The sequence below is a fragment of the Paenibacillus sp. UNC451MF genome (assembly GCF_000686845.1).
Classification (GTDB): domain Bacteria; phylum Bacillota; class Bacilli; order Paenibacillales; family NBRC-103111; genus Paenibacillus_S.
The window spans coordinates 518595-559828 of the sequence record NZ_JMLS01000002.1; the positions used below are offsets into that span (position 1 = coordinate 518595).

Annotated in this window: 34 protein-coding genes (1 of these 34 only partly in view); 10 read left to right on the top strand and 24 right to left on the bottom strand. The window is 47.3% G+C overall.

Features of this window, described 5'->3' with window-relative positions; genetic code table 11:
- The 9 genes from BP97_RS0105445 to BP97_RS0105485 all read right to left on the bottom strand — a co-directional run.
- Positions 1 to 434, bottom strand: the 5' end (the start) of a protein-coding gene (locus BP97_RS0105445) for a glycoside hydrolase family 95 protein (RefSeq protein ID WP_051620383.1). It extends 1885 nt beyond the left edge of the window; 434 of the gene's 2319 nt are visible here — the first part of the coding sequence; the start codon lies at positions 432 to 434; its stop codon lies beyond the left edge, outside the window.
- Positions 435 to 635: 201 nt separating this feature from the next.
- Entirely contained in the window at positions 636 to 929 is a 294-nt protein-coding gene (locus BP97_RS0105450; RefSeq protein WP_028548181.1) for a DUF3817 domain-containing protein, read from the bottom strand.
- A gap of 248 nt (positions 930 to 1177) precedes the next feature.
- Positions 1178 to 2194, bottom strand: coding sequence for an NAD-dependent epimerase/dehydratase family protein (locus BP97_RS0105455; protein WP_028548182.1), 1017 nt, complete (start codon positions 2192 to 2194; stop codon positions 1178 to 1180).
- A 22-nt stretch (positions 2195 to 2216) separates the two neighbouring features.
- Positions 2217 to 3815 (bottom strand): glycoside hydrolase family 28 protein, encoded by a 1599-nt coding sequence (locus BP97_RS35415; protein WP_064745662.1) that lies wholly within the window; start codon positions 3813 to 3815, stop codon positions 2217 to 2219.
- Positions 3816 to 4109: 294 nt separating this feature from the next.
- On the bottom strand, positions 4110 to 5918 hold the full coding sequence (locus tag BP97_RS0105465; RefSeq protein WP_028548183.1) for a cache domain-containing sensor histidine kinase: 1809 nt from the start codon (positions 5916 to 5918) through the stop codon (positions 4110 to 4112).
- Positions 5915 to 6934: a response regulator transcription factor gene (locus BP97_RS0105470; protein WP_028548184.1), complete on the bottom strand. Its 1020-nt coding sequence runs from the start codon at positions 6932 to 6934 to the stop codon at positions 5915 to 5917. Before BP97_RS0105470 ends, BP97_RS0105465 begins: the two co-directional genes overlap by 4 nt.
- 89 nt (positions 6935 to 7023) lie before the next feature.
- On the bottom strand, positions 7024 to 8580 hold the full coding sequence (locus BP97_RS0105475; protein WP_028548185.1) for an extracellular solute-binding protein: 1557 nt from the start codon (positions 8578 to 8580) through the stop codon (positions 7024 to 7026).
- Positions 8581 to 8689: 109 nt separating this feature from the next.
- Complete coding sequence (locus BP97_RS0105480; RefSeq protein WP_028548186.1) at positions 8690 to 9649, bottom strand: Gfo/Idh/MocA family protein; 960 nt, start codon at positions 9647 to 9649, stop codon at positions 8690 to 8692.
- Between the two features lie 38 nt (positions 9650 to 9687).
- On the bottom strand, positions 9688 to 10875 hold the full coding sequence (locus tag BP97_RS0105485; protein WP_028548187.1) for a hypothetical protein: 1188 nt from the start codon (positions 10873 to 10875) through the stop codon (positions 9688 to 9690).
- A gap of 297 nt (positions 10876 to 11172) precedes the next feature.
- Here BP97_RS0105485 and BP97_RS0105490 point away from each other — a divergent pair, with 297 nt between their 5' ends.
- The 8 genes from BP97_RS0105490 (at position 11173) to BP97_RS0105530 (ending at position 19667) form a co-directional block, all read left to right on the top strand.
- Positions 11173 to 11448, top strand: a complete 276-nt coding sequence (locus BP97_RS0105490; protein ID WP_028548188.1) for a hypothetical protein — start codon at positions 11173 to 11175, stop codon at positions 11446 to 11448.
- Positions 11449 to 11703: 255 nt separating this feature from the next.
- Entirely contained in the window at positions 11704 to 12696 is a 993-nt protein-coding gene (gene cyoA / locus BP97_RS35420) for a ubiquinol oxidase subunit II (RefSeq protein WP_051620384.1), read from the top strand.
- 24 nt (positions 12697 to 12720) lie between these two features.
- Complete coding sequence (locus BP97_RS0105500; protein ID WP_028548189.1) at positions 12721 to 14694, top strand: cbb3-type cytochrome c oxidase subunit I; 1974 nt, start codon at positions 12721 to 12723, stop codon at positions 14692 to 14694.
- The gene (gene cyoC, locus BP97_RS0105505) at positions 14694 to 15308 is read left to right on the top strand and encodes a cytochrome o ubiquinol oxidase subunit III (protein WP_028548190.1); all 615 of its coding nucleotides are present in this window, start codon (positions 14694 to 14696) and stop codon (positions 15306 to 15308) included. The genes BP97_RS0105500 and cyoC overlap by 1 nt, the downstream gene beginning before the upstream one ends.
- Position 15309: 1 nt before the next feature.
- On the top strand, positions 15310 to 15636 hold the full coding sequence (gene cyoD / locus BP97_RS0105510) for a cytochrome o ubiquinol oxidase subunit IV (protein WP_028548191.1): 327 nt from the start codon (positions 15310 to 15312) through the stop codon (positions 15634 to 15636).
- Positions 15637 to 15797: 161 nt separating this feature from the next.
- A complete protein-coding gene (locus BP97_RS0105520) occupies positions 15798 to 16838 on the top strand; it encodes a copper amine oxidase N-terminal domain-containing protein (RefSeq protein WP_028548192.1) in 1041 nt (346 codons plus the stop codon).
- Between the two features lie 244 nt (positions 16839 to 17082).
- Positions 17083 to 18240: a sporulation protein YhbH gene (yhbH, locus tag BP97_RS0105525; RefSeq protein ID WP_028548193.1), complete on the top strand. Its 1158-nt coding sequence runs from the start codon at positions 17083 to 17085 to the stop codon at positions 18238 to 18240.
- Positions 18237 to 19667 (top strand): SpoVR family protein, encoded by a 1431-nt coding sequence (locus tag BP97_RS0105530; RefSeq protein ID WP_028548194.1) that lies wholly within the window; start codon positions 18237 to 18239, stop codon positions 19665 to 19667. Before yhbH ends, BP97_RS0105530 begins: the two co-directional genes overlap by 4 nt.
- Positions 19668 to 19887: 220 nt before the next feature.
- Here BP97_RS0105530 and BP97_RS0105535 read toward each other — a convergent pair whose 3' ends face one another.
- The gene (locus BP97_RS0105535; protein ID WP_028548195.1) at positions 19888 to 20820 is read right to left on the bottom strand and encodes a manganese-dependent inorganic pyrophosphatase; all 933 of its coding nucleotides are present in this window, start codon (positions 20818 to 20820) and stop codon (positions 19888 to 19890) included.
- 402 nt (positions 20821 to 21222) lie between these two features.
- Here BP97_RS0105535 and glsA point away from each other — a divergent pair, with 402 nt between their 5' ends.
- Both glsA and BP97_RS0105545 read left to right on the top strand, forming a co-directional pair.
- Complete coding sequence (glsA, locus tag BP97_RS0105540; protein WP_028548196.1) at positions 21223 to 22161, top strand: glutaminase A; 939 nt, start codon at positions 21223 to 21225, stop codon at positions 22159 to 22161.
- Positions 22162 to 22389: 228 nt separating this feature from the next.
- Positions 22390 to 23553 carry an acyltransferase gene (locus BP97_RS0105545; RefSeq protein WP_028548197.1) on the top strand — a complete coding sequence of 388 codons (1164 nt, stop codon included), beginning with the start codon at positions 22390 to 22392 and terminating at the stop codon, positions 23551 to 23553.
- A 119-nt stretch (positions 23554 to 23672) separates the two neighbouring features.
- Here the strand turns inward: BP97_RS0105545 and BP97_RS0105550 are convergent, their stop codons facing one another.
- The 14 genes from BP97_RS0105550 to BP97_RS39550 all read right to left on the bottom strand — a co-directional run bounded on the left by BP97_RS0105550 (position 23673) and on the right by BP97_RS39550 (position 41136).
- Entirely contained in the window at positions 23673 to 24251 is a 579-nt protein-coding gene (locus BP97_RS0105550; RefSeq protein WP_028548198.1) for an LOG family protein, read from the bottom strand.
- A 211-nt stretch (positions 24252 to 24462) separates the two neighbouring features.
- Positions 24463 to 25803, bottom strand: coding sequence for a jacalin-like lectin (locus tag BP97_RS0105555; protein WP_231506217.1), 1341 nt, complete (start codon positions 25801 to 25803; stop codon positions 24463 to 24465).
- Between the two features lie 299 nt (positions 25804 to 26102).
- The gene (locus BP97_RS0105560) at positions 26103 to 27776 is read right to left on the bottom strand and encodes a type 2 periplasmic-binding domain-containing protein (RefSeq protein ID WP_028548200.1); all 1674 of its coding nucleotides are present in this window, start codon (positions 27774 to 27776) and stop codon (positions 26103 to 26105) included.
- A gap of 81 nt (positions 27777 to 27857) precedes the next feature.
- Positions 27858 to 28730, bottom strand: a complete 873-nt coding sequence (locus tag BP97_RS0105565) for a carbohydrate ABC transporter permease (protein ID WP_028548201.1) — start codon at positions 28728 to 28730, stop codon at positions 27858 to 27860.
- 23 nt (positions 28731 to 28753) lie between these two features.
- Positions 28754 to 29719, bottom strand: a complete 966-nt coding sequence (locus BP97_RS0105570; protein WP_036745498.1) for an ABC transporter permease — start codon at positions 29717 to 29719, stop codon at positions 28754 to 28756.
- Positions 29720 to 29813: 94 nt separating this feature from the next.
- A complete protein-coding gene (locus BP97_RS0105575) occupies positions 29814 to 30983 on the bottom strand; it encodes a glycoside hydrolase family 88/105 protein (RefSeq protein ID WP_028548203.1) in 1170 nt (389 codons plus the stop codon).
- Positions 30984 to 30989: 6 nt separating this feature from the next.
- Positions 30990 to 31247: a hypothetical protein gene (locus BP97_RS40925; RefSeq protein ID WP_028548204.1), complete on the bottom strand. Its 258-nt coding sequence runs from the start codon at positions 31245 to 31247 to the stop codon at positions 30990 to 30992.
- 19 nt (positions 31248 to 31266) lie between these two features.
- Positions 31267 to 33045, bottom strand: a complete 1779-nt coding sequence (locus BP97_RS0105585) for a hypothetical protein (RefSeq protein ID WP_331281299.1) — start codon at positions 33043 to 33045, stop codon at positions 31267 to 31269.
- A 17-nt stretch (positions 33046 to 33062) separates the two neighbouring features.
- Entirely contained in the window at positions 33063 to 34022 is a 960-nt protein-coding gene (locus BP97_RS0105590; RefSeq protein ID WP_156043145.1) for a sugar phosphate isomerase/epimerase family protein, read from the bottom strand.
- Entirely contained in the window at positions 34019 to 35062 is a 1044-nt protein-coding gene (locus tag BP97_RS0105595; protein ID WP_028548207.1) for a Gfo/Idh/MocA family protein, read from the bottom strand. Before BP97_RS0105595 ends, BP97_RS0105590 begins: the two co-directional genes overlap by 4 nt.
- Positions 35063 to 35076: 14 nt before the next feature.
- Positions 35077 to 36159, bottom strand: a complete 1083-nt coding sequence (locus BP97_RS0105600) for a Gfo/Idh/MocA family protein (RefSeq protein WP_028548208.1) — start codon at positions 36157 to 36159, stop codon at positions 35077 to 35079.
- A gap of 169 nt (positions 36160 to 36328) precedes the next feature.
- Positions 36329 to 37876: a response regulator transcription factor gene (locus BP97_RS0105605; protein WP_028548209.1), complete on the bottom strand. Its 1548-nt coding sequence runs from the start codon at positions 37874 to 37876 to the stop codon at positions 36329 to 36331.
- Positions 37863 to 39668, bottom strand: coding sequence for a cache domain-containing sensor histidine kinase (locus BP97_RS35425; RefSeq protein WP_051620386.1), 1806 nt, complete (start codon positions 39666 to 39668; stop codon positions 37863 to 37865). The genes BP97_RS0105605 and BP97_RS35425 overlap by 14 nt, the downstream gene beginning before the upstream one ends.
- A gap of 172 nt (positions 39669 to 39840) precedes the next feature.
- On the bottom strand, positions 39841 to 41136 hold the full coding sequence (locus tag BP97_RS39550; RefSeq protein ID WP_197035413.1) for a Gfo/Idh/MocA family oxidoreductase: 1296 nt from the start codon (positions 41134 to 41136) through the stop codon (positions 39841 to 39843).
- Between the last annotated feature and the right edge of the window lie 98 nt (positions 41137 to 41234).

Genomic DNA, 41234 nt, shown 5'->3' on the forward strand with positions numbered 1-41234 from the left:
CCTTCTATTTGATAACGAACGCTTGCTGTCGCCGTCTCCAAATCCAGCTCTCTGTGGTAAGCTTCCACTTTTTTATCGTGATTCAAGAAGTAAAAGAACAGATCTCCCAAAGGATGATACGGATGCAAATATTTAGGCGCTGACATAAGAGCCATCCGGCTTAAATGCTCTGCTTCCTGCTGTTTACCTTCAAATAATAAACGGCGAATTTCATCCACATGATGAATCGCATCTTGGCTGTTCGCTTTTTTAGGCCCACCGTACCATACGGTATCTTCATTTAATTGGATTTTTTCCTGGGCAACCGTTCCGAAAATCATGCCTCCCAAACGGCCGTTCCCAATCGGGAGAGCCTCCTGCCACTTGCTTGCCGGCTGCTGATACCATAACGATGAACGGATTGAATCCGTCGTGTCTTTGAGTAAACGGGTCATATAAAGAGACTCCTTCCTTTGATGAAAAACTGTAACTCTAGCTTCATATTCTATGTGCATCCTTCCTATTATAAAAAAAATAATCCGTCATTAACATGTAGAATGCTCATATGTATTTGCATAAAGCTAAGATATTTGTCTACAAATGAAAAAAACCGGTGCCTGACAGCACCAGTTCTTCAATCATAACAAAATTATCTATTAATTATATATCTTGCGCAGCCGTGCTTCCAAAACGAAGGTTCCAAAAGGAAGCAGTGATGCGAGGATAGCTCCAAGCACTTTAATGATATTCCAACGATGAACAAACGTCACATGCGCAAGAGCTAGAATATAAAGGACGAACAACACTCCATGCAGCATCCCTATATATTTGACGGGTGCCGGGAAGTCTGCATAATATTTCAGAGGCATAGCAATGATCAGAAGCACGAGAAATGAAATTCCCTCATAAAGGCCAATAGCACGCAAACGCCCGATGGGTGTTTTAAACATGAGACACCTTCCTGTTCTTAGCTTTTTCATTATCAATGACATTATATATAAAAAAACGGTTTTACAATACGAAAAAACGCATTTGTCGAAATATAGTCACTTTTGATTATTTAATAACTGATTAATTACAATAGGGCAGACAAAACAAGCCGATTATACGGTATGTGCAATGACTGTGCATCTACCGCATAATCGACTTATTAGTAAACGTGGTTTAAGCAGTTCTATTCTGATCCAGACACCACGTTCTACAAATTCAAGGCCTTCAATTGCTTGCAAAATTCCGCATAAGCTCCTGTTAATCGGTCTTCCAGGAGGTCTTTCTCCTGATCTACCTGATGACCTTCCCGTTCATACCAATCCAATAGCATGGATAGTCCGGAGGACAGTGAAATATCTGCCTTAAAGCCAGGCAAATCCCTTTTTAGTTTGCTGTTATCGAACAAGCCTGAATAACTTTTTTCATAATATAAGTGACCGAACAAGGCCGGGCTCGCTTCCTTCAAAAGCTCCGAGCTTAGATGAACGATATTCGGCTCCACGCCCAACAGCTTGCCTATTTCCAAATAAAGATCCTGCCAAATATGCACTTCTTCGCTTGTCGCATGATAGGTTTGACCGATCATTTTCTCATTACCTACAGCGCCTACGAACGCTTTAGCCACATCCGGAGCAAAGCTGAAGCTCCAAGGAACTGTTCCGTCACCGAACATAAGGAGAGGCTTGCCAGCACGCATCCGATGTACGATATTGACATTTTGTCGGAGCACACCCAGATTAGCGCATCCGATTCCGTAGGTTAACGAAGGACGAATCATCGTCACGGCCGCTTCACCGCGATCGATCACCTGACGCAAATACCGCTCCATGTCTGCTTTATGGTAAGCATAAGGAAAGGCCGGATCATCGAATAGCTCCTCTGCATCCTCCATAGTGGGGATCGTTCGGAACGGTCTTTTGTAAGCAGCAGTACTCGAGCAAATAATGAACTGTCCTGCACGGTCCTTGAACGCATCCAATGTAAATTCCGCATCCGTTGCGTCAAAAGAAATCATATCGATGACCGCATCGAATTGTTGATTCTTCATCAGCTCGCGGAATTGCTCCCGATTGGATTTATCGCCTACGATGCTCTTCACATCGCCTGCGAACAAATGATTTTTGCTGCCTCTATTGAATACTGTCACTTCATGCCCTTGCGCAAGGGCTTGTTCAACAACCGAACGGCTGATGACTCCTGTTCCTCCAAGAACCATTACTTTCATGATGTCACCTGCTTTTTTATCCCTATTTTACCACAACTGACCCTTGTGCCGTAGCATCTACGATAATATCCTGCACAGCCTTATCCAGCCTGTTGCCCGCAAACACGATATCCTGTGTACCTGCACCGCTGATCTGCGCATAAACATCCGTCCCTTGTGCTGCCGATGCACCTTGAACGAATACTTCCTGCGTATCCTTCAATTCCATAACAGCCGTGTTAGGGTGTGGATTTTTCATTCCGAAGCCTATTAATTCTATATCATCGCCGTTCTCGATTCTAAGAGCAGCGCCTTCTCTCGTTTCGATACGCACGTGATGCATTTGAAGCGAGCGAACATATTTGCAGTACATTCCTTTCCCCGCCATCACAAGCTCCTCACGCACCATATCCGGCTCGCCGCCTTGTTCGTTCGGATCCGTCGTCATTTCGATATGAATGTGATCCATGACAACATCTTCAATCGGCATTTCGGGAAGGCCGTATAGGAATCCTGCCGCTCCCAGTACTTCCGTTGCCGTAATATGGCTCAAATGAATATGGCGGAAAACTGGAGTGGATTCCGAGATCGGCTGCGGTTCGGGACTTGAAATCTCAGGGTTGTCCGGATCGACTCCATAACGGTAAAAGGAGTTGATTGCAATTGGGCAAAGCACACCCTTCATAAAAATGTTATTCACTTGTACATGCTCAATCGTTCCTCCGCGAGCACGGTTCGACTTGAACCGAATGCCCCGGTCCGTTCCAATGAATACACAGTTGGAAATCGTCACATGACGAATACCGCCGGCGGTTTCGCTTCCCAAGACGACTCCGCCATGCCCCGCACGCATGGTGCAGTTCGTTACGGTGACATTTTCGGTTGGAATTCCGATTCGTCTTCCGTCCTCGTCGATACCGGATTTCAAGCACAAGCAATCGTCCCCAACGTCAAATTGGCAATCGGAGATACGAACATAACGGCAGGAATCGATATCGAGCCCGTCCCCGTTCGGTGTGTCCGAAGGATTTTGAATCAGAACGCTGTGAATGGTCACATTATCGCAATAGACGAGATGTGTGTTCCAAAACGGTGAGTTTTGCAGCGTAATGCCCTCCAAACGCACATTCGTGCAGCGGAAAAGCTGGAACAGTGCAGGACGTAAAAATTGCGTACCCCACTCCACAATATTGCTCTTGATATCCATAAGATGACGATTCAGCTCAAACAGCTGAAGCTCTCTTGCGCTGGATGGACGGCGTCCTGCCTTACATTCACGGTACTGCTGCCACCAAGCGACGCCTTGACCGTCAATGATGCCGCCTCCGACAATCGATATATTCGTTAAATCCGCTCCATATACCAGCGGAGAATATCCGTAGCATTCATACCCGGACCAACGCGTTTTAACAAACGGGTAATCGTCCGGATTCGTGGAAAACAGCAGCTTCGCACCTGAATCAATGTGAACGGTCATATTGCTTTTTAAATGAACGGCGCCCGTCAAATACGTTCCAGCCGGAAAAAAGACCGTACCGCCACCAGCAGCCTCGCAAGCTTCCAACGTGCGGCGAATGGCGTCCGTATTCATCGTCACGCCGTCTCCAACCGCTCCATATTCCAAAACATTATACACAGTCATGATGTTCCTCCTGTTCATTCGAAAGCGACAAAAGCGCCGATTTTCTCATGAGTCTCTTTGTTATATTAATCCTATCCTAGTATCGCTGAAAGGAAAGTACCAGGCAATCTCCTGATTTTAACCTATTGGATGAATCGTTCTAGGTATTGGATAAGCAGATAGTCTTTTTTTAACTTCTGGATGTTCTTAATTTAACCTGTTGCCCTATAAGCCCTTATTCCCGTTGACAATAAAACAAAAAGGAACGAGTGAGCTGTGCGTGCAGCCAACTGTTCCCTTCATTTTTATCCTTGCTTACTTATTATCGACAACCGCTGGCATCATCATGATCAGCTTCGTCCCTTTCTCTGGAGTGCTCTCGATCCTTAACCCGTAGGCTTCACCGAAAACCATCTGAATGCGTCGATGCACATTAAGAATGCCGATACCGCCTTTCTTGCCGGATTCTTCGTCCGCCAGCCGATTGGCATATAATTTGGCACGAAGCAGAGACAGCTCATCTTCCGCTATGCCACTGCCGTTATCCTCCACGCTGACCCAGAACATGCCGTCACTCTCTCCTGCATCAATTCTAATGAAGTGATAGTCTTCTACACCGTCAGGGAAAGCATGCTGGAACACATTTTCAACCAACGGCTGGAGCGTGAGCCGAACCATCTTATGCAGCAGGTAATCCGGTTGTACGGCAACATCGACTTCGAACTCTCGTCCAATCCGGTGCCGAAGTATAACCAAGTAATACATGACATGCTTAAGCTCATTGGCTACCGTAATCTCCTCCAAATTCGTCTGAGCCGAATAGCGAAGCATATAAGCAAGCGAATTGACGATTTCGGAAATTTCCTCCGAATCGCGAATGAAGGCATAGCATACGATCATTTCCAATGTGTTATACATGAAATGCGGATTTATTTGCAGCTGCAGCGACTGGAGCACTGCTTTTTGCCGTTCCAACTGCATTTCCTGATTTTTCAGCTCGACCTGGTATACTTTTTCCACCATTTCCTGTAGCCGGTTAACCATGATATTGTAGCGCATCATCAGCTCGACCATTTCATCGTAGCGTTCAGGCAGCGGGATCGTCACCCAGTTGCCTTTTTCCGTCTCGCGCATTCCGTTCTTCAGCACCTGGATCGGCTCTGTTATGGACTTTCCGAATCGATAGGCCAGAAGCAGGGCTATGCACAGCGTGAACAACCCTACAACAATCGTGGTCATACGAATTTTGGAGACGGGCTTTCGCAGCTCATCAAGCGGCATAGAAACGACAAGATTCCAGCCTGAGTAGTCGGATTTCTGGGTCATGTACATCCGCCGTACGTTGTTCTCGGTTGCCTCAACCAAAGAGAGCTCGCCCTCTCTCAGCTTTTGCTTCAGGTCAGCATTGACGAGAGTTCCCACCTTCTCGCGCTGTGGATGGTATACGATCTGTCCTTTATCATCCATGATGAAGAAGTACCCGTTTGGGCCAAGCTCAATTCCTTTCCACATGGCAGCCAAGTCCGACGCTCGCATTTCTATGGCAAGAATCCCTTTAGGTGCGATAGAGGTTAATCCTTTGATCTGCCTGATGAGTGTCAGCATAGGAAAACGAGTATCGTTCAATATACTGTGGTTTAATATACTAAGGCTTCCATCTTCATTCGTATTGGCCCGGTAATAGCTCAACTGCTCTCGAACCTCACTCGTACTGAACGATTGTTCCGGCACATCATAGAAATAATAAGCTGCGTTCTCATTGAAGCTGATGAGGTAGATGGATGCAATCTCCGGATTGCGAATAAAAACCGGATCGACTCCCGCTTCCTTAATAAGTCTGCGATACTCAAAAAATTCGTAAAACTCCGGTTTTGGAGGTAAATCCATGAACCGCTTTACTTCTCTATTGGTTAATAAGGAAACCATGGAACGCTCATACGATTGTAAGTATAGATCTGTATGGTGTACGGCGTTCGCCACGATTTGCGTCATTTGATTCTTGGCCAATACATCCAGCTCTTGAGAAGAAGTGGTGTAAGAGAACACTCCTACACTAGATAAGGAAAGGACAATTACAACTAAAAAATATACAAACAGCTTGCGGTAAACACTTCCACGCTTCATTTGATCCCCATTTGATTTCGAAATTCTGACGGCGAGATCCCGACGATTTTTTTGAACGTTTTCGTAAAATGCGGATAATCCTCATACCCAACCAATTCAGCCACATCAACAATGCGAATATGGGGAACCGACAGAAGCTCCTTGGCCTTCTCGATCCGCCGATTGATCCGATAACGGACGAATGTCTCGTTAGTCATTCTTTTGAATAAAGCGCTGAAGTAAGATGGAGTTAGACCTATCATCGCCGCAACCTGGTCTAGCGATATGTCTTCGGATAGCCTGCTATCGATATATGCCTTGGCCTCCTCCATAGGATCTTTGAAGTTTCCTTTTCGAGCTGCAAGCAGACTGAACGCCATCAGACGAAGACGATTCTCGAATGAATCCAATGCCGACTTGGCGCTTGAGTCCTGTAGTTCTTCATAGACATAATCCTTTAACACGCCTCTTGCATGAAAACGTTTGACCAGCATCGCCGAACAATCCTCCAGAAGCTCTTTCAGCTTGGCCAACGTCAAATTCGCCGATAGACAGTACCGTCTCCACAAGTCACCAAGCCGGGTCAATTCTTCCATCTGCAGCGACCAAATGCTTTGCTCCATCGCATCAATCCACTCGATATAACGGGAGACGGAGAAGTAGCCTGTGGTCGATTCCTGAATAAGCTGGCTCAACATTTTATGCAGGTCATTTTTCATCAGAGGCTTTAGCAAATAATGCTTCACCCCATAGGCCATTGCTTTTTGAGCGTATTCAAAATCGTTATGACCGGAAATAACTGCGGTTTGAATATGTGGATAATCACTATGAATCATTTGGCAAAGGGCCAGCCCGTCCATTTTGGGCATGCGAATATCCGTCAAGATTATATCGGGCTCCAATATATTAATTTTCTCCAATGCGTCCAAGCCGTTCTCTGCGGTTCTGATCCCTTCAAAGGAAGGAGCGTACGCCTCAGCCATTTTGACCAATCCTAACCGAATAATAGGTTCATCATCAACGATGAGCAGATGCATGGAAGTCAGCTCCTTTTGCACCGGTTCTTTGCACGAATCCGTCTAATGTGTGGAACACACGAATCGCGGCGGCACCAGTGATCTCTTCCTTATGGTTTGTACAGATTGACGATTCCTTCTCGCCGGTTAAATCGTTCCGTTGCTTCCTTAATGATTTCATCGCCGCCTTGCTGCCTGTACTCCTCGATCACCTTAGGCCAATCGCTGATGGGCTCTTTGCCGTATATCATCTTGATGATATGATCCATAATGAATCGCGGCGCACCATCCTGCGTCATTGGGGCAAGGTCCGGATATTTGGCAAAAGAAATCAAGTCCGGATTAAATCCGATCCCCGGAAGCCCCTCTTTCATGACAATATGGTCCAAAGCATACAGCGTATCTCTGCCGTTCTGATCAAGTGCAAGCCGCATCCGGTTGGCTGTGGCGTCATGAGCTCCCCATAATGTGCCGCTGCGCCAGCCCTCTTCTTCAATGGCATCCTTTGTTTGAGGAAGCTTATAGCTGATTTTGCCGTCCTTCACCGTATAAGTGTCCCCTTCAATGCCAAAAGTGAAAAAGGTCTCCGCCTCCAGCGTCTGCATCCAATCAAAAAACTGCACGATTCGTGCTGCCGTCTCCATTTTGACGTTCTTGTTAATATAAAAAGCCGAAATAACCGGGGTATAGTAAAAATATCCCCCTCTGCCTTCCCGACCTTTCGGTGATGGGATAATATCTACTTTAGCCGAGGGGAGCATCTGCTTGATCGATGTACGAAAATCAATCAGTCCTATAGCATTAGAGGACCAAATCCCCGCTTTGCCCGAACGAATGAACCTCAAAAAGTCTGTCGATGAAATCGTCGCAAAATCATTGGCGACTAATCCCTCATCCAGCATCGACTTATATGTCAGGAGCGCTTTCTCCATATGATCCACATCGAAAAATTTAGGTACAACCTGTCCGTTGACCACTTCAAATTGATCGCGGTACGGCAGCACATCGTACGCACCTAGAATAAGGTCGGCGTATTTCAAATTTTCCCTCATTAAATAAGGATGCTCGACCCCCATGTTCTTAAAGGCCCTCAGCACATCCAGAAACTCCTCTACCGTCTGCGGCGGCTTTAAGCCCGCCTGCTCCAGCAGGTCCGTCCGGATAAAGGTCGCTCTTCTAGACGGATTCGTCAAATATGTTGGAATACCGTACGTTTTTCCGTTATAGGATACTGCTTCCCACGCATCCCTCGGGACGTTCTTCAGCAGATTAGGAGCATACTGCTTCAACAAATCGTCGAGCGGCATAAAGACGCCTGCTTCCACTGAACCTGACATTGTTGTACTGGTAGGCGTTCCATTGCTTCCGACAACGTCCGGAATGCTGTTGCCTGCAAACAGGACAGGCAGCTTAGATTCCTCTATCACTCTGACTTCAAGTGAAGTGTTAGTCAGTTCTCCTAGTTTCAACACCCACTTATCCTGGCTCAGATTGCTAATCCTTGAATAGTAACCGCTGCTCGAGGTCGTTGTGTAGGAGATGGAAAATTTCGTGGGCTTGCTCTCATCGACTACAGGCTGTTTTGCAGCTTTATCATCCTGGAAACAACCGACAGTACTAACGGCTGTAAGAGCTAAAGTCAGAAATGTGCCGATGGTTCTTTTCATACGAGTCCCTTCATTGACTGTATTAGATAAGAAGGAATGCAAAAGGGCCGACCACAGGTTCATCACCTGAAGTACAGCCCCTCTGTCATAAGTTATCCGGGAGCAGACGCTAGTTAGGGTACTTAATCTCTAGTTTCCGACCTTCAGCGTTCGCTAATTTCGCATAGTGCACCAATACTTGGGTTTTCAAATAGTCGGCTCCGCACGTCTCCGAATCGCGCTGTTCCTTAAGTGACGCCAGAAACTCAGCTAATGTATCGGAAGTATCTACACCACTGTAATCGCTAATTTGCTCCTCAACGCCATCCTTAATAACTCTAATGACTTGATTCTCATATTGGATCGTGCCTTCGGTTCCCTCGATCCTCCAATTACCGTGCCATGGAGTTTGATTTCCTCTGGAGGCGATAGAGGCGTTGTAGCTCACCTTGATGCCGCCTTCCATTTCCAGCAAAGCATTGGTGTTAATAATTGCACCTTCTTCGTCCCAGCCGCCTATTGGGTTGTACATGTCCGCATAGACCGTTTTTCCTTCAACGCCGGTAAAGTAGCGAATCATATCAAAATGATGGACGCCGATATCGTCGAGCAGGCTGACCGTGTACTTCCGCTGTACATGGTGGTATCTATAAAACGCGATATCGATTGCGGAAATACGTCCGATTGCACCAGCATCCAGAAGCTGCTTCAATTTGCGGACGGCTGCGTTGCGGCGGTAGTTTTCGGCTATCATGAAGGGGATATTCTCCTTAACCGCACGCTTCACCACTTCAATTGATTCCTCATAATCAAACGATATCGGCTTCTCGCACAGGACAGGCAGTTTTCTGTCAAAAGCTGCGTTGTTAACAATCGTATGCGCCATAGGAGAGGTTACATTGACCACAAAGTCAAGCTGCTCCTTCTCCAATGCCTCAGCAAGCGACGTGTAGAACGGAAAATGATCGTCCCCCATCTTCTCTTTCATCGAAGCATCGGTCTCAACCACTGCCGCCAATAACCCTTTATCCCTCAATCTCTTGTACCATGAAAAACCTGCGCTCCCCAACCCAACCAAAAGTGCCTTCATCGTCATTCTCCCCTCATATGGCTTCTCGCCATGAAATATTATGAATTGTAATTGAATCCGTAACGTTGAGCTGCGCTTTCGTAAAGCCAATCTTTTGCAAGCTGGATCGCTGTTTCGTAATCAATCCATCCCGCTTCGATCTGATTATATAAAAATTCACCCATCAGCTTCTTAATGAGCAATATTTTTCCGTAGCACCATTCAATGTTCCGCGCGTCCGAGACAATAAGCGAGCTCTTGATTCCAGGAAGCGCCTCCATGCGGTACTGCATAATGTCACGGTAAGTACTTGCGCGGAAGTTAAACCACCACATACCTCCAACATGCACGTTCGGATAGTTCCATGCCGCTTGTACGACATCCAGATTGTTGATCTCGGAAGCGACCACCAGCTCGAATTGAATACGATAACGGGCAAACAATCCGGAGAGCTTAAGAATCCGCTGCGGGTCGTTTACCGGTACGGCCGTGTCGCACCATGAGCGCTCAACGCCAAGGAACAGCTGCAGGAACATGCCGTTTTGCTCTAATGTCTCACATAGAGTATGAAGGAGCAGCATCATGACCTGGTCGCGTGTTGCCGCATCTAACGGATACTCTTCATTGGACTTGGCGTCATATGCCGGAAGCGTGGTCATAATGCCCGGGCAGCCCCACCCCTTGAACGTGGTTAGCAGCTCACGAATCGCCTTCTTCACTTCTTCAAAGGTTTGTTCCCGATTTTCCGCTTGATGAATTTGTTTCGTCCAGTCGAACAGCCTGCCGTCGATCCGCGGAATAAGGATAGCATCCCGATTCATATTGCTGCACTTCGCATGATCCGGCATATTCGTTACGAAAGCGCGAACACTTAGCTTGTCTGCCACTTCCTGAGCCCAGCCTGGTCTTGCGTTGGACGCGCGAACCGCAGCATCGGCCTCACGGATCGACTGAGCGTCACGGATTTCAATGCCGTACAAATTTTTGAATATATGTGTGAATACCCAATTCATCAGCGTATTGCGGGACCCTTTATAAGCGGCCAAAAAAGCTTCAATACGCTCTTCCTCCGGTAAATCCATTGCATTATCCGGATATCCTGCTGCCTGCATTTCTCGGTTCAGCCAAAAGTAATGCGCGATCTCCCAAAAATCTTGAGCGCTAAGCTGCTGCCCCACCAAATGGGTGTGTGTATCCAAAACGTCAAACCCCATTATCTCTTCTATGAACTCTTTTTGATTCAACATGAGTTTGTTGTTCCCTTCTTTCATTGAAAATAAGGTTCTTCTCAACATCATACTACTTGTACTCAACCGCTTCCATGGCTTTACTTAGACTATAAGTTGTGATTTTTTATGATTTAGTTGTCATAAACAAATACTCCCTGATTTATTTTTCGAGGGAACGGTTATTATAACCTATAGTCCCTTCACCCAAATTTGTCTGAATTTCGATCAAAAATTGAACATTCCTTGAACAAACCTTTCTTTTTGTGCTATACTGATATTAAGAAAACACTTACAAAGGAAACGGAAGTGACCATTATGACTACGAAAACAGCAGCAGTTAGCAGCGTACGTCACAATGTAAAGGATGTACAACGTCTGGTCAATTGGATGACGGCTGCAGCTTGGGGCATTCTTGGCATTGGTCTTTTATTATGCTTATTTAATTTGCAGCACTTTAGCGATCGCAACACATCATTAATGGTGGGTGTCGGCTTCTTGGTGGGCAGTGTTCACATTTATGTTATTCGTACCGCCATTCATCTTGTTCATTCTCGTATGCTGGATGCAGAGAATGACAAAATTCAACAATAGACCACTGTTAAGTTAAAAGTTTTTACATTAAACCCTTTTAAGAGCGATCTTAAAGGGGTTTTTGTTTGCCAAAAATTAATAATCATCTTTTTCGTGAACTTTATATTACAGAAAAAAGACGAAACCTTGACGTATTTGTTAACAGCGGCGAAAAATCGTTTAATATCTGTTATCTTAAGAAATAGCTAAGAACGTTCCACATTTCACAATCTGCTTCATCCGAGCGTTCGGAGAAACTTAAGGAGATGATATTACATGCGACTAACGAAAAAGGCTGCTCGGATTGTTGCTCCGCTGATCTTTTTGACCATGCTGGTGCTCCTCTCGGGTTGCGAATCCATCATGGTCATGAATCCAAAGGGACCCATCGCCGCTGGACAAAAAGATCTCATTATTACCGCATCGATCTTGTGCGGAATCGTTCTGGTCCCTGTACTTATATTGACCGCATATATCGTATGGCGGTATCGTGACAAACCAGACAACAAAGCTTCCTATAAACCGAACTGGTCGCACAGCACTATGATGGAGGTAGTATGGTGGGGAATTCCTATCATTATTATCATCCTGTTAGCCGCTGTTACGGCACGCGACACTTATGCTTTAGAGCCTTCCAAGCCAATCGTTTCAGAGAAAAAGGCGATCACGATTCAAGCTACCTCTCTGGACTGGAAATGGCTCTTCACATATCCTGAGCAAGGCATCGCTACAGTTAATTACATTGAAATTCCTGAAGACACACCGATTAAGTTCGAGCTTACTTCGGATGCTCCGATGAACTCGTTCTGGATTCCTCAACTGGGTGGACAAATGTATACGATGTCCGGTATGGCTATGACCTTGTTCCTGCAAGCCGATGAGCAAGGCGTTTACTACGGAACGGGAGCGAATTTCAGCGGCAAGCACTTTACCGATATGAAATTCCAGGTACACGCTACATCGGATGAAGGATTTAATAATTGGGTAAAAGAAGTCAAACAAACCTCGTCTCCGTTGACGATGGACGGCTACAATCAATTGGCAACTCCAGGTACAGGAACGAAGCAATTCTTCTCCTCCTTCCCAGACGGATTGTTCAATAAAATCGTTACGAAATATGCGGTAGGCGGAAGCAGCCATGCTCACCATGGTTCAACAAGCAATACTTCTGCCAAGCAGGAGCAGCCTAAAGCGACTGATCCTACGCAAAACATGGATCATAGCAAAATGAAGCAAGAAACAACGACGAATCCACATGCTGGACATTAAACACTATCGAAAGGAGGCACTCACATGCTGGATACAATAAAAGATTTTGCATCCTGGTTTTTTGTAACAGGCGATCCGATGATTCTAGGGGCTCAAGTCAGTATTGCGCTCGCTATGGTTGCCATCGTGTTCGTGCTCACCTATTTTAAAAAGTGGACTTGGCTATGGCGCGAATGGCTGACGACCGTTGACCATAAACGTATCGGTATCATGTACATTCTTTGTTCCATTCTTATGCTGTTCCGCGGCGGCGTGGACGCTCTTCTCATGCGTCTTCAGCTTGCCATGCCTGATATGAAATTCCTAGAGCCTGAACATTACAATCAGATCTTTACGACACACGGTGTCATCATGATTCTGTTCATGGCCATGCCGCTCATGTTCGGTCTGTTCAATATCGTCGTACCTCTTCAATTAGGAGCTCGCGACGTTGCCTATCCTTTCTTGAACTCCTTGAGCTTCTGGATGTTCTTCTGGGGCGCTATGCTGTTCAACGTCTCCTTCGTTATCGGCGGTTCGCCGGATGCGGGCTGGCTTGCGTACCCACCGCTATCCGAGTTGTCGCATAGCCCGGGTGTCGGACAGAACTTCTATATTTGGGGTATCCAAATCTCCGGTATCGGGAGCTTGGCGACCGGGATTAACTTTATCGTGACAATCCTGAAAATGCGTGCGCCAGGCATGAAGCTGATGCAAATGCCGATGTTCACCTGGTCCGTATTTTCAAGCTGCATTATGATTATTTTCGCTTTCCCTATCTTAACCATTACATTGGCTTTATTATTCTTAGATCGCTATCTCGGGGCTCACTTCTTTACGCTTGACGGCGGCGGTAACCCAATGATGTACATTAACTTGATTTGGATGTGGGGACATCCGGAGGTATACATTGTCGTCGTACCGGCGTTCGGTATATTCTCGGAAATCGTTGCTACGTTCTCCAAGAAAAAGCTGTTTGGATATAAATCCATGGTTTTTGCCATGATTATTATTAGCGTGCTCTCGTTCTTTACCTGGGTGCATCACTTCTTCACCATGGGTTCGGGTGCCGACGTTAACGTATTCTTCGCCATAACGACGATGGCCATCGCAATCCCGACCGGGGTTAAAATATTTAACTGGCTGTTCACGATGTTCAGAGGCCGGGTATCGTATCCGACGCCAATGCTGTGGACAGTAGCCTTCATTCCATGTTTCGTTATCGGGGGGATGACAGGGGTTCTGCTCTCCGTAGCACCTGCAGACTTCCAGTTCCATAACAGCTACTTCCTGATCGCTCACTTCCACCAAGTATTGATCGGTGGCGTCGTGTTCGGTTACTTCGCAGGGCTGTACTACTGGTGGCCAAAAATGTTCGGCTTCAAGCTGAACGAACATTTGGGCAAATGGGCTTTCTGGTTCTGGAATATCGGTTTCTATGTATGTTTCATGCCTCAATATTTCTTGGGTCTGGACGGTATGACTCGCCGTACGACCGTTTACGATTTCGATATGGGCTGGGGCCCGCTTAACATGATTTCAACCGTCGGCGGTTTCTTGATGGGGATCGCGTTCATTTTCCAAGTATGGCAAATTGCTTACAGCATCAAGCATCACGAGCGTGACGTAACAGGCGACCCATGGAACGGCCGTACGCTGGAATGGTCCATTCCGTCACCTGCACCTATGTATAACTTTGCAGTTGAACCGCATGTTCACGAAGTGGATGATTGGTGGGAGCAAAAGCAAAAACGCGCGCAAGGCATCAAACCGGAGCCTACGCCGCCGCTTGAACCGATTCATATGCCAAAAAACTCTGCAATTCCTTTCATCAAATCGACGCTTTGGTTCTTTGCCGGATTCGGCTTTGTATGGGGCTGGCTGTGGTTGGCTATCCCAGCGACAATCGGTATACTCATCTGCATGCTGGCGCGTTCGTTCTCTTATGATACGGACTACTATATTCCGGTAGATGAAATTAAGCAGACGGAAGCTGCGTTAAGGGGGGCGAAGGTCTAATGGCACATGCGGCAGCGCATAACGAGCATGACCATCATGAGCACGGACATCATGATCAGGAGTCGCTCAAAACGTTTGGTTTCTGGATTTTCCTGATTACGGACTGTATCCTATTCGGTACTTTATTCGCTACCTATATCGTTCTTCACGGCAATACCAACGGCGGACCGACAGCTAAAGAGCTGTTCGAAATGCCCGGCATTATCGCTGAGACATTCATCCTGCTAACAAGTAGTTTTACAAGTGGTCTGGCAGTACTAGCCATGCACAAAGGAAACAAAAACCAGCTGATCGGCTGGCTGGCCGTAACAGCACTACTCGGCGCTTCCTTCGTGGCGCTTGAGGTTACTGAGTTCTTGACCATGATCAATCATGAAGGTGCAACTATTGCAACTAGCGGTTTCCTATCTGCATTCTTTACACTCGTCGGTACGCACGGACTTCACGTATCGCTCGGTTTATGCTGGATGATCGGACTCATGCTCCAGCTAAAAAAACACGGTATTACGCCGGTTACCAAACGTAAAGTCAATGTTATCAGCTTGTACTGGCATTTTCTTGACGTCGTATGGATTTTCGTCTTCACGGTCGTTTATTTGATGGGGGTGATGTAAGATGAGTCAATCCAATTCACACGACACGCATTCCGAATCACACGGATCGTTGAAATCTTATGTCATTGGCTTTTTCCTGTCAATTGTGCTGACGATTATTCCACTAGTCGTCATCCTGAACCATATGTTCAGTGAAGGCGCTAGAATCGTGATCATTCTGGCTATGGCTATTCTGCAATTCGCCGTTCAGCTCGTGTTCTTCATGCATTTGAAAGAAGGAGAAAACGCACGCTGGAACATGATGGCCCTTGTTCTTGGTCTTATCATCCTGTTGACGATTGTTGCAGGCTCCATCTGGATTATGACCTACAACCAAGTTGCACATTAATTATTGTGAATGAATAATAGACAAAGAGGCTATCCTTTGAATAATCAAGGGGTAGCCTTTTTTCTTTTAATTTGGTGCAACATTTTGGATATCTTGCCCGTCTATGGTATTGTAATTGAATTTGTTACATTCGGAGAACAGACAAAAAGGAGAACTAGACTATGAACAAAGTAATGAAAAAAGGAATCGCTCTTATGGCACTTTCCATGGTACTGGGTGGTGGAGCCGCTTATGCAGCGCCAAATATTACACCTCAAGCAGATAACGTGAAACCAATTGCCGCTCCTATTGCTTTGGAGCAAATCAAAGTGACTGTTAATGGCGAAGCTGCTTCCCTCAATGGATATCGAAAAACAGGCGACCAGGAAGCTATGCTGCCGCTGCGTACTATTGCTGAATCTTTAGGTTTCACTTTGACTTGGAAACAAGAGGACTCCTCGGTTGACCTAAGCAAAGGCCCTCAGTGGACCAATGTTAAAACCGGCGCCGACAGCTATAGTGTCAATAAGATGCTCAAAACACTCGGAACCGCACCTGAACTGATGAACAATACAATGTATGTTCCGGCATCCTTTTTCCAAGAGATCCTGAACGTGTCTATTACTAAAGAAGGCAATTCCGTTGCCGTATCCGCAGTTGAACAGAAGAAAACCGTCCTAACCCAAGGAGTTATTACAGCTATACGTGATGTAGAAGGTCATAAGTCCGTACAAATTAACGGCGTGGGCACAGAAGGAGTAGTGCTCAATGTATCTGATGAGACTACATACCAGACGGCTGACGGCACTGCGCTTACTTTCGCAGATCTTACATTGGGTCAAAAAGTCGAAGCTGAGCATTCGCTCGTCGCTACAATGAGCTTGCCGCCGCAAACTCCGACTTATAAAATTACCGTTCTTGAAGGCTCTGATAAAAAAGGCATCTTGGGAACAGCCGGCGCTATTGAGGATGTTCGTACTGGCGATAACGGAGCAACCAGCCTGCGGATTAAAGGCACAGGTTTGACAGAGCAATCCCAACAAGAGATCGTTCTGCAGTTGACCGAGCAAACTACCATCGTCAATATGAAAGGCGAAGCCGTGGACAAAAGCACACTGGCTAAGGGCACTAAAGTCATCGGATTCTACGATGCCATGATGACCAAAAGCTTGCCGCCAATCGGGAAGGCTTGGAAAATCGTCGTTCAGCCTGCTGCTGAATAATAAACATTTTTTATGAAAGAGTCTATTCCTCCTGTAGATTATTCTACTTGCAGGGATAGGCTCTTTTTTATATCCCTTATATCAAAATTCCACTCCATCTTTTAAAAAATAGGCCCTTGTCCCCCTCACATATCCCCCTCCTACTTGAATATATTTAGTAACAAGCACTTTTTTCCCTTATTGTCTTGTCAACCGTCCGTTTCATTATATGCATGAAACCAACCCATTTCAGGAGGTGTCCGACATGACAGAACCATTATTTACCGTTTCCCGAGAGGATTGGTCTCTGCACCGCAAAGGGTATCAGGACCAGACCCGACATCAGCAAAAAGTACGTGAAGCGATTAAGCAGAACCTGCCTGACCTTGTTACGGATGAGAGCATCGTTATGTCTGACGGTAAGCATATCATTAAAGTACCGATTCGCAGCTTGGACGAATACCGTTTTCGTTACAACTATAATAAAAGCAAACACGTGGGCCAAGGCGACGGCGAGAGCCAGGTTGGCGACGTGCTGGGCGTAGACCCTACTCCTTCACAAGGACCGGGCAAGGGAGAAGGCGCGGGCGATCAGCCCGGAGACGACTACTACGATGCCGAGGTACAGCTTGAAGAGCTGCAATCGATGCTGTTCGAAGAGCTGGAGCTCCCTAATTTGCAGCAAAAAGAAAAAGACAACATTATGACGAAAGACATCATTTTCAACGATATTCGTAAAAAAGGGATTATGTCCAACATCGATAAAAAACGGACAATTCTCGAAAATCTTCGCCGAAACGCGGGTGCAGGCATCCCCGGTATTCACGGCATTAGCCCAGACGATCTGCGCTTCAAAACTTGGGAAGAAATTATCGTGCCCCAGTCCAATGCTCTAATCATCGCTATGATGGACACTTCAGGCTCCATGGGCTCGTTTGAGAAATATATCGCACGAAGCTTCTTCTTTTGGATGACCCGTTTTTTACGCACGAAATACGAGCATGTTGAGATTGTTTTTATCGCGCATCATACGGAAGCCAAGGAAGTGACAGAGGAGGAATTCTTCACCAAAGGCGAGAGCGGCGGCACGATCTGCTCATCGGCTTACCAGTTGGCAGTGGATTTAATCGACCGGCGCTATTCTCCGGCGCGTTATAACATATATCCGTTTCATTTCTCCGATGGAGATAACCTGACCTCGGACAATGAACGCTGTGTTAAGCTGATTAACGAACTTGTCAAACGCTCCAACATGTTCGGGTACGGGGAGGTCAACCAATACAACCGCAGCAGCACGCTGATGTCTGCCTACCGTAACGTCCATGATCCAAAATTCGTACACTACGTCATTCGCGAAAAAGGCGAGGTTTATAAAGCGCTACGAACCTTTTTTCCTAAAGCCGAGGGGAGGGTCGCACGATGAACGCCGATGATATCAAGCAGCTGGAATACGCTATTGCGGAAATTACGGAAATTGCCTCCGGGTTCGGCCTAGATTATTATTCGATGCGCTATGAAATATGTCCGGCAGACATCATCTACACTTTCGGTGCTTATGGTATGCCTACCCGCTTCAGTCATTGGAGCTTCGGTAAAACGTTCCATAAAATGAAGATGCAGTACGACTTCGGCTTAAGCAAAATTTACGAGCTCGTCATCAACTCCGATCCCTGCTACGCTTTCTTGCTCGATGGCAACTCACTTATTCAAAATAAGCTGATCGTCGCTCACGTGTTAGCCCACTGCGACTTTTTCAAGAATAATGCCCGTTTCTCCAAAACGAACCGCAACATGGTCGAAAGCATGTCCGCCACGGCGGAGCGCGTCAGACAGTATGAAATCCTCTACGGAACCGATGAGGTGGAGAAATTTATCGATGCTGTGCTTGCCATTCAGGAGCATGTCGATCCATTGATATCAACGCCTTATGATGCGTCCCGATACGGCAGAAATAATGAAAAAACGCATAAAAAAGAAGATATCATAGAACGCAAGTTAGGCTACGAAGACCTATGGGATCTGGATTCCGCACCATCACGCTCAGCAGCTAAAGATGACTCTCCACAAAAATTTCCGGCTAAACCGGAAAAAGATATCATGCTGTTTATCGAGGAGCACGGTCCTTACCTCACGGATTGGCAGCGCGACATCATGACAATGCTGCGTGACGAGATGCTGTACTTCTGGCCGCAGCTGGAAACGAAGATCATGAACGAAGGCTGGGCTTCTTATTGGCATCAACGCATTCTCCGCGAGATGGATCTGACCGAAGATGAAACGATCGAATTCGCCAAGCTGAACTCCTCTGTCGTCATTCCATCCAGACACAGCTTGAACCCCTACTACTTAGGGTTGAAAATATTCGAGGACATCGAGAAGCGCTGGGATAATCCGACGGAAGAGGAGCAAGAACGTTTCGGACGCCAGAAGGGTCAAGGACGAAGAAAAATATTCGACGTCCGAGAATACGACTCTGATCTCTCCTTTATCCGTAACTATTTAACCAAGCAGCTTGTCGACGAGATGGACCTGTATATTTTCGAGAAGAAAGGACCCGAGTGGAAAATTACCGATAAAACTTGGGCCCACATCCGGGATCAGCTCGTCTATTCCCGTGTCAACGGCGGTTTCCCCTACATTGTGGTCGAAAACGGAGACTTTGAGAAAAATGGAGAGCTTTACTTGAAGCACTCCTACGAAGGCGTAGAGCTCGACCTGAAATATGTGGAGCGCACACTCCCCTATATTCAGAAGCTTTGGGGCAAGACCGTCCATCTGGAGACGACCGTAGAGTCTAAACCGGTGCTGTTCACCTATGATGGGAAGAAGCATAATCGGAAGTTTTTGTAATGGAGGAAAAGAAAAACCGGTCGAGAGCCTATCTCGCCGGTTTTGTTGTGTTATACCAAACGGAACAATTTGTTTAGAGGTATTTGCAAATCGAAATCTTCACTCTTCCCAGGTTAGCCAATCTTGAAATTAGCGATTTATTTTGCTGGAGTGATAGCTATCTGCTCGCAAAAAAAAGCTGCTCTCAACATGTGAGAACAGCCTTCTCATTTCTTTCAAATTATTGCTTGTTGAAAATATCGGTCAAAACCGGTACGATCTGCGATTTACGGGATACAACGCCCTTTAATACCGCTTTGTTAGCGGACAAAGTCACGTTGTAAGCTTGCTCTACAGCGTTAGCTTTGCTGCCCAGTGCCACACCAACGGAATCGTTGTTCAAGATGTCCGTAACTACGAACAAGAACAGATCCAAGCCTTTGTCAGCGATGATAGTGGAAAGAGCTGCTTCCAGCTCCGCTTGGCGAGACAGAACGTCGTTTACGTCCACAGCGTTCACTTGAGCGATTTCTACTTTGCTGCCGCCCATTTGGAACTCTTTAGAGTCAAGGGAGATTAGTTGAGCAATCGTTTTGTCGCTCAAGTCCGCTCCAGCTTTCAGCATAGCCAGACCATAAGTTTCAAGCTCCACACCTGCGATTTCAGCCAATTCACGAGCTGCTGCCACGTCTTGAGCCGTGCAAGTTGGGGATTTCAACAGGAGAGTATCGGAAATGATAGCGGAAAGCATCAAACCTGCGATCTCTTTTGGAACAGGAACATTATTTTCTTTAAACAATTTATTCAAAATAGTTGTAGTGCAGCCTACTGGCTCCGCACGATAGTACAACGGATTGCTAGTTTCAAAGTTTGCGATACGGTGATGGTCGATAACTTCGGTAACACGTACTTTATCGATGTCGCTTACGCTTTGTTGACGCTCGTTGTGGTCTACCAAAATAACGTCATTCACTTCGTTAGCCACAGTCTCAACCAAGCGTGGTGCGCTTACTTTAAAATAATCCAATACAAATTGGGTTTCGCCGCTTATGTTACCCAAACGAACCGGCTCTACGTTAGCACCTAATTTCGTTTTCAAATCAGCATAAGCAATAGCAGAGCAAATCGTGTCCGTATCCGGATTTTTGTGACCAAAAATAAGTGTTTTTTCCATTATCTTACTCCTTAATCATATTTTTTGCTTAGAAAATTATATCATAGAATGATATCCGTATCTAGATTACAACCTTTAATCCTCCTTATTCCAATGAATTTACAGTGAATAGAATCAATTTCATAAAAAAGCCTTCGATTTGCTAGAGCAGCAAACTCGAAGGCTCTTGTTTTAATAGGTAGGGTCCCACCCGTCGATTCCGGCCAGCACTAACAGCTGCCGTCTGTGATGAGCTTAGCTGCCCTGTCCAAGTGGCTTTGGAAGTGGCGCTTAGAGGCGACCAATCTTTTGGCAAGCTGTCCCGAGCTAAAAAAGTGTTTGAATTCATAGGTCTACAACAAGGGATGAATGACATCCATGTCGAAAAAGATAAGAAAAAGGACTTGAGTGGAGGAATGAATTATGGTTTCCGAATGGAACCGATTAAATATAGAGCTTCCCGGCTGGGTAGAAGAAAGCCGTAAGCAAGCGTCTCAAGGTAAAGTAGCAGATTACATCCCGGAGCTCGCTCATGCACCCTGGGATGCATTGGGGATTACCATCATGGATGGAGCATCCGGGATCGTCAAGGCTGGGGACCATGAACTGCCGTTTACACTGCAAAGTATCTCCAAAGTATTTACACTGCTGCTCGCTTTAATGGATAAGGGAGAACATGGCGTATTTGCCAAAGTGGGCATGGAACCAACCGGGGATAATTTCAATTCGATGCTGAAGCTGGAGCTCGTCGATCCGGGTATTCCCTTTAACCCGCTAATTAATGCCGGGGCGATAACGGTATCGTCCCTCATTGACGGAGACACGCCCGCTCAGAAAACCGAGCGCATATTGTCCTTCTTCCGTGAGCTGGCAGGGGACAACTCGCTTACTTACAATGATGCCGTTTTTCGTTCAGAAACGGCGACGGCGCATCGCAATCGGTCGTTAGCTTACTTTCTCAAGGCTAACGGAGTGCTGGATGCCGATGTCGAAGAGGTGCTCGAGGTATATTTCAAGCACTGTTCCGTCGAAGTGAACTGCTTGCACCTAGCCCGTATGGCGCTGGTGCTGGCTCATGACGGTACAGATCCGCAAACAGGCCGCCAGCTTGTACCTCGCCGCTATGTCCAGATTGCCAAATCGTTCATGCTAACCTGCGGCATGTACAACGAATCCGGTGCCTTCGCCATCCGTGTCGGGCTGCCAGCCAAGAGCGGCGTGGCCGGCGGTATTCTCGCTTTGGTCCCCGGACAATACGGCATCGGCGTTGTCGGTCCTGCGTTGAACTCCAAAGGAAATAGCACCGCAGGCGTTCACTTGCTTGAGACGCTTTCGACGGCTTTTGACTGGAGCATTTTCTAACAATTAGTGTATTTCTATGCACCAAGGGCTTATCCGTGAAGGATAAGCCCTTTTTATATATGGAGCTAGCTGCTAATTTTCATATATTCGTAAAATGGTTTTCAGCTAATCTTAAGTCTAAGGTAATAATAAATTCATATTAACCTCCTATACTTGGTTCTTGTAAACAAGATCAAGGAGGAGATCGTCCATGGGGTAGCGAAACCAGCAGTCGCTGGAAAGGAACAGTTGAATATTATCTATATCGTTCGGGCCTTAGCCATACTTGGCGTCATCTTTGTTCATGTCACTTCAATTCCAATCGGTGAAATCGTCGATAAAAGCACACCGATGTTTTTCTACTTTAATTTTTTGAATGTGTTCAACAAATTCGGTACGCCTACCTTTATATTTCTTAGCGCACTTGTCCTGTTTTACAGTTATTTCGACCGTCCTTTGAACGGGAAATTAATCGCACGGTTTTATCAGCGGCGGTTCTTATATATTTTGACGCCTTACCTTATTTTCTCCGCTTTTTATTATGTCATACAAGTGTATTATTCGTTCGGAGAAACGTGGGAGCAATTTTTCCAGCATGCATCCTTCAGCGATTTTTTTATGATGGTTCTCTATGGCAAAACCTTTTATCATCTGTACTTTGTGTTCATCAGCACGCAGCTGTATATCTTGTTCCCAGTTCTGCTGTGGTTTCTGCAGCGTTATCAACGAGTTACCAAGCATTTGATCTGGATCGGCTTCGTTCTGCAATGGGTCTTCGTACTTTACAATCACTTCAGCCTGCACTATGCGGATAAAGGCCAGCTCGCCATCAGCTATATTTCATACTATTTGATGGGCGCCTTCTGCGGCATTTACTATCCGGTGTTTAAGGATTGGATGCTTGTAACGTGGAGCAAACTATTCTCCGTGAAAGCTCTCCTCTGGATTCCGCTCTGGACCTTGTGGATTGCCTCCAGCTTCGGTGATGTCAACCTGTGGTACCAAACGCGTGTCAACGATTTCAGTGCCAATTCCTTGCTGTATGAATGTTACTGGTTTTTCCATACGTTCACATCACCGCTGATTTTGCTGCAGATCTCTTACTTTTTGTATCGCACTTTGAACACCAAAATCATCAATACGATTATTCATCTCGGTGTCACTTCTTTCGGAGTGTACATCATTCATGCGGCTGTGCTCTTCTATTATTTCCGACTTCCGGTCAGCTACACGCCAGCAACTTACTATTTGTACATTGCCTCGGGTTATGCCGTCACCCTACTCATCTCATGGGGAATAGTCGGTTTGGCGCAAAAATATGTTAAAAGCTCCTGGATGCTTTTCGGCTCCAAGCCTAAAGTGCTGCCTTACATCAAATCCCGCTCCGCGGCCCATAGACAAACTGCGGCATGATGACTTGCTCGGATAAGAAATGAAAAAAGGACCCTCTCGCAACCCATTGGCGAGTTTAAGGGTCCTTTAATGTATCTCACTTCGGAAATTAATTCCATCCGGCAACTGGGTGGTTGAGCTTAAGTCAATTCAACCCATTTCTTCCCCTGCTTCACGGGGACATAATGGATAAGCCGCTCCACGAGGAGCTCAGGATCAGACTCGACAACAAGGAGCCCGAGATTCTCCTCACGCATAAAGCCTTCCCTAACCGTATGCTCCAGCATGGCGATGAGGGGATCATAAAATCCTCTTACGTTGAGCAAGCCGATCGGCTTCTTATGAATTCCGATTTGTGACCAGCAAGCAGCTTCGAACAGCTCCTCATAGGTACCAAGACCGCCTGGCATACTGATGAACGCATCAGATAAGTCAGCCATCAGCTTCTTCCGCTCATGCATCGATCCTACTTCATGGAACTCAGATAACCCAGTGTGGGCTATTTCACCGCGGAACAAACCACTTGGCATAACCCCTATCGCTTGTCTTCCCATGGAAAGAACTTTATCCGCAACGCGGCCCATCAAGCCAACGCTGGCTCCGCCATAGACCAAATCGATGCCTCGAGAAACAAGCGCCTCTCCCAGTCTGATAGCTGCATCCTCATAGTCGGAATGGTTCCCCGGATTGGAACCGGAAAATACGCAAATACGTTGAATATTGTTCATCATGACCTCCTGCAAACCCATTTATAACCTAAAAAACGGTCAATTTTTAGATTATACCAAAAAAATGGCCTGCCGAGCATCCTACTATGTAGATATTTCATAACGCTGTAGAAATGGAATGATTGAATCAGAAAGCAATCCTTCAGTACAACGATGCATTGGGGGATGCTTCTTTTTTTGTAACCTTTTCAATGTACTGTATTTATGGCGTAAGCTGCTTATAGATAGCACCGATACGATCAAGCTCTGCTTCTGCCTTGCCGAAAAAGCCCGCAATATACCAGCCGTCTTGGGCTTTGAAAGTGGTAATTGAAGTCGTCTTGGTTCCCCCTGAAAGGATATTGCCCTTGTTCGTCTTGATTTCCAAATAGAAGATCCGGTCCTCGCCGTTTCGTTGTGCCTTGTGTGCAGTAACTTCCTTAATATACTCGTCGCTAGCAAGCTGCAAAGACTGATAACCGCTAGAGCTGGTGCCGCCTACAGATAAAGCCGTTCCATTCCCAAACGTTAATTTCAATCCATCAACACGGCTTCCTGAGCTTAACTCCACCTTAGTTATTTTCGATTGAGCAGGAAGGTGCTCCAACTGATTGAAAGCAATACCGCCTGATCCTCCGAACGGACTGCTTACAGATACATTAGAAGCTACAGTGTACTGAAACTTGGTGGAAACAGGATAATGGTCCGAAAGCTGGTTGCCGCTGCTGTCCGTAAATTTAGTGTCCTCCAGCTTATAGGAGGTTGCCTGCAATTGAACGATGCTGTTGCTGCGGTACAATATTTTATCCACCACTTCATAGTTAGGTCCGTTAAGCTGACTCGCATCCATGAGAGCATCACCATCCGGTGGAATGCTGCCATTGCGCACCAGTTCGATCCAAGCGTCTTTCAAATTGTTCTCGGCCAGCAGCTCCTCCATCACATCACCGCTGCGAGTATACCGGCAGTTCGTATCGCCCATTACAATGACTGCATTACCATCCGAGTAGGTTTTGATGTATTCTTTAAGCTGACGGATATTGTCACGACGAGCATCCATTGAACCGCTGTCCGTCCCCGCATCGGCATGCAATGTATACACATCCACATTCACACCAGGCTCAAGCTGATGTCTCGCCACATCAAAGCCTTTAGGCGTCAATTGATCGCTTCCGTTATCGAACAGACCGTAAGATTTATTCCATTTGGTACGGATAAAATCGGTAAAAGGATATTTGGACATTCGGTTGAGCCCGCTCCCGATTCCGGCAAGTCCGCTTGTAGTGGAAAGATACGGCAGTGTAACATATTTAATGAGGTCATTATGGTAATTGAAGTCTTCCTGTACTACGACGATATCGTAATCGTTGATTAACGGGCTGATTTTTTGGGTATTGGCAGCCGGGCTTCCGCTGGAGACCAAATCAGGCAGCCCAGCTACATTTAAGGACAGCACCGAAAACGATTTGGGAGCAGTCTGCTCTGCAAAGGAAACGCTTCCAAATAAAGATCCGATCGATAGCATAATGGCCAAAGAACAGCTTAACTTTTTAAACCTGTTCATCATCACAACTCTCCTTTAGGGGAATGGTTGTACTGCATGCTTTTTACTTTCTTCAGACAGCCATTGTAACTTGTCACGTTGACGACCTTACTGCACTGCGTACCTGTTTTTTGGGATAATCACCTCCTAATCTGCTAAAGCTTTGGACTTCAGTGAGGTACCCCCTTCTGGACGCCAGCTCTCCGTGGATCCCCCATCTACTTTTTCTAAACTCCGTTTTGCTTGCAAAAAGTACATACAAAAGAGAAGCCTATAACTTAAAGTAATAAGCTTCTCTTGATGTATCCTAGCTATAGGTTTTACTTAAACTGCTCCTTCTGCTGCTTGACGATATCCCATACGTCTTTAGCCAGGAACGCTTTGTCCTTGTTATCCGAATACCATTTGTTCATATAATCCTCAAGCTGCTTGCCGCCTGCTTTGTCCCAGGCCGCTTGAGCATCCTTAATAGCCTGCTCGGGCGAATACTTGCTTCCGCTGATGATCGCCTTCACATAAATATCGGTCATATCCTTCAACAGACTCGTATGAATCACATTGAGATCATTAGGGAACGGAGGCATGTGCTCACCGACCGTAATCCCAGGATACTGGCGCGATGGGTCCAGATACGTTTTTTGAGCTTCCTTATACAGTTCAAGCCCCGCCTTCTGCTCAGACACATCGGGATTGAACTGGTTAACAACAAAGCTGCATTTGTCCGTCGCCCGGGTAAGGAAGATTTCATAGTCACCGGCATAGCCGACTTCGTTTTTGGATTTGGCCGGGTCGATAATTTGCTGGCAACCGTTAGCCCCTTTTTTCCAATGGACATTCTCATCTCCAAATGTAATCTTGATGCCGGTTTCCGGCTTCATCATGAAGTCGAGGTAGCGCATCACAGCTTCAGGGTCCTTGGCCTTGGCATTGACGACCGTCGTCATTTGAACCGGATTATCGATGGCTCCCGTAAATTGACCAAATTGCGACTTCGGATAGGCCAGTGGCGCAACTTCCGCTCCCGGGGCATTTTTCTTGAGTGTAGCCATATCATTGATGGCAAAATCAAACCAGCTCACACTGGAGTTAATATAAATGCCAACCTTGCCATTCAAGAAATCCTGCTTTGCCTTCGCCCCGTCTTTATCATTAATGTAGTCCTTATCGATAATGCCGTCATCGTACAGATGCTTTTTGAAGGTCAGCGAAGCCAGCTCGTTATCCCATAGACGGATTACCTTTCCATCCTTGACTCCCCACGACATCTGACTCTTGGACATGGAATCGCCGAACATTTCGTTAAGCGCCGTTTCCGAGTATGTGCTGATATTCATACCGTAGGTATCTTTCTTGCCGTTGCCGTCCGGATCCTGATCGGCGAAAGCTTTAGCTACCGTCATCATTTCTTCAGCTGTCGTTGGCATTTGCAGGTTGAGCTTTTTCAACCAGTCCGTACGGATGAAGAACACATGCAGTGGAGAAGCTTCCTTCAGCTTACCGATTTCGTATAGCTTGCCGTCTGGCTTGGTGCCAGCTTTTTTCAACTGAGGGAACTGGGTCAATAGCTTCTGATATTCCGGCATGAACTTTAAGTAATCGTCCAGTGCGAGAAGCTGTTTCTGCTCATATACCCCGTTGCGGAACGGAGTATTGTATTCGTTAATGATGTCCGGAGCCGAGCCGGAAGCGAACAGAACGTTCAGTTTCTTGGTCGATTCACTGCGAAGAACCGGTACGTATTTGACATTGACAGGCCCGTTCTGGTTAATCCATTTGGTCCAGCGGTTCTCCTCATAAGAGCCTTCCGATGCCGGAACGGCCCCCCGATCGTACATTGTAACGGTTATGTCGCCCCGTTTGGCTGGAGCTTTGTCATCTGTTTTGCCGGATGCTGCAGGCGTACTTTCTTTCTTGTCGGTACATCCGGTCAGAGTTGTTCCCATAGCCAATACAGCCGCCAAGCCCATTCCCATCCATAGTTTCTTTTTGTTCATAACCCTTTCTCCTCCTTGATTTTGTTAGAGAGCTTTGGTAAGAGCATGCGGAAACGGTTTCGGTACAGCTTTCTCTTGCAGTTAACCTTTGACTGACCCCAGCATTACGCCTTTAACAAAATATTTTTGCAGGAACGGATACACCATCAGCATGGGAACGACCATAACGACGACCCCAACCGATTTGATCATTTCGTTCATCACCAGCTGCTGTTCGACGATATCCGTTGAAGCGGCCGCTAGGACATCGTTTTTTTGCAGCATGGCTTGGACAATGACCGTTAAATTTTGCATATCGCTTTTGTTGATGTACATTAGCACGTTCATGAACGCGTTCCAGTAGCCGACACCGTAAAATAGCGCCAGCGTAGCCAGCATGGGGAGCGACAGAGGCAAAATGATGCGGATGAGAAGCGTTGTTTCATTGCAGCCATCCATTTGAGCGGCTTCCTCCACTTCGTGGGGAATGTTCTCAAAATAGCTCCGCATCAGCAGCATATTATAGGTACTTATCAGTCCGGTAAGCCAGATGGACCAATAAGAATCTATCAACGAAAGACCCTTCACAACCAGATACGTGGGGATAATTCCCCCAGAGAACAGCATCGTGAACACCATCGCCAGGACCAAATATTTACGCCCGTACAAATAAGGACGAGATAACGGATAGGAGGCCAAAATGGTGCAAAGCATACTCAGCGCAACGCCGCCTAACGTAATCCATACGCTGTTGACAAAGGCTTTGAGGGCGGGCGTGGCGATGAAGAAAAACTTATATGCAGTGAGCTGAAAACCGACAGGCCAGAAGAAGACATGTCCTGATTCAACGGCTCCCCTTTCACTAAACGAGACCGCGATAATATGGATGAATGGCAGGATGCAGGTTAACGCTATGACCGTTAGAACCAAATAATTGAGGGCATAGAAGCCTTTTTCACCTGTTGTCGCTTTCATGCGATCCCTCCTTCACATTGTTTTTAGAACAGCGCTTGATCGAATTTGCGAGCAATCCAGTTCGCCAAAAGCACCAGCGTGAAGCTGACGATCGATTCAAACAGCCCCATAGCGGTTGTCAGACTGAACTGGGCTTGCTGAAGCCCGATTTTGTAAATATAGGTGCTGATCACCTCGGATACTCCGGCAACAGCAGAGTTTTGCAGGTTATATACTTGATCGAAGCCGACCTCCATCACACGCCCCATCGCCAGAATGAGCAGCAGAACGATGGTGTGGCGGATGCCAGGCAGCGTAATATGCCAAATTTGTCTCCATTTATTAGCTCCATCGATGCAGGCTGATTCATACAGCGAGGGATCGATGGTTGTAAGCGCCGCCAAGTAAATAATAGTGCTGAAGCCCATCTCCTTCCAAACACCCGACCCGACAAAGATAGAGATCCAGGAGAAGGAATCATAAAGGAATGTCTTTGGTTCAACGTCAAACAGCTTAAGCACTTTATTGACCGAGCCGTAATCGGTAGCAAACAAAGTCAGCACTATGCCTGAGACGATAACCCAGGAGAAGAAGTGGGGCAGATAGACGATCGTTTGGACCCATTTCTTAAACCACATTTTTCTTACTTCATTCAGAAGGATCGCCAGAGCAATCGGTACCGGGAAGCCAACCGCCAGATTCAAAAAGCTCAGCCAGAACGTATTCCATATAATTTGAACCGTATTAGCGGAGGAAAACAGCAGCTTGAAATGCTTTAACCCAACCCAAGGGCTGTGCAGAATACCATCGGCAAAATTATAGCTTTTGAAGGCAATGATGAGACCGCCCATCGGAATGTATTTAAATAGGATATAAAACGCAAAAACCGGAATCAGCATGATAAAAAGCGGGATATTCTGTTTCAGTTTTCTTCTTCGCTGCAGGAGGGGAGATCTGCGCGCTTCGTTTGTCGCGACGGAGCCGGGAGCTTCTCCAGTACTTGCTCTCATGACCGCTTCACTCCTCGTTTCTTGTTATAGTTCATTCTGTAATTTCATTATAAAAGGCTTTCGGCCAACAACCCTTAAAAAATGTTAGAGGAATCTATAATTTCATTGGATTGTTGTAAATATTCGGTAAATCTTCCTTAAGCCATTGCTTCAGCTTGGCAACCTCCGTTCCCGCCAGCATCATGATGCCTATCCCGTGATTATCGTTAGTCACTCTAAGCAGATCATACTTGTAGTAATCGGCAGTGAACGCATACCTCGATCCGCTGCAGACGCCGTGAACGTTGCCCTGCCGGTCGATGGCATGCCGTATCAGCCCATCCCAGGCTCTGAACGTCGCTTGGAGGAACTTGTCCTTCTCCCTTAACCATCCGAACCGGATGCCCCGGGCAAACGCATAAGCGAACATCCCTGTACACGATGCCTCCTGATAGGCATCCGCATCGTTCAGCACCTGATGCCACAAACCGCTGGCTGCCTGCAAAGCCGCATATCCTTCACACAGCTCGTTGAAAAAATCAACCAGCTCCGCCCGAGCCTCATGGTCATTAGGCAGCGCTTCCAAAACCTCCGTTAATGAAAAAAGCGTCCAGCCGTTGCCTCTTCCCCATGGAATTTTCGTTGGCATTCCGTATTTGAAATCATATACATGAGACATGATCTGCTGGTCAGGCATATATAAGTACTTGCGGAATAAAAGGAATTGACTAGCGGCCTCATCCAGCGCTTCACTGCAGCCGGTTATTCGGGCATACCGGCATAGAAATGGCGTGCTCATATTCAAGTCATCCGCCCACATCGTATTCTCGGAATATTCCCCTGTGCATTTCCTGTAAAAAGCGCCATCCTCCCTGCGCTCCAACTGATGGAGCATGAAATCGGCGATGCGCTCGGCTATTAGTCTAGGGTGCCAAGTCAGCCTGGTATCCTCCTCCGATGCATCAGGATCAGGAAATGATGCCCCCTCAAGCAGATCAGCATTGGTCGGCTCAGAATACACCCATCCTGCCTGACCTGAACGTTCCTCGAAAGGAGCCAGCACGTTCAGAATACGGACCTTCGCCTCATCGGCTCCGAGCTGGCAGCCGAAGCCTGCCGCAGTCTGCTTCGCCTGGATGAGTAAGCTGTTCCATCCTTTAACCAGCTGAAGATTCAGTACTACACGGGCATCCGGCTTAATCTCGTCTATCACATTAGAACGATAAAGCAATTCATTATTAAAAACCAAACGGATCGGTCCAAGACAGCGAATAACAATATCCAAGCTGCGCTATCCATCGCTCCAGACCTTTCCATAAGCATACGCATATGGACCGAGCTTCGCATCGGGAAATCTCTTACCCCAATTGAGATCGTACAAGCCCTCCTCCGTTTGCAAAATTCCGGATCTCGCAAACGCCCGAAAGGTAAACGGTACCGGCGGGTTCGCGCCGATATATCGATCGGTCAGCACTCCCAATATCCCCCGGTCGTCGTCTCCGAACCGGAACCGCATGCTCTCTTGTTCGTGAAAATACTCCGCAGTCATGATACTCTCTCCCTCCATTTCACGACAATTTTATACTAAATGTACGGTCAAACGGTGTCATGAGGTTTACATGCACATACCGGCATCCCGCAGGATGCTCGTCCTCGCGCAGCACAGGCAGCCAATGCTCGTGAGCTCCTGAAGAAATTTCCACCCCATAATTACCAGCTGTAATTTGGGCGTTGCCGCTCTTAAGAAAGAAGCTATCCGGCCCAACCTGCTGCAGATCCTCTCCTTGGATGCTGGCTTCAGCGCCAAAAATAAATGTCAGCTGAGTGTATACATCCTCGAGCTCATCCGAACGGATGCGAAGCAACCATTCTGCATCCCCTTGAGTCAGTTCCGCAGTCAATGTATGTGTCTGCGCATGAGTAAGCGGACGATGCTGATGCGGCAGCAAATACCATGGACTCAGCTGCATACGACTCTCGGAGCTGCCCGGCAAATGCTCCACGGGAATGGGACCATTATATCCTTTGATCATCTGAGTGGTAAGCTGGAATTCTTTGAGTGCCAGTTCCCCATTGGCGTTAAACTCAGGCTCCGCATTTAGCACATCGAATTTGACTATGCCAGGAGAGAACGAAGTGCTCAGCTTGATCCCAAGCAGCCGCACTTCTCCATGCCGTAGAGAAAAAAATGAAGGCGATTTGCTCATCAAGGTCATGCTCGTTTGTCCATCGCGAATCCGGACAACCGGAGCTCCAAAAGCCAAATGCATGCTGCTGTGATCAATGCGATTATGATGCCCCACATCGTCAAGCTGCTGTAAGTGTAATTTCATCGGATGATCGTAGTTGATAAATTTCTTGTATTGCTGCGGCAGCACTGCTCTCTCCAAGCCCGCAAGCTGCGACAAGTCGTGATATAACAAATAACCGAGGAGCACGTTATTGTTGACTGCACCAGGCTGCCTAACGAACGAGGCGGCATAGTCCGACATCGCTGCAAACAGCGGGTCGCGGTCAAGTGCTGCCATCAAGCGGTAAATAAGAGCATAGCTCGATAAGTCTGCCATTTGCCCGTAATCCTGACGTCCAGAATAATCGGTTACGATCTCGCCGGACGGATGGATCAAATACACCATCATACGCAGATTGCGGCGCACGGCATCTAACCATTCGGGTCGATTCAACGTGCGGGCGGTATGATACAGCGCAATATCACTGACTGCGTTATAGATTCCGTTGCTTCGCTCCGTCCATTCGCCATCTGCGGTGATGTCTATTCCTTCATCCAGCCATTCGGCAGCCCTCGCTACAAGCTCAGGCAATCCGAACAGCTCATACAGCAGCCCGAGCGCCGCAGTAAGCACCCACCGGTGATTCGGCGTATGGCAGCCGCCTGTCAGCATCGCCGGGATCGTACGCTCCAAGAACAGCTTCAGCTTGGAGATCACGCAGCCAAGCTCAGCCCAATCTCCTTCATGGGCCTGCAACAGCTGAACCATCGGCACCATACCGCCAATGACAAATCCGGTATCCGGCGGCGAATGATAATTCGTCGAGCCAAGGGATATCGTCCCGTCCTCATGCTGACGGTTTAGCATAAACTGCGCTGCCTGCTCCATGGCAAGGAGCAGAGCAGCATCACGGTAATAGCGTGATGCTGGATTCACCAACGAAACCGCCCATACCGCCATGAACGCCGGAGTTCCAAGATGGTTCGCCCTCGCGATGCCCGTATCGTCGAGAATACCTCCAGCATACTTGGACTGGGGATCATGGACTTGGCGAAGCAGTGCCGCTTCCGTCCAATCGTCATTCATACTCGTTAACCGCACAACTATCGGTTCCACCGTTGTCACTCCCGTTCTTATGATGGCTGCAAGCCTCTACGAGCTGCAATTTTATCGGTTATTAACGTGTGGCTTCGGTGAATTTCCTCTGGCTGGCACACCGCCTTCAATTCATACACCTTCACCTTGGCGGCATCAATCGCCTCCAAAAAATGATCGAAGTAATTCATATCGTTGCTGTGGACGTACGGACACCAATGATCCGACAACTCCAGCGTTTCATGAATGTGCACCCCATAGATGTATGGCAGCACCAGCTGCAGCTCCTGCAGATTATCGTATAAGCCCATTCTGTCCATCATCATCGCATGGCCGATATCATACCACAGATAAACCGGACTGCCCTTTAACCCGTCGCAGATCGATTTTGCTTCCATTAATGTCGGCATTTGGTAGCAGCGCGAGCGTGTTTCGATGCCTAGAGCCACGTTCCAACCTCTACGGGCAGCATAGCCGCAAGCCTCCTCCAGGCTGTCCTGAATCCGCTTGGCATAAATAGGACTCAACCGTTCGCGACGTTCGGACATTTCCTTCCACAGCTTGACGTACTCTGAAGATTTTTTGCCATGCTCCCGATACAGCCTCTTCAGCTCCGAATCGATATTGTAATCAAAAGGCACCTCGCCCGGATGCACCACTACAGCCTTAGCCCCATACCGGTCCGCATATTCCATAGATCGGATCAATAGCTCCACGGAGCGTTTGCGCTTCGATTCATCATCAAATCCGAGCATTACTGAATCGGTGTCGTAATCCTTGTCGTCTATGAAAGGAAACACATTATGCACGCTGGATATGCCAATCTCACCCTGCTCGATCATGGGTTCTATCGTCGCCAGCAATGCATCATTCACGTTGTAATTCAGCTCCACGTATCGATAGCCTAGCTCCTTGATCTCCTCGATCATTCCCCTTCCTGCCGTATGCCGCTTGATGTTCCAGCATGTCGAGAACGAATACTCCCCTTTATCCATCATTTCCATGCTCCTTCCTCTAGCAGCTCCGCCATGTCGTTTAGCCGAACCGATGCTCCTGATTTCGCCGACAGGTTGGACGCCTCGATTAAACGTGTCAAATCAAGTGCCAGCTGTATATTTTCGACAGCGGTCGTGTCATTTTGAATATGCGATACCCACTGCTCGAAAGAGGAAGGACGGGCTGCCGGAAGCTCCTGCACCTGCCACTCCATAATTCCAGCTTGCTGCATCTTCGCACTCTTCACCAGAAACCTCTCATCATGCCGGGAGAATAGCAGGCTGCCTTCAGTGCCATGCACTTCGATGACAAAAGGCGAGAACGGATTGACGAAGCCCGCTTCGACGATTGCCATCGCCCCGCTCTCATATTGGAGCACGGAGACGGCATTGTCCTCAACCTCGCGCCCCGTAATGTAGCCGAAGCTCGTGCTGACACTATCCGGCATGCCGAGGAATAATCGAGTCAGAACCATCGGATGGCAGCCGAGGTCAGTCAGCGCGCCTCCGCAGCACTGCTCAAGGCTGAAGAAGTGAGAAGGTAGCCATCCGTCTGGCGATTTCTCCGTGGATAAAGCTCCATTATGGGACAGGCGCGTCCTCACAAGCGTCAATTCCCCCAATACACCTTGGTTCAATATGCTCTGCACAGCCAACGTAAACGGCATGTTCAATCTCGGCAGAGAAACCGTTAGCTTGACTCCAGCCTCTTCTACGGCTTCCAATACATCCAGACATTCCCGAGTCGTGGCGGCGATTACTTTTTCTGTGAAAATATGTTTGCCAGCCCGAGCCGCCGCAACCATCACCTCGTGATGTCGATTTGTCGGAGCATCAACAATGACGGCATCGATATGGGGCTGCGCCAGCAGCTCCTGCAAGTCATCGTAGAACATGACACCCCGTTCAGCTGCCTGCTCCCTCCCCCGTTCCGCAACTTCATCCCATACAGCTACAATATCTGTATCCGGATGCTCATCCGCTTGTCTTGCGTAATCCTTGGCATGAACGTGCCAGAAGCTTAGCATTGCCACTTTGATCATGTCCTGCTCTCCCTTTAATCAAAATATACAGCACGGCCTGTCCGGTTCGATTCATAAATCGCTTCAAGAATTTCCGAAACGACGCACGCCTGCTCCGGAGTGACCATAGGCTCTTTATTATGGACCACCGCTTCGATCCACAGACGAATTTCTTTATCCTGCATGCTCTCTTTCTTGCCCTCATAGAAGTCAGCGCCCTTAGCTTCGAATTGAAGCTGGTTCACAAACAAACGCGAATGCTTTTCTCCGTTAATTCGCAGTCCATCCTGCATATCCGCTCCACCCTCGGTACCGCACAGCGTGCTCTTCGCTTCCTTCACGTCCAACGTATTCAGCGCCCAGCTTGACTCCAGCATGACGGTAGCACCGTTCTTCATGACGATCATCCCGAAGGCGGAATCTTCCACCTTGAACTTGGCCGGGTCCCATGGCCCCCAGGCATTGGCGGCTTTTTCTCTACGAGACAGCTTATGATAAGCCGTGCCCAGCACCACTCTCGGCTCGTAATTGTTCATCAGCCACAGGGTCAAATCGAGTGCATGTGTGCCGATATCGATCAAAGGACCTCCACCCTGCTTCTCTTCGTCCAGAAACACTCCCCATGTCGGAACCGCACGTCTGCGAATCGCATGAGCTTTGGCAAAATAAATGTCGCCAAGCTCCCCATCCTCGCAAATTTGTTTCAAATACATGCTATCGGCGCGGAATCGGTTATTGTAACCGATCGTCAGCTTCTTCCCGGTACGCTTTGCCACTTCAACCATGCGGCGAGCGTCGACTGCGGTTTTGGCCATCGGTTTCTCGCACATTACATGCTTGCCCGCTTCCAGTGCTGCAATGGATATTTCCGCATGAGAATCATTAGGTGTACACACATGAACCACATCTATCGAAGAGTCTGCCAGCAGCTCTCTGTAATCTTCATATATTCTTGCTCCTGGAGCACCGAATTTCTCAGCAGCATCTCGTGCCCGTTCCAGCGAAATATCGTAAAAAGCGCCGATCTCCACCTGCTCCAGCTTGTTCAAGCTAGGCAAATGCTTGCCTGTCGCGATCCCCCCGCAGCCGATGATTGCGACTTTCAATTGTTTTCCCATTGCGTCTTAGCCTCCTATGAGTGTCAAATCAACTTATATTGTTAATTATAGGCGGACAAAAAAAAGAACCCTTAAAAATTTATAGACGAATCTATAAATTCATTGGGTATGTGTTAAAGGGGTGTAAACGTTCAAGAATCTCCAGCTGCTTAGTCAAGGTACTTTAAGGTCAGGGTACCTTACGATATTCCTTAGGCGACATTTGAAACTGCTGCCTGAACACGTTTGTAAAATAATTCGGCTCGTCAAAGCCAACAGCACAGGCGATTTCGAATATTTTCATATCGGTATTGCGGAGCAAAAGCGCTGCCTTATCCATTCGAATACGGGTAACGTAGCGTGTGAAGCTCTCTCCGGTTGATTTCTTGAACAAGACGCTAAAATAGCTCGGATTCAAATGAATATGGGAAGCCACATCCGTCAATCGGCATTCTTCGCTGTAATGCTCTTCTATGTATTTAACCGCTCTCTCAATCAAATTATCACTCTTCGAAGCCTGCCAGTTGTTAAAGAGAAGAATAAAGCTTCGTACCTGTTCCTTTGCCCAGTTAAGAACCTCCTCTGGAGACCAATGGCTTTGCGGCATATCATACGGGACCCCGGTTAATACGGCGGCTTCATCGGTTTCAAATTGAGTTTGAACGGTGCTGTGCATAGCAATCGATAGCGTTAATGCATACAGCTTCATCTCGTCGGGGGTTTGGGATTGCAGCTCCTCTAGCATCCGATCCAGCAGCTGCTGAAGCTGATCCGCCTGTCCCGTCATAATAGCGCTCATCAGCTGGACCTCCAGCTCCTTCACACGCGCTTGACTCAAGGACAATGACGTAGTAGCACCCGCTTCATTCGACTGTACTTCGGAAAACTCCGACTTTCCGCTAGCAGCTCCCTTCGCCCCTGCATATAAGACGGCTAATTGCTCGACCTTAGGAGCCATTCCCATTCGCATCCAATGAAGATGAATATTCAAGTATTGGAGAGCCGACGCTTGAATGGCTTCCCGAACTCCGTCCTCTAGCCTCTGCTGCTGCGAAACAAGAACGAATCGGTCATGCTCGATTAATATAAGCCTTGCATGTTGTCCTTCTCCTCGAAGCAGCTCCTCAATAATATTGGATAGCGCAAATTGAATGAGGCTTAAATCACTTTTTCCGTACTGCTTCTTCGCCAAATCCGCATTATCCAGCTGAAGCTGCCACAGCTCGGTGCCTTCCAGCAGATCGTTTAAGCATTGGGCATCCTGAGGCGTATAGGGCAAATCAAGCAAAGCCGAACGGAGCGTTTGGTCCTGTTCAAGCTTCTGCTGAAGCTTTCGGTTCTGCCTCTGAGCATACTGCTCGTAGAAACGCTCTGACGCTTTGACAAGTACCTGCCTCACATCCTCCTCCGTGCACGGCTTGATTAAAAAATCGAGCGCTCCATGGCGTACCGCCGCCTGAGCGTACTCGAAATGCTTATATGCCGTCAAAATAATGACCAGCATATCAGGGTATCGTTGCCTCAACCTCCCGACAAACTCAATCCCATCCATCAAAGGCATCCGAATATCGGTCAGCACCAGATCCGGCTTCACCTGATCCAGCAGCTCCAAAGCATCCTGGCCGTTGCCTGCCTCTCCAACGACACTCCAGCCGAGCTTGCCTTCCTCTACCATCCGGGCAAGCCCCTTACGAAAATTAGGCTGGTCCTCCACAATCAATACATTACCGTTCAGCATGCTCCGAGACTCCCTCCTCCGTAATATCCAACGGTAGTATCAATCGCATCGTCGTACCGCTTTCCGGTACGCTCGTAATTTCTAGCCGGTAAGGCTTGCCGTAAATAAGCTCTATTCTTCTAATCACACTTCGTACCCCCAAGCTCTCCCTGCCGTCTCGCTGAGGCACCGGTGTACCAGGAGCGCCGAGCAGTCGTGACAAAGCCACATCATCCATCCCGCAGCCATTATCAATCACTTCGATTTCCAGAGCTCCTTCGCGATGCCTTGCTTTGATCATCAGCACCTTATGGGACACTTTATTGCGAAAAGCATGCAGGAATACATTTTCAACTAAAGGCTGGAGCAGAGAACGCATCATCTTGCAGTTCAATACTTCTTCCTCCACTTGGAACATCGTTTCCAGATCGGTTTCAAACAGCTCTGTCTGCACCTTGACATAATTGCGGATTTGCTGAATTTCTTCTTTAACGGTCGTAGAGGTTCGAACAGGCATCAACGAATATTTCAACATTTCCGAAATGGCGGCGATGAGAGCAGCCGTTTCCTTCTCATTTTGCAAATACAGCTTCCAGTATATTTCGTTAAACATATTGTGTAGAAAGTGAGGATTCAACTGGGCCTGCAGCGCCTTTAGCTCGGCCTCTCGTTCACTGATCTGCGTCAAGTACACTTCCTTGATAAGGTGGCCTACATGCTCCGCCATCGCATTGAAGCTTTCGCCGATATAGGCGAGCTCGTCCTTCGTGCGGACTTCAATCCGCGCTTCGAAATCACCGGAACGCACCTTGCGCAAGCCTTGCAGCAAATCTTTAAGCGGCCTTAACAGCTTGCCGGTGGACAGAACGATCAATACACTTGCTAGAATGATGCTGATTAAGCCGGAGAACACGATTTTTTGCGATAAGGTCTGGTTCTTTTTTCGAATTTCAGCCAGTGAGGTTCCACTTACGAGCTTGAACGATACATTTTTGGACTCGCTTTGGACAAACAAGTGGTTCTCCACCAGTTCAGTATCTTCCAACTGCTTGAGCATTTTCAGCTTATCGCCGGATTCCGGCACGACATTGCTGTATAGCAAATCTTGCGACTGGTTGAATAAATAGACTTCGCCAGTACCATCTTTGGTCAGCTCCTTTAATGAGCTGGAGAAGAACGATTCGTCGATAGCCATCACAAGCATACCGTATGTATTCAAAAAGCTGTTTTTCATCCAACGGGCGACGATGATCGTCTGACGGAAGCCGCTCGGCTCAACCGTGCTCGGCAGAGGCATGCTCATCCATACGAGATCCCCGTACGTATCGGTGATTTTGGAACGGATCACCCGAAACACGTAAGCATCAAACTTGTTAATGGAGGAGCTGGTATAGCTGAAATAGGAGGGATTTCCGTTCAGATCATACAAATACATGCCCGTAATGTACGGCGCATCAAATTTGATCTGGTATATTTGCTCTTCAATCTGCTTTTTATCGTAGTATAGATTGTAAGGATCAACAGCCTCATTTTCATTGATACGGATGATCATCTTCTCAATTTGCGGATTGAATACAATAGTTTGAGAAATCCGGTTAATCTCCTGCACCTTCAGCTCCAGCTTATTCAGCGCTTCGTCGTTCGTTCGTGAAAACTGCTTGCTGATTTCTTCCTCAAATAGTCTCCAATTGTTCTCGTAGGTCAAATATCCGGTAATGCCGAAGGAAAGTAAAATGATAACGGACAAGTTCAAAATAAGCTTTACCTGAAAGCTTTTATTAATCCCGACGATCCATCGATACCAAATTCCCATTCTATTACCCCTGTCGTTATGTCGTCGGCTGGAGGATCTGCTGTTCTATTATAGGCGAGGTGTTTTTCACAGTGTTAACGAGGTATGAATTTAGTAATGACAAAAGGCCCGAATCCGGACCAAACCGAACCCGGGCATAGAGGTAATCCATTCCTACTGCTACAGCTTAAGATCAGCCGTTTTTCATGACTTCAAAAATAATCGATCGAAGCGGCTGATCACTATTGTTCTCCAATCCGTGCTTCCACCAAGGCTTGTTCAGGATGATGTCTCCCGCCTTGACCTGTCGCTGTTCTCCGTTGACCGTCATGATGCCGGTGCCCTCCAGAATGATGTAAACCTCCTCATCTTCCCGATGGCCATGATAACCAATGGATGCGCCCGGGGGAATTTCGCTATAGCCCAGGAACATGATTGGCGTGTCAAAATCATCCTTGGAAAACAATCGTTTACCGTAGGTTAATCCTTTTCCATGATGGCTGACGCCCGGTTCACCGAACTCGGCTTCCAAATAGTTGCGTACGATCATCGGACCGTAGCCCCAGCTTGAAGAGGTATCCACCATTTGATTGTGCTTAAGTGATTCCCTTGTGTAATGGGCTAACGCTTGGTTGCGCAAATAATCCTTGGCACTCGTCTCCGCCTCTCGATTCTCCTCCAGAGCTTGCAAGAATTCACTGAATGGGCTAGGCGCGTCCACTTCACTGAAATCGTCGAAATGCGTGGTCTCACCCTCTTTGGTCAAATAAATTTGATTATCGATCAGCTCAAGACAACCTTCCGTTCCTTCGATCCGCCAATTGCCGGACCAGTCCGTTGGCTTGCCCTTGGAACGTGTCGAGCAGGTGAAGGTAGCGGAAATTCCCGCTTGCATATCCATTACGATATGAAGCTGATGGCGGTAGGTAGCAAATACTTTGCCGACCTCGCGCCCCGTCAAATAACGGACCAAATCAAAGTGATGAACGACTAGCTCTTCCAGGATATCTAGCTTATCCGGCAGCGGTCTGTCGGTGCTGCGATAAAATTCACCGTCTACGGTAAGAATAGCCCCAATGCTTCCTTCATCCAGCAATTGCTTCAGTTTTCTAACGAATGGGAACCTTCGGTAGTTTTCCGCTATCATATACGGAATGCCTTCCTTGTCCGCACGTTCCACCATTTCCTTAGCGTCCGCATAGTTATCAGCAATCGGCTTTTCACTAAATACCGGCAGTTTATGATCGAAGGCGATTTGATTGATTTGTTTATGTACATGCCTCGGCGTAACGTTCAACAGCACATCTGGTTTTTCTTGCTCAATAGCTTCCGAGATCGAAGTGTAAAAAGGTACTCCGTCCTCTTCGATCTTACTTCTCTTGCTCTCATCGCTATCGGCAACTGCCAGTGTCACCTCGCTGTATTGATTGCGGAGCCTCCGATACCATCCGGAACCGAAACCTCCCAAACCCACTAAAAGCGCTTTCATGTCAAACCCTCCCGCATATACACAATTTTGTACAAGGTACAAGTTCATCATAGGCATGCCGGGCAAAATAATCAATCCCTTTTTCGGCCATACAAAAA

Bases quoted from the DNA above. Each gene is read 5' to 3' on its own strand.
- BP97_RS40925 (WP_028548204.1), bottom strand. From the start codon at position 31,247: ATGACTGCGGAGTATTTTCACGAACAAGAGAGCATGCGGTTCCGGTTC.
- BP97_RS0105475 (WP_028548185.1), bottom strand. From the start codon at position 8,580: ATGAAAAGAACCATCGGCACATTTCTGACTTTAGCTCTTACAGCCGTT.
- BP97_RS0105480 (WP_028548186.1), bottom strand. From the start codon at position 9,649: ATGAAGGCACTTTTGGTTGGGTTGGGGAGCGCAGGTTTTTCATGGTAC.
- BP97_RS35425 (WP_051620386.1), bottom strand. From the start codon at position 39,668: ATGGGAATTTGGTATCGATGGATCGTCGGGATTAATAAAAGCTTTCAG.
- BP97_RS0105605 (WP_028548209.1), bottom strand. From the start codon at position 37,876: ATGCTGAACGGTAATGTATTGATTGTGGAGGACCAGCCTAATTTTCGT.
- BP97_RS0105490 (WP_028548188.1), top strand. From the start codon at position 11,173: ATGACTACGAAAACAGCAGCAGTTAGCAGCGTACGTCACAATGTAAAG.
- BP97_RS35415 (WP_064745662.1), bottom strand. From the start codon at position 3,815: ATGACTGTGTATAATGTTTTGGAATATGGAGCGGTTGGAGACGGCGTG.
- glsA (WP_028548196.1), top strand. From the start codon at position 21,223: ATGGTTTCCGAATGGAACCGATTAAATATAGAGCTTCCCGGCTGGGTA.
- BP97_RS0105455 (WP_028548182.1), bottom strand. From the start codon at position 2,194: ATGAAAGTAATGGTTCTTGGAGGAACAGGAGTCATCAGCCGTTCGGTT.
- BP97_RS0105450 (WP_028548181.1), bottom strand. From the start codon at position 929: ATGTTTAAAACACCCATCGGGCGTTTGCGTGCTATTGGCCTTTATGAG.
- BP97_RS0105600 (WP_028548208.1), bottom strand. From the start codon at position 36,159: ATGGGAAAACAATTGAAAGTCGCAATCATCGGCTGCGGGGGGATCGCG.
- BP97_RS0105500 (WP_028548189.1), top strand. From the start codon at position 12,721: ATGCTGGATACAATAAAAGATTTTGCATCCTGGTTTTTTGTAACAGGC.
- BP97_RS0105520 (WP_028548192.1), top strand. From the start codon at position 15,798: ATGAACAAAGTAATGAAAAAAGGAATCGCTCTTATGGCACTTTCCATG.
- BP97_RS0105485 (WP_028548187.1), bottom strand. From the start codon at position 10,875: ATGTTGAATCAAAAAGAGTTCATAGAAGAGATAATGGGGTTTGACGTT.
- BP97_RS0105560 (WP_028548200.1), bottom strand. From the start codon at position 27,776: ATGAACAAAAAGAAACTATGGATGGGAATGGGCTTGGCGGCTGTATTG.
- cyoD (WP_028548191.1), top strand. From the start codon at position 15,310: ATGAGTCAATCCAATTCACACGACACGCATTCCGAATCACACGGATCG.
- BP97_RS0105590 (WP_156043145.1), bottom strand. From the start codon at position 34,022: ATGATGGATAAAGGGGAGTATTCGTTCTCGACATGCTGGAACATCAAG.
- cyoA (WP_051620384.1), top strand. From the start codon at position 11,704: ATGCGACTAACGAAAAAGGCTGCTCGGATTGTTGCTCCGCTGATCTTT.
- BP97_RS0105565 (WP_028548201.1), bottom strand. From the start codon at position 28,730: ATGAAAGCGACAACAGGTGAAAAAGGCTTCTATGCCCTCAATTATTTG.
- BP97_RS0105535 (WP_028548195.1), bottom strand. From the start codon at position 20,820: ATGGAAAAAACACTTATTTTTGGTCACAAAAATCCGGATACGGACACG.
- BP97_RS0105570 (WP_036745498.1), bottom strand. From the start codon at position 29,719: ATGAGAGCAAGTACTGGAGAAGCTCCCGGCTCCGTCGCGACAAACGAA.
- cyoC (WP_028548190.1), top strand. From the start codon at position 14,694: ATGGCACATGCGGCAGCGCATAACGAGCATGACCATCATGAGCACGGA.
- BP97_RS0105555 (WP_231506217.1), bottom strand. From the start codon at position 25,803: ATGAACAGGTTTAAAAAGTTAAGCTGTTCTTTGGCCATTATGCTATCG.
- BP97_RS0105595 (WP_028548207.1), bottom strand. From the start codon at position 35,062: ATGATCAAAGTGGCAATGCTAAGCTTCTGGCACGTTCATGCCAAGGAT.
- BP97_RS0105465 (WP_028548183.1), bottom strand. From the start codon at position 5,918: ATGAAGCGTGGAAGTGTTTACCGCAAGCTGTTTGTATATTTTTTAGTT.
- BP97_RS0105530 (WP_028548194.1), top strand. From the start codon at position 18,237: ATGAACGCCGATGATATCAAGCAGCTGGAATACGCTATTGCGGAAATT.
- yhbH (WP_028548193.1), top strand. From the start codon at position 17,083: ATGACAGAACCATTATTTACCGTTTCCCGAGAGGATTGGTCTCTGCAC.
- BP97_RS39550 (WP_197035413.1), bottom strand. From the start codon at position 41,136: ATGAAAGCGCTTTTAGTGGGTTTGGGAGGTTTCGGTTCCGGATGGTAT.
- BP97_RS0105470 (WP_028548184.1), bottom strand. From the start codon at position 6,934: ATGCATCTGCTCATCGTTGATGATGAACCTATTATTCGGTTAGGATTG.